Origin of the sequence: Roseovarius sp. Pro17, assembly GCF_035599575.1 — a bacterium.
Classification (GTDB): domain Bacteria; phylum Pseudomonadota; class Alphaproteobacteria; order Rhodobacterales; family Rhodobacteraceae; genus Roseovarius.
This window is the reverse complement of sequence record NZ_CP141179.1, coordinates 1,151,771-1,208,292: the sequence shown is the minus strand read 5'-3', so window position 1 is coordinate 1,208,292 and position 56,522 is coordinate 1,151,771. Positions and strand designations below refer to the sequence as shown.

The 56,522-nt window shown below is 61.4% G+C and carries 57 protein-coding genes and 1 other RNA gene (2 of these 58 running past the window's edge); 28 read left to right on the top strand and 30 right to left on the bottom strand.

Translation table 11 applies throughout. The features are described 5' to 3' along the window. The 5 genes from U3654_RS05860 to U3654_RS05840 all read left to right on the top strand — a co-directional run. Positions 1-689 carry the final stretch of a CoA-acylating methylmalonate-semialdehyde dehydrogenase gene (locus tag U3654_RS05860; RefSeq protein WP_324754412.1) on the top strand. 811 nt of this gene lie to the left of the window's left edge, so the window shows 689 of its 1,500 coding nt (coding positions 812-1,500); the start codon falls outside the window, past its left edge; the stop codon is at positions 687-689. 127 nt (positions 690-816) lie between these two features. Then, on the top strand, positions 817-1,950 hold the full coding sequence (locus U3654_RS05855) for a carboxylate-amine ligase (protein ID WP_324754411.1): 1,134 nt from the start codon (positions 817-819) through the stop codon (positions 1,948-1,950). Positions 1,951-2,071: 121 nt separating this feature from the next. Then, positions 2,072-2,944 carry a 3-hydroxyisobutyrate dehydrogenase gene (mmsB, locus tag U3654_RS05850; protein ID WP_324754410.1) on the top strand — a complete coding sequence of 291 codons (873 nt, stop codon included), beginning with the start codon at positions 2,072-2,074 and terminating at the stop codon, positions 2,942-2,944. A gap of 91 nt (positions 2,945-3,035) precedes the next feature. Beyond that, entirely contained in the window at positions 3,036-4,151 is a 1,116-nt protein-coding gene (locus U3654_RS05845) for an AI-2E family transporter (RefSeq protein WP_324754409.1), read from the top strand. Between the two features lie 100 nt (positions 4,152-4,251). Beyond that, positions 4,252-5,514 carry an EAL domain-containing protein gene (locus U3654_RS05840; protein WP_324754408.1) on the top strand — a complete coding sequence of 421 codons (1,263 nt, stop codon included), beginning with the start codon at positions 4,252-4,254 and terminating at the stop codon, positions 5,512-5,514. 29 nt (positions 5,515-5,543) lie between these two features. Here the strand turns inward: U3654_RS05840 and uvrA are convergent, their stop codons facing one another. Continuing rightward, a complete protein-coding gene (gene uvrA, locus U3654_RS05835; protein ID WP_324754407.1) occupies positions 5,544-8,402 on the bottom strand; it encodes an excinuclease ABC subunit UvrA in 2,859 nt (952 codons plus the stop codon). Between the two features lie 136 nt (positions 8,403-8,538). Between uvrA and U3654_RS05830 the strand changes: the two genes are divergently transcribed. Further along, complete coding sequence (locus tag U3654_RS05830; protein WP_324754406.1) at positions 8,539-8,889, top strand: DUF488 domain-containing protein; 351 nt, start codon at positions 8,539-8,541, stop codon at positions 8,887-8,889. On the opposite strand, the gene U3654_RS05825 is transcribed toward U3654_RS05830, so the two are convergent. The 6 genes from U3654_RS05825 to U3654_RS05800 form a co-directional block, all read right to left on the bottom strand. Then, positions 8,886-9,422 carry a methyltransferase domain-containing protein gene (locus U3654_RS05825; RefSeq protein ID WP_324754405.1) on the bottom strand — a complete coding sequence of 179 codons (537 nt, stop codon included), beginning with the start codon at positions 9,420-9,422 and terminating at the stop codon, positions 8,886-8,888. The genes U3654_RS05830 and U3654_RS05825 overlap by 4 nt on opposite strands. A 34-nt stretch (positions 9,423-9,456) precedes the next feature. After that, positions 9,457-10,854 carry a dihydrolipoyl dehydrogenase gene (gene lpdA, locus U3654_RS05820; protein WP_324754404.1) on the bottom strand — a complete coding sequence of 466 codons (1,398 nt, stop codon included), beginning with the start codon at positions 10,852-10,854 and terminating at the stop codon, positions 9,457-9,459. A 133-nt stretch (positions 10,855-10,987) separates the two neighbouring features. Further along, on the bottom strand, positions 10,988-11,572 hold the full coding sequence (locus tag U3654_RS05815) for a DUF924 family protein (protein ID WP_324754403.1): 585 nt from the start codon (positions 11,570-11,572) through the stop codon (positions 10,988-10,990). Between the two features lie 135 nt (positions 11,573-11,707). Further along, positions 11,708-12,985 (bottom strand): MFS transporter, encoded by a 1,278-nt coding sequence (locus U3654_RS05810; RefSeq protein ID WP_324754402.1) that lies wholly within the window; start codon positions 12,983-12,985, stop codon positions 11,708-11,710. A gap of 107 nt (positions 12,986-13,092) precedes the next feature. Then, positions 13,093-14,145 (bottom strand): tRNA preQ1(34) S-adenosylmethionine ribosyltransferase-isomerase QueA, encoded by a 1,053-nt coding sequence (gene queA / locus U3654_RS05805; protein WP_324754401.1) that lies wholly within the window; start codon positions 14,143-14,145, stop codon positions 13,093-13,095. A gap of 27 nt (positions 14,146-14,172) precedes the next feature. Beyond that, positions 14,173-17,613 carry a DUF3971 domain-containing protein gene (locus U3654_RS05800; protein ID WP_324754400.1) on the bottom strand — a complete coding sequence of 1,147 codons (3,441 nt, stop codon included), beginning with the start codon at positions 17,611-17,613 and terminating at the stop codon, positions 14,173-14,175. Between the two features lie 115 nt (positions 17,614-17,728). Here U3654_RS05800 and U3654_RS05795 point away from each other — a divergent pair, with 115 nt between their 5' ends. From U3654_RS05795 to U3654_RS05785, 3 genes are all read left to right on the top strand, one after another. Then, positions 17,729-18,190 carry a peroxiredoxin gene (locus U3654_RS05795; protein WP_324754399.1) on the top strand — a complete coding sequence of 154 codons (462 nt, stop codon included), beginning with the start codon at positions 17,729-17,731 and terminating at the stop codon, positions 18,188-18,190. Positions 18,191-18,579: 389 nt separating this feature from the next. Next, positions 18,580-19,899 carry a M23 family metallopeptidase gene (locus tag U3654_RS05790; RefSeq protein WP_324754398.1) on the top strand — a complete coding sequence of 440 codons (1,320 nt, stop codon included), beginning with the start codon at positions 18,580-18,582 and terminating at the stop codon, positions 19,897-19,899. After that, positions 19,889-20,419 carry a polymer-forming cytoskeletal protein gene (locus U3654_RS05785; protein ID WP_324754397.1) on the top strand — a complete coding sequence of 177 codons (531 nt, stop codon included), beginning with the start codon at positions 19,889-19,891 and terminating at the stop codon, positions 20,417-20,419. The genes U3654_RS05790 and U3654_RS05785 overlap by 11 nt, the downstream gene beginning before the upstream one ends. 262 nt (positions 20,420-20,681) lie before the next feature. Here the strand turns inward: U3654_RS05785 and U3654_RS05780 are convergent, their stop codons facing one another. Continuing rightward, positions 20,682-21,689 (bottom strand): nitronate monooxygenase, encoded by a 1,008-nt coding sequence (locus tag U3654_RS05780; protein WP_324754396.1) that lies wholly within the window; start codon positions 21,687-21,689, stop codon positions 20,682-20,684. A 572-nt stretch (positions 21,690-22,261) separates the two neighbouring features. Between U3654_RS05780 and U3654_RS05775 the strand changes: the two genes are divergently transcribed. Further along, positions 22,262-22,381: an entericidin A/B family lipoprotein gene (locus tag U3654_RS05775; protein ID WP_324754395.1), complete on the top strand. Its 120-nt coding sequence runs from the start codon at positions 22,262-22,264 to the stop codon at positions 22,379-22,381. Positions 22,382-22,490: 109 nt separating this feature from the next. Next, positions 22,491-22,976 carry an REP-associated tyrosine transposase gene (locus tag U3654_RS05770; RefSeq protein ID WP_324754394.1) on the top strand — a complete coding sequence of 162 codons (486 nt, stop codon included), beginning with the start codon at positions 22,491-22,493 and terminating at the stop codon, positions 22,974-22,976. Positions 22,977-22,993: 17 nt separating this feature from the next. Here the strand turns inward: U3654_RS05770 and lepA are convergent, their stop codons facing one another. After that, positions 22,994-24,793: a translation elongation factor 4 gene (lepA, locus tag U3654_RS05765; protein WP_324754393.1), complete on the bottom strand. Its 1,800-nt coding sequence runs from the start codon at positions 24,791-24,793 to the stop codon at positions 22,994-22,996. Between the two features lie 203 nt (positions 24,794-24,996). On the opposite strand from lepA, the gene U3654_RS05760 reads away from it, so the two are divergent. After that, positions 24,997-25,353 (top strand): hypothetical protein, encoded by a 357-nt coding sequence (locus U3654_RS05760; RefSeq protein ID WP_324754392.1) that lies wholly within the window; start codon positions 24,997-24,999, stop codon positions 25,351-25,353. Between the two features lie 104 nt (positions 25,354-25,457). Here U3654_RS05760 and U3654_RS05755 read toward each other — a convergent pair whose 3' ends face one another. The 7 genes from U3654_RS05755 to mgtE all read right to left on the bottom strand — a co-directional run bounded on the left by U3654_RS05755 (position 25,458) and on the right by mgtE (position 32,762). After that, a complete protein-coding gene (locus tag U3654_RS05755; protein ID WP_324754391.1) occupies positions 25,458-26,042 on the bottom strand; it encodes an HNH endonuclease in 585 nt (194 codons plus the stop codon). A 197-nt stretch (positions 26,043-26,239) separates the two neighbouring features. Then, positions 26,240-26,980 (bottom strand): YebC/PmpR family DNA-binding transcriptional regulator, encoded by a 741-nt coding sequence (locus tag U3654_RS05750; protein WP_324754390.1) that lies wholly within the window; start codon positions 26,978-26,980, stop codon positions 26,240-26,242. A gap of 87 nt (positions 26,981-27,067) precedes the next feature. Beyond that, positions 27,068-28,807, bottom strand: coding sequence for an SLC13 family permease (locus tag U3654_RS05745; protein ID WP_416384586.1), 1,740 nt, complete (start codon positions 28,805-28,807; stop codon positions 27,068-27,070). Positions 28,808-28,864: 57 nt separating this feature from the next. Further along, complete coding sequence (locus tag U3654_RS05740; RefSeq protein WP_324754389.1) at positions 28,865-29,800, bottom strand: DMT family transporter; 936 nt, start codon at positions 29,798-29,800, stop codon at positions 28,865-28,867. Further along, on the bottom strand, positions 29,797-30,609 hold the full coding sequence (locus U3654_RS05735; RefSeq protein WP_324754388.1) for a TIGR00282 family metallophosphoesterase: 813 nt from the start codon (positions 30,607-30,609) through the stop codon (positions 29,797-29,799). Before U3654_RS05735 ends, U3654_RS05740 begins: the two co-directional genes overlap by 4 nt. Positions 30,610-30,798: 189 nt before the next feature. Continuing rightward, positions 30,799-31,365 carry a 5-formyltetrahydrofolate cyclo-ligase gene (locus U3654_RS05730; RefSeq protein ID WP_324754387.1) on the bottom strand — a complete coding sequence of 189 codons (567 nt, stop codon included), beginning with the start codon at positions 31,363-31,365 and terminating at the stop codon, positions 30,799-30,801. Further along, positions 31,362-32,762: a magnesium transporter gene (gene mgtE, locus U3654_RS05725; RefSeq protein ID WP_324754386.1), complete on the bottom strand. Its 1,401-nt coding sequence runs from the start codon at positions 32,760-32,762 to the stop codon at positions 31,362-31,364. The genes U3654_RS05730 and mgtE overlap by 4 nt, the downstream gene beginning before the upstream one ends. A gap of 186 nt (positions 32,763-32,948) precedes the next feature. Between mgtE and U3654_RS05720 the strand changes: the two genes are divergently transcribed. Continuing rightward, positions 32,949-33,197 carry a hypothetical protein gene (locus U3654_RS05720; RefSeq protein WP_324754385.1) on the top strand — a complete coding sequence of 83 codons (249 nt, stop codon included), beginning with the start codon at positions 32,949-32,951 and terminating at the stop codon, positions 33,195-33,197. A gap of 6 nt (positions 33,198-33,203) precedes the next feature. Here the strand turns inward: U3654_RS05720 and U3654_RS05715 are convergent, their stop codons facing one another. The 3 genes from U3654_RS05715 to U3654_RS05705 form a co-directional block, all read right to left on the bottom strand. Further along, the gene (locus tag U3654_RS05715; RefSeq protein ID WP_324754384.1) at positions 33,204-33,647 is read right to left on the bottom strand and encodes a CAP domain-containing protein; all 444 of its coding nucleotides are present in this window, start codon (positions 33,645-33,647) and stop codon (positions 33,204-33,206) included. A 113-nt stretch (positions 33,648-33,760) separates the two neighbouring features. Next, positions 33,761-34,579: an inositol monophosphatase family protein gene (locus U3654_RS05710; RefSeq protein ID WP_416384562.1), complete on the bottom strand. Its 819-nt coding sequence runs from the start codon at positions 34,577-34,579 to the stop codon at positions 33,761-33,763. A 96-nt stretch (positions 34,580-34,675) separates the two neighbouring features. Then, a complete protein-coding gene (locus tag U3654_RS05705) occupies positions 34,676-35,056 on the bottom strand; it encodes a helix-turn-helix domain-containing protein (RefSeq protein WP_324754382.1) in 381 nt (126 codons plus the stop codon). Between the two features lie 314 nt (positions 35,057-35,370). Here U3654_RS05705 and U3654_RS05700 point away from each other — a divergent pair, with 314 nt between their 5' ends. Beyond that, entirely contained in the window at positions 35,371-36,333 is a 963-nt protein-coding gene (locus U3654_RS05700) for an NADPH:quinone oxidoreductase family protein (protein ID WP_324755232.1), read from the top strand. A gap of 10 nt (positions 36,334-36,343) precedes the next feature. On the opposite strand, the gene U3654_RS05695 is transcribed toward U3654_RS05700, so the two are convergent. Further along, positions 36,344-37,213 carry a LysR family transcriptional regulator gene (locus tag U3654_RS05695; protein WP_324754381.1) on the bottom strand — a complete coding sequence of 290 codons (870 nt, stop codon included), beginning with the start codon at positions 37,211-37,213 and terminating at the stop codon, positions 36,344-36,346. Between the two features lie 126 nt (positions 37,214-37,339). On the opposite strand from U3654_RS05695, the gene U3654_RS05690 reads away from it, so the two are divergent. Both U3654_RS05690 and U3654_RS05685 read left to right on the top strand, forming a co-directional pair. After that, positions 37,340-37,549, top strand: coding sequence for a DUF1127 domain-containing protein (locus U3654_RS05690; RefSeq protein WP_324754380.1), 210 nt, complete (start codon positions 37,340-37,342; stop codon positions 37,547-37,549). A 143-nt stretch (positions 37,550-37,692) separates the two neighbouring features. Beyond that, positions 37,693-38,412 (top strand): Bax inhibitor-1/YccA family protein, encoded by a 720-nt coding sequence (locus tag U3654_RS05685; protein ID WP_324754379.1) that lies wholly within the window; start codon positions 37,693-37,695, stop codon positions 38,410-38,412. Positions 38,413-38,482: 70 nt separating this feature from the next. Here U3654_RS05685 and U3654_RS05680 read toward each other — a convergent pair whose 3' ends face one another. From U3654_RS05680 to gatC, 7 genes are all read right to left on the bottom strand, one after another. Beyond that, positions 38,483-39,160: a hypothetical protein gene (locus U3654_RS05680; RefSeq protein ID WP_324754378.1), complete on the bottom strand. Its 678-nt coding sequence runs from the start codon at positions 39,158-39,160 to the stop codon at positions 38,483-38,485. 38 nt (positions 39,161-39,198) lie between these two features. Further along, the gene (rpmG, locus tag U3654_RS05675; RefSeq protein ID WP_324754377.1) at positions 39,199-39,366 is read right to left on the bottom strand and encodes a 50S ribosomal protein L33; all 168 of its coding nucleotides are present in this window, start codon (positions 39,364-39,366) and stop codon (positions 39,199-39,201) included. Between the two features lie 223 nt (positions 39,367-39,589). Further along, positions 39,590-40,020: RNase P RNA component class A (rnpB, locus tag U3654_RS05670), an RNA gene on the bottom strand. Positions 40,021-40,031: 11 nt separating this feature from the next. Then, entirely contained in the window at positions 40,032-40,742 is a 711-nt protein-coding gene (locus U3654_RS05665; RefSeq protein WP_324754376.1) for an N-acetylmuramoyl-L-alanine amidase, read from the bottom strand. 6 nt (positions 40,743-40,748) lie between these two features. Next, the gene (locus tag U3654_RS05660; protein ID WP_324754375.1) at positions 40,749-41,471 is read right to left on the bottom strand and encodes a hypothetical protein; all 723 of its coding nucleotides are present in this window, start codon (positions 41,469-41,471) and stop codon (positions 40,749-40,751) included. A gap of 34 nt (positions 41,472-41,505) precedes the next feature. Further along, positions 41,506-42,993 (bottom strand): Asp-tRNA(Asn)/Glu-tRNA(Gln) amidotransferase subunit GatA, encoded by a 1,488-nt coding sequence (gatA, locus tag U3654_RS05655; protein WP_324755231.1) that lies wholly within the window; start codon positions 42,991-42,993, stop codon positions 41,506-41,508. Next, entirely contained in the window at positions 42,993-43,280 is a 288-nt protein-coding gene (gene gatC / locus U3654_RS05650) for an Asp-tRNA(Asn)/Glu-tRNA(Gln) amidotransferase subunit GatC (protein WP_324754374.1), read from the bottom strand. Before gatC ends, gatA begins: the two co-directional genes overlap by 1 nt. A gap of 249 nt (positions 43,281-43,529) precedes the next feature. On the opposite strand from gatC, the gene U3654_RS05645 reads away from it, so the two are divergent. After that, a complete protein-coding gene (locus U3654_RS05645; RefSeq protein WP_324754373.1) occupies positions 43,530-44,222 on the top strand; it encodes a metal-dependent hydrolase in 693 nt (230 codons plus the stop codon). 26 nt (positions 44,223-44,248) lie between these two features. Here the strand turns inward: U3654_RS05645 and U3654_RS05640 are convergent, their stop codons facing one another. Continuing rightward, on the bottom strand, positions 44,249-44,701 hold the full coding sequence (locus tag U3654_RS05640; protein ID WP_324754372.1) for a nucleoside deaminase: 453 nt from the start codon (positions 44,699-44,701) through the stop codon (positions 44,249-44,251). 63 nt (positions 44,702-44,764) lie between these two features. Here U3654_RS05640 and U3654_RS05635 point away from each other — a divergent pair, with 63 nt between their 5' ends. From U3654_RS05635 to argE, 11 genes are all read left to right on the top strand, one after another. Further along, entirely contained in the window at positions 44,765-45,850 is a 1,086-nt protein-coding gene (locus U3654_RS05635) for a pseudouridine synthase (RefSeq protein ID WP_324754371.1), read from the top strand. A 115-nt stretch (positions 45,851-45,965) separates the two neighbouring features. Continuing rightward, on the top strand, positions 45,966-46,784 hold the full coding sequence (locus tag U3654_RS05630) for a TerC family protein (protein WP_324754370.1): 819 nt from the start codon (positions 45,966-45,968) through the stop codon (positions 46,782-46,784). Between the two features lie 96 nt (positions 46,785-46,880). Then, positions 46,881-47,093 (top strand): hypothetical protein, encoded by a 213-nt coding sequence (locus U3654_RS05625; protein WP_324754369.1) that lies wholly within the window; start codon positions 46,881-46,883, stop codon positions 47,091-47,093. Positions 47,094-47,097: 4 nt separating this feature from the next. Beyond that, on the top strand, positions 47,098-48,003 hold the full coding sequence (locus U3654_RS05620; protein WP_324754368.1) for a 5-bromo-4-chloroindolyl phosphate hydrolysis family protein: 906 nt from the start codon (positions 47,098-47,100) through the stop codon (positions 48,001-48,003). Then, positions 48,003-49,199, top strand: coding sequence for a toxic anion resistance protein (locus tag U3654_RS05615; RefSeq protein ID WP_324754367.1), 1,197 nt, complete (start codon positions 48,003-48,005; stop codon positions 49,197-49,199). Before U3654_RS05620 ends, U3654_RS05615 begins: the two co-directional genes overlap by 1 nt. A gap of 6 nt (positions 49,200-49,205) precedes the next feature. Next, entirely contained in the window at positions 49,206-50,168 is a 963-nt protein-coding gene (locus U3654_RS05610) for a DUF2927 domain-containing protein (protein ID WP_324754366.1), read from the top strand. Between the two features lie 104 nt (positions 50,169-50,272). Continuing rightward, complete coding sequence (locus tag U3654_RS05605; RefSeq protein WP_324754365.1) at positions 50,273-50,419, top strand: hypothetical protein; 147 nt, start codon at positions 50,273-50,275, stop codon at positions 50,417-50,419. Between the two features lie 203 nt (positions 50,420-50,622). Next, complete coding sequence (locus U3654_RS05600; RefSeq protein WP_324754364.1) at positions 50,623-51,738, top strand: SPFH domain-containing protein; 1,116 nt, start codon at positions 50,623-50,625, stop codon at positions 51,736-51,738. Between the two features lie 51 nt (positions 51,739-51,789). Beyond that, a complete protein-coding gene (locus tag U3654_RS05595; protein WP_324754363.1) occupies positions 51,790-52,911 on the top strand; it encodes a TFIIB-type zinc finger domain-containing protein in 1,122 nt (373 codons plus the stop codon). A gap of 48 nt (positions 52,912-52,959) precedes the next feature. After that, positions 52,960-53,397, top strand: a complete 438-nt coding sequence (dtd, locus tag U3654_RS05590; RefSeq protein ID WP_324754362.1) for a D-aminoacyl-tRNA deacylase — start codon at positions 52,960-52,962, stop codon at positions 53,395-53,397. Positions 53,398-53,690: 293 nt separating this feature from the next. Beyond that, entirely contained in the window at positions 53,691-54,857 is a 1,167-nt protein-coding gene (gene argE / locus U3654_RS05585) for an acetylornithine deacetylase (RefSeq protein ID WP_324754361.1), read from the top strand. Here the strand turns inward: argE and trmB are convergent. Next, complete coding sequence (trmB, locus tag U3654_RS05580; protein WP_324754360.1) at positions 54,851-55,564, bottom strand: tRNA (guanine(46)-N(7))-methyltransferase TrmB; 714 nt, start codon at positions 55,562-55,564, stop codon at positions 54,851-54,853. The genes argE and trmB overlap by 7 nt on opposite strands. Before the next feature lie 163 nt (positions 55,565-55,727). After that, a protein-coding gene (metK, locus tag U3654_RS05575; protein WP_324754359.1) for a methionine adenosyltransferase crosses the window boundary here: on the bottom strand, positions 55,728-56,522 show its 3' portion. The gene runs 408 nt beyond the window's last position; 795 of the gene's 1,203 nt are visible here — the last part of the coding sequence; the start codon falls outside the window, past its right edge; the stop codon is at positions 55,728-55,730.

Genomic DNA, 56,522 nt, shown 5'->3' with positions numbered 1-56,522 from the left:
GCGCAGGTTATGGCGCAGCGGGTGAACGCTGCATGGCGATTTCCGTCGCTGTTCCCGTGGGGGATGAGACGGCGGACAAGCTGATCGAAAAACTGGTCCCGCGCATCGAGGCGTTGAAGGTCGGTCCATATACCGGCGAAAGCGATGTCGATTATGGCCCCGTCGTGACCGCAGCCGCCAAAGAGCGTATCCTTGGCCTCGTTCAGTCCGGCATCGATCAGGGCGCTGAACTGGTCGTCGATGGGCGTAATTTCAATCTGCAAGGCTATGAGGATGGCTTTTTCGTCGGCCCGCACCTGTTCGACAAGGTGACGCCCGACATGGACATCTATAAGCAGGAAATATTCGGCCCGGTTCTGACCACTGTGCGCGCGGGCAACTACGAAGAGGCGCTGAAACTGGCCTCGGATCACGAGATGGGCAACGGCACCGCGATCTTTACCCGCGATGGCGATGCGGCGCGCGATTTCGCGTCTCGCGTGAATGTCGGCATGGTCGGCATCAACTTCCCCATCCCGGTTCCGCTGGCGCATTACACTTTCGGCGGGTGGAAAAAATCGGGCTTCGGCGATCTTAACCAGTACGGGCCGGACGCGTTCAAGTTCTATACCAAGACCAAGACCGTCACATCGCGCTGGCCCTCCGGCATCAAGGAGGGCGGCGAGTTCCACTTCAAACTCGCCGATTGATCCAGAACTCCAAAACGCCCGGTCCCCGCGACCGGGCGTTTTTCGCTGACCCAACGATAATTTGCAGAATTATCTTGGCACGCGGCTCCACCTGCGCTTTGCTGGCCACCCGGCACAGGAGACGCGCATGACCCTGAATGAGCCTGACTTTACCATCGGCATCGAAGAGGAATACCTCTTGGTCGACCGCGAGACGATGGCACTGGCCGAGGCGCCGGACGCCCTGATGGAGGCCTGCAGCAGCGAACTGCAAGACCAGGTCAGCCCCGAGTTCCTAAACTGTCAGATCGAAATCGGGACCAAGGTCTGCGCCACTATTGGCGAGGCGCGCGATGATTTGCGCCGCCTGCGCGCCTGCGTTGCACACGAGGCCGACAAATTCGGCCTCGCCCCCATCGCTGCCTCCTGTCATCCGTTCTCGGACTGGCGCGAGCAGAAGCACACCGACAAGGACCGCTACAATAACCTCTCGGCCGATCTGGCGGGCGTCGTGCGGCGCATGCTGATCTGCGGGATGCATGTGCATGTCGCCGTAGGCGCGCCGGACCGGCGCATCGACATAATGAACCAGCTCAGCTATTTTCTGCCGCACCTTCTGGCACTTAGCTGCTCCTCACCGTTCTGGCAGGGGCATGACACCGGCCTCGACAGCTACCGCCTGACCGTCTTTGACAACCTGCCCCGCACCGGCCTGCCGCCCCGCATGAGCAGCTTTGGCGAATTTGAGCGCGCGGTGGGTGTGCTGACCGATCTGGGCGTGATTGAGGACGCCTCGAAAATCTGGTGGGATCTGCGCCCTTCGTCCAAATACCCAACCATCGAGTCGCGTATTTGCGACGTGCAGCCTCGGATGGAGGACGCATTGACGCTGGCCGCGCTGACGCAGGCGCTGTCGCGGATGCTGTGGCGGCTGTCGGTGAAGAACCAACGGTGGCGCATTTACGAGAGTTTTCTGATCTCTGAGAACCGTTGGCGCGCGCAGCGCTATGGCGTGCGCGAGGGGTTGATCGACTTTGGCCTCGGCCAGATCGTCCCGTTCGAGACGCTGATGGGCGAGATGCTGGAACTGATTGCCGAAGACGCGGTGCATTTCGGCTCGGCCAGCGAGGTGTCGCGCGCCCGCGATATCGCGGCAAACGGTACCAGCGCCGATCGCCAGAGGCGCGTCTATCAGGCCGCGCTGGACGCAGGCAAGGACCGCGATTCCGCCCTGCGCGCTGTCGTCGCGCATATGATCGACGAATTCCACGCCGATCTTTGAGCGCCACAAAACAAGCACTTTGCGCTGGGGCATTCGATCGAATTCCGCCCCCGGTCGGCATTGCCCCTGCCCCGTCGATGGCGATACTGTGCGATAAATTCAGACGCAGAAAGGGCACATCATGCAAATCGGCTTCATCGGACTAGGCAACATGGGCGGGCCGATGGCGGCCAATCTGGCCGCTGCCGGACATGACGTGACAGGCTTTGACCCCGCTGGCGTCAGCGCCGAGGGCGTCACCAAGGCGGCCAACGCCGAAGACGCCGCCAAGGATGCCGAGGTAGTCATCACCATGCTACCAAACGGCGATATCTTGCGCAGCGTGGCGGCCCAGATCATCCCCGTCATGAGCAAGGGCGCGGTGTTCCTCGACTGCTCGACCGTCGATGTGACCAGCGCTCGCGATGTCGCAGACGACGCGCAGAAGGCCGGACTATCGGCCCTTGACGCACCTGTATCCGGTGGCACCGGCGGGGCGTCAAGCGGCACTCTGACCTTCATGGTCGGCGGCGACGAAGCCGGCTTTGCGACCGCCAAGCCGCTTTTTGACATCATGGGCCAAAAGGCCGTGCACTGCGGGCCGTCGGGCAATGGTCAGGCGGCCAAGATCTGCAACAACATGATCCTCGGCGCGACGATGATCGTCACCTGCGAGGCGTTTGCGCTGGCCGACAAACTGGGGCTGGACCGTCAGGCAATGTTCGATGTGGTCAGCACATCGTCGGGCTATAGCTGGTCGATGAACGCCTACTGCCCCGCGCCCGGCATCGGCCCCAAAAGTCCTGCCGACAACGACTATACGCCCGGCTTTGCCGCTGAACTGATGTTGAAGGATCTGACGCTGGCACAGCAGGCCGCCGAGGCCGCCGATGCCGACACGCCGCTTGGAGCTGCCGCACGCGCGCTTTATGCGAAGTTTGTCGAGCAGGAAGACGGCAAGGGCCGCGATTTCAGCGCCATGCTGCCCCGCTTTGCGGCACGTGGGCGTGGCTAAAACCTCGCGCTTCAAAATCCACAGGAACCGCAGGCCCGAAATGGACGTTATGCCTGATAGGACGTAGGGCGTTCAGGGGGACATATCCAAGTTGAAGGCACAAAAACGCATATATGTGCCGCTAATTGGCATTTTCATCGTGATATTGGTGGTGGCCCTCGTGGCTGCCGCAAATTTTTTGATTCCGGTAACAGCGGCGATCCTGTCCTACTTCGTCTTTAGCAGGCCACGTCGCGTGCTCGAACGTATGGGCTTGCCAAATATGGTGATCGCGACGTTTTTCACATCAATCCTGTTCGTCATAGTCGGAGTCGCCATCGCCTGGTTCGCCGAACCTGTGACAAATCTGATCGACGATATGCCGCGTCTGATGCAGGAAATGCAGGCCAAACTGGGCGACAGCAGCGGCACGCTGGCCAAGGTCAACGAGGCGGCCAAAGCCATTGATGACGCGGTCAGCAATGCTGATGCAACACCGGCAATGGAGGTTGAGGTCGTGTCCGAAGCATCGACCTCTATAACCATTCTCACCATGGCGCCCAAGGTGATGAGTCAGATTATCTTTGCTATCTTCCTGACCTTCTTTCTTATTGGTTCGGGCGACTTCTTTGCACTGCGTACAGTCCAAAGCCTGCCCAAGCTGCAAGACAAGCGCCGCGCCGTCGAGATCATCAAGACCATTGAGGACCGGCTAAGCCGCTATCTGGGCGGGATTGCCATTATCAATGCCGGGCTGGGCCTCTCTATCGGTGCGGCTATGTACCTCTGGGAGGTGCCTAACGCCATCGCCATCGGGGCCATGGCCTTTGCGCTGAATTTCGTGCCGTTTCTCGGGGCTGTCGTGGGTGCAGGCATCGCGGCGCTTGTCGCCTACGTTTCACTTGATACCGGATGGGAGGCGATTGGCGTGTTTGCGACCTACATGCTCCTCACCTCACTGGAGGGCCAGATCGTCACGCCGCTTGTGATCGCGCGCCGGATGCAGCTGAACACGCCGATCCTGTTCCTGATCGTGGCCTTTTTCGCCTATATTTGGTCTATTGTCGGCATGGTCGTCGCCGTGCCGGTGCTAATTGTGGTCAAGATTGTCTGCGACGAGATTGACGGGCTCAAGCCTATGGGGCATTTTTTGGGCGACAGCACCGTGCGCACGCGGCGCTCGGCCGCGCCTGCTTCGGACGATCCGCCTCGCAAGACGAATACATAAAATCTTTTGCATTGATCTTCCCGCGATGGGCGGAACTAAATCCTTTGGTCAGGTTTTGGCCCCTACTCTGGGGCATACCGCGCAATGCAAAGGTTTACCGATGCCCCATACAGTCGCCGATCCGGCTGCCATGCTCACTGCCATCGCAAATGTTCCGACCCTAAGCGGGGATGATACGATCCATTCCGCATTGGAATTCGTGCGCAGTCATCTGGGTATGGAGGTGGCGTATCTGTCGGAGTTCATCGGCGACGATCTGGTGTTCCGTGCCGTCAGTGCACCGGGATTCGAGGATACGGCCTATGTCGGCGCCACCATGCCGCTGGATGACGTCTACTGCCGCCATATTCTGGCCGGACGCCTGCCAGAACTGATCCCCGACACAGCCAACGAACCGCTCTGCCGCGATATACCATTGACCAGTGCCATACCGATCAAGAGCCATGTCAGCGTACCGATCCGGCGACGCGATGGCAGTGCATACGGCATGTTCTGCTGTCTTAGCCGCACGGCCAAGCCTGATCTGACACAGCGCGACCTTGCCGTAATGCGCGCCTTCGCAGGCCTTTCAGCCGAGCAGGTGAACGGCAGGATCGCTGAGCGTGTAACGTATGATACGACCGCCACCGCAATCAAGGCGATACTTCAAAGTCGCGATTTCGATGTGGTCTATCAGCCGATCATGGACGCCGCAGCGCGCCGCCCAAAAGGCTTTGAGGCGCTCTGCCGTTTTCGCGCTCAGCCCTACCGCCCTCCGAATCTGTGGTTCGACGATGCGGCGACTGTCGGCCTACAGGCTGATCTGGAAATTTGCGTTATCGAACAGGCCCTGATCGCGCTGAACCAACTGCCCCCCAGCATTTATGTCTCGGTCAACGCCTCACCGGCGACGGTCGCGTCGGGTCGCCTCGGCGACGTGTTCAAGCATTGGCCCGCAGAGCGCATCGTGCTGGAAGTGACCGAGCATTCCATGGTCGATTGCTACGACAGCCTGCTGAGCGAGCTGGACACTTTGCGCTTTCGCGGTGTGCGGCTGGCAATCGACGACGCCGGGGCGGGGTATTCCGGTCTCCAGCATATCGTGCGCCTGCATCCCGACATCATTAAATTGGACATTTCGCTGACCAACCGGATCGACGAGGATATCGTGCGCCGCTCACTGGGTGCTGCATTGGTCCGGTTCGCTGTTGAAATCAACGCAGCTATCGTCGCCGAAGGTATCGAAACAGAGGGCGAGCTGACCACGTTGCACGACCTGGGCGTACCACTCGCCCAAGGCTATTTTCTGGGAAAGCCCGCTGATCTGGCCACCGCCAAGGCGTGGTTCGACGACACCGCAGCCACAGAGGGCTGCACCGGCTGAGAAACGCCGCTCATGCGCGCCGCGCGATCCTATTCCGCAGCTACTTTGCGCGGCTGCAACATAGGTCCAAGGTATTGGCCGGTGTAACTGCGTGGTTCTGCCGCCACCTTTTCCGGTGTTCCGGTCGCGACCACTTCGCCACCGCCATCGCCGCCCTCAGGGCCGATGTCGATGATCCAGTCGGCGGTCTTGATCACGTCAAGGTTATGTTCGATCACCACCACCGTGTTGCCGCTGTCGACCAACTCATGCAGCACTTCGAGCAGCTTCTTGACGTCCTCGAAATGCAGGCCTGTCGTCGGCTCGTCCAGAATATAAAGCGTGCGCCCGGTTGAGCGTTTGGCCAGCTCCTTGGACAGCTTGACGCGCTGCGCCTCGCCGCCCGATAGCGTCGTCGCCTGCTGACCGACCTTGATATACCCAAGGCCAACGCGCACCAACGCGTCCATCTTTTCGCGGATACTCGGGACGGCCTTGAAAAACTCCTGCGCATCTTCGACCGTCATATCAAGAACGTCCGCTATACTCCTGCCCTTAAAGCGAATTTCCAATGTTTCGCGGTTATACCTCGCGCCCTGACACGTCTCGCAGGTGACATAGACATCGGGCAGGAAGTGCATCTCGATCTTGATAAGGCCATCGCCCTGACAGGCTTCGCAGCGCCCGCCCTTGACGTTGAAACTGAAACGGCCCGGCTTATAACCGCGCGCCTTGGACTCGGGGAGGTTAGCGAACCAGTCGCGGATCGGCGTGAACGCGCCCGTATAGGTCGCCGGGTTTGAGCGCGGCGTGCGTCCGATGGCGCGCTGGTCGATGTCGATGACCTTGTCCAGATACTCCAACCCCTTGATCGTCTCGCAGGGTGCGGGCGTCTGACGCGCGCCGTTCAGCTGCATGGACGCGGTCTTGAACAATGTCTCGATGGTCAGTGTGGACTTGCCGCCGCCCGACACGCCCGTCACGCACACAAATTTTCCCAATGGGAATTCGGCGGTCACATTCTTGAGGTTGTTACCAGTCGCCTTGACCACCTTCACCTTTTTCCCACTGCCCTTGCGCCGTGTATCAGGCACAGCAATCTTGCGTGTGCCCGACAGGTACTGCCCGGTGATCGAATTGGGATCGGCAGCCACAACGGACGGCACGCCATGGCTGACCACCTCACCCCCATGCACGCCTGCACCGGGGCCGATGTCGAAAACGTAGTCGGCCTCGCGGATCGCCTCTTCGTCATGTTCGACCACGATCACGGTATTGCCCTGATCGCGCAGGTTTTTCAGCGTCAGCAGCAGCCGGTCATTATCGCGCTGGTGCAGGCCGATGGACGGCTCATCCAGCACATAAAGCACTCCGGTCAGACCGCTGCCAATCTGGCTGGCCAGACGAATACGTTGCGATTCCCCACCCGAAAGCGTCCCAGCGTTGCGGCTGAGCGTCAGGTATTCCAGACCGACGTTGTTCAAAAACCCTAACCGTTCGCGGATCTCCTTGAGGATGGCGCGCGCAATCTCGTTCTTTTGATTGCTCAGGGATTTCGGCGCTTCGCTCACCCACTCCAACGCCTCACGAATCGACATCTGCACGACTTGGCCAACATGCAGCCCAGAAATCTTGACCGCCAGCGCCTCTTCCCGCAAACGATACCCCTCGCAAGCACCGCATGGGCGGTTGTTCTGATAGCGCTCGAACTCTTCGCGCACCCAAGCTGAATCTGTCTCGCGGTAGCGGCGCTCCATGTTGGGAATCACCCCCTCAAAGCTGCGCGAGACGTTATAGACGCGCCCGCCCTCGTCGTAGCGAAAGGCGATCTCGTCCTCACCCGAGCCATACAGGAACACCTGCTGCACATGCGGCGCGAGATCCTTCCATTTGGTCTTGGGATCGAACTCGTAATGTTTGGCAATCGACTCAATTGTTTGCAGAAAATAGGGGCTTTTGCCCTTGCGCCACGGGGCCAGCGCACCGTCGTAGATTTTCAGGTTCTGGTCCGGCACCACCAGCCGTTCGTCAAAGAACAGCTCAACGCCAAGACCATCGCAAACCGGGCACGCACCAAAGGGCGCGTTGAACGAGAACAGGCGCGGCTCGATCTCGGGGATGGTAAAGCCGGACACGGGGCAGGCAAATTTTTCGGAAAACGTGAACCGTTCGGAGTCGCCCTCGCTGGGCGCGGTTTCGAGAATGGCGATGCCATCGGCCAAATCCAGCGCGGTGCGCAGGCTGTCGGCCAGTCGCGTCTCGAGGCCCTCGCGCACGACGATACGGTCGACCACGACGTCGATGTCATGGCGGAATTTCTTGTCCAGCGTCGGCGGCTCGTCCAGCTCGTAAAACTCGCCATTCACCTTGACGCGCTGAAAGCCGGATTTGCGCAGCTCTATAAATTCCTTGCGATATTCGCCCTTTCGATCACGCACAATGGGCGCCAGCAGATAGGCGCGCAGCCCCTCCTCCATGCCCATGATCCGATCAACCATGTCCTGCACCTGCTGTGCCTCGATCGGTTTGCCAGTCGCCGGGCTATAGGGCGTTCCCGCGCGGGCAAACAGCAGTCTAAGGTAGTCATATATCTCGGTCACTGTGCCGACGGTCGAGCGGGGATTCTTCGACGTGGTTTTTTGCTCGATGCTGATCGCGGGCGATAGGCCGCTGATGTGATCGACGTCAGGCTTTTGCATCATGTCGAGAAACTGGCGCGCATAAGCTGACAGCGATTCGACGTAGCGGCGCTGCCCTTCGGCATAGATCGTGTCGAAGGCGAGGCTGGATTTGCCAGACCCCGACAGGCCGGTAATCACCACAAGCTGATCGCGCGGAATGTCCACGTCGATATTCTTGAGATTATGCTCGCGCGCGCCGCGTACTTCGATGTTCTTCAGCTCAGCCATGATGCCCCCGGGGTTGAGGCTTAACAGATAGTGTATGGTGCGCGCGCTTCCAACCCATATTTGCGAACGAAAGTGGAACGCGTATTATAGAAACCAAAGTGATCCCCCGGCAGTTGACGATCAAAGGAGGCATATCATGGATATCCGCACGAGACGCGCCTACGAGGACATGGCCGAAAATGACGGCTACCGCGTGCTGGTCGACCGGCTCTGGCCGCGCGGCGTCGCCAAAGACGACCTAAAGCTGGACGATTGGTGCAAGAATGTCGCGCCCAGCGACGATCTGCGCAAGTGGTTCGATCACGATCCGGACAAATGGGATGAATTCCAGAGCCGGTATCGCAAGGAGCTAGACAGCAGCGACGCGGTAGATGATCTGATCGAACGGGTGAAGGCAGGCCGCGTGACACTGATCTACGGTGCAAAGGACGAGGCGCACAACAATGCCGTGGCGCTACGCGAATACCTGCGTGACAAGGTAGGCTAGACCTTTTGCGCCAATGCCCATGCGCAGATCGGAAAGTTCGGATCATTGGTCAGATCGTCTGTTTCGGGATCGTAATTGGGCGGCCATTTATCTTCCAGATTGCGGGCGGCGGCCTGCCGATTGCCCCACTGCTCGGCCCGGATATGCGCAGGCTCAAAGCCCGCCTCGACCAGCAGGTTTTTCAGCCCCCGCGCGCTCCAACGGCTACAATCATGCGGAGCGCCGTGGTAGCGCACGAAAAACGGCACGGCCAGCCAAAAATAGCCGCCCATACGCAGCATCCGCAGCACATTGCGGGTGGCGGCATGGGGGCGGTCCAGATGCTCCCATACCTGGTTGGCCAGGATGATATCGAACTTTTGCACCAGCCCGTCCTTGCTTAGGAACGGGGCGTCGCAGATGTCATATTCAGGATAACGAAACTGCGCGTAGCTCTGAAAATCGTAACGCCGCCCATTCTTGCCCGAGATTTCGCCGGCGTCCATCGCGGCCAACGGCAATGCCTCGAGCCACGAGCGCGAGGTGCGTTGCATCACGATTCGGTTGAGTGACGGCACCGCTTAAGGCCTACATGTGGATGACGCGGCCATAGGCATCCAGCACGCTTTCATGCATCATTTCGCTAAGGGTGGGATGCGGGAAGACGGTGTTCATCAGGTCCTCTTCGGTTGTCTCCAACTGGCGACCGACGACATAGCCTTGGATAAGTTCCGTCACTTCCGCGCCGATCATGTGCGCGCCCAACAGCTCCCCTGTCTTGGCGTCAAAAATGGTTTTCACCATGCCTTCGGCCTCGCCGAGCGCGATGGCCTTGCCGTTGCCGATGAAGGGGAAACGCCCGACCTTGATGTCGTACCCCAACTCCTTGGCTTTGGCCTCGGTGTAGCCGACGCTGGCGATCTGGGGATTGGAATAGGTACAGCCCGCTATGCTGTTTGGCTTGACCGGATGGGGATGCTTGCCCGCAATCAGCTCGGCCACCATAGTGCCCTCGTGGCTGGCCTTGTGTGCCAGCCAAGGCGCGCCAGCGATGTCACCGATGGCATAGAGGCCGTCCACATCCGTGCGGCAATATTCGTCCGTCAGGACGTGGGTACGGTCGATTTTCACGCCCAGATCTTCCAACCCGAGGTTTTCGACATTGCCAACGATGCCAACGGCGGAAATCACGGTGTCAAAGTCCTGCTTTTCGACCTTGCCGTTCACCTCGATATGGGCCGTCACCTTGCCTTTGCCGCGATCCAGTTTCTTGACGCCTGCCTTTTGCAGGATTTTCATCCCTTGCTTTTCAAACTGCTTTTTAGCGAACTTCGAGATTTCGGCGTCTTCGACCGGCAGGATGCGATCCATCACCTCTACCACGGTCGTTTCAGACCCTAACGTGTTGTAAAAGCTGGCGAATTCCATCCCGATTGCGCCCGATCCGATAATCAGCAGCTTTTTCGGCATTCGTGGCGGCACCAGCGCGTGCTTGTAGGTCCAGACCAGATCGCCGTCGGCCTCAAGCCCCGGCAATTCGCGCGCGCGTGCGCCCGGTGCCAGCACGATATGCTTTGACGTCAATTCCTCATCGTCGCCCTTGTCCATCTTCACGGCTACCTTGCCCTTGGCAGGCAGTTTAGCTTCGCCTCGGAACACGTTGATCTTATTCTTCTTCATCAGGTGGCCGATTCCGTCAGACAGCTGCTTGGCCACCCCGCGCGAGCGTTTGATGACGGCGTCTAGATCATAGTCGACCTTTTCGACCTTCAGCCCAAACTCCTTGGCGCGGTGCATGAGGTGAAACACCTCTGAACTGCGCAGCATCGCTTTGGTCGGGATGCAGCCCCAGTTGAGGCAGATGCCGCCCATATGCTCACGCTCGACGATGGCGACAGACAGACCCAACTGCGCGCCACGTATAGCGGCGACATAGCCGCCGGGACCAGCGCCGATCACGATCATATCAAAGGATTTGGGGGCCATGTGCATCTCCGAGGTGCTGAATATGGTTTAAGGTTAAAGCACCTCGCAGATATGCACAACGCATCTGGCACAAATGCAAACGCCGCCCCCGTTTCCGGACGCGGCAATCTGATTTTACTTGGGCCCAAATGCTTCAGGCGGCGTCCTTCTGCTGTAGCTGGCGCAGAGTGTGGCCATAAGCTCCGGCCTTGAGGTAGGCGATCTCGGCCAGTGTAGATTTGCGCCCAAGCGCCTCGTTGCGATAGGGAAAACGACCGAACTGGCGGATCACATCGCGATGCGCGCGCGCGTGCAGCAGTTGCCCTGCCCCGGTTTCCGGCATCCGCTCGCAAATCAGGCGGATACAGCGGTCCTGATCGCACAGGTTTTCGGAATGCATCAACGGCAGGTAAAAGAACTGGCGCGCAGGCTCGTCTATGGCCATGTCCCACTTGCGCCCGATCGCCAACTTGGCAGCCGAGACAGCATGTCGGTCAGTGGCAAAGGCATCGCCCGTGCCGCGAAACATGTTGCGCGAAAACTGATCCATCAGGATGATATAAGCCAGCGTTCCGGTCGGATAGGTCAACCACAGCCCACAAGCACCCTCGCGCGCCTTGCGCCAAGCGCCCTCGAACCGCTCGCGGATCTGGGTGTCCAGCGCCTTGGTTGATGCATACCAGCCCTGTTCGCCGACTTCGTCGAGCCAGAACTTCAGTACTTCCTCTGGTGCCGTCACGGGTCTCGCTCCTCATGGTCTGATGCCCATGGTTTCAACGTTAGCGCCAAGTCGACGCTATTGAACAGTAACGTATTGCTTCAAATGCGACATTCCGCTCACAGCGTTTGCACCGGATCTCATCGGGTGGCGCGGTCAAGCAGCGCCAAATCGGGCTGCCTCTTCTGCCTCTTCCTCCTGTGCGATCTCGACGTCGTATTCCTGTGCAAGCGTGACGGCCATGGGCGACGAGGACGGCATGACAAGCGTGTAGTTTTCGACCGGATCGACCACCGTGCCTCGCCGCTGTGTCATCCGATAGGCCGCATAGATCGCCATCGCCGCGCCCAAGACGGCGATATAAAGGAAAAAGCCGCGCGGCCCCAATATCCCCATCATCCAACCCGTAATAAGAGGCCCGGCCACTGCCCCCAGTCCGTTGATGAAAACGAGTCCCCCGGCAGCGGCGGCCATGTCTTCATGTTCGAGAAAATCGTTCGTGTAGGCGATCAGCAATGAATAAAGCGGGTTCGACAGCCCCCCGACCACGAATGCGGCGGCCAATAGCACAAAGAAAACCTCGCCAAAGATCATCGCCACGACAGACCCTAAAGCCAACCCCGCAGCGGCCACGAGGATCAACAGCCGTCGGTCCATCCGGTCCGACAGCCAGCCCAGCGGATACTGCACGATCAGCGCACCGATATAAAAGGCCGACACGAAGGCGGAAATTTGCCCGACGCTTAGCCCCGCCTTGCCGCCATAAACCGCACCCATACCGAACTGCGCCGAGAATATTCCACCCAGCAGGAACATGCCCACGCAGCCCAGTGGCGAGGTGTGAAATATCTGCATCAGAGTCATCGGCTTGATCGCGCCAAAGGCGGGAGTCGGACTGATCGACAACAGGATCGGCGCAAAAGAGATCGAGATCAGCACCGACGGGATGATGAAGAGGATAAAGCCACCCGGATCAGCCACGATCAGCAAGGCCTGCGCCGACACGATACCGATCATCTGCACGATCATATATAGCGACAGCGCCTTGCCGCGATTTTCGTTGCTCGCTGCGTTGTTCAACCAGCTTTCGGCGGTGACATAGACACCGGAAAAGCAAAAGCCGATCAGGATGCGCGCAGCGCCCCAGGCCCACGGATCGGTCCAGGTGGGATAGAGCAGCATGATCGACGAAATCATTGAGCCGAGGGCAGCAAAAACTCGCACATGCCCAACGCGGCGGATCATCTCGGGTGCCATGCGCGATCCAAAAAGGAAACCGACAAAATAGCCCGACATGATCAGCGACATCTCGAAGGTTGAGAACCCTTCGATCTCGCCCCGGATGCCCAGCAGCGTGCCCTGCATCCCGTTGCCGACCTGCAGCAACATCATCCCGAACAGAAGCGCCCAAGAGCCTGACAGAACCTTGATCATCGTAAATCCCCTAGGCGTTTTCTGGGCTACGATGCCCCGGGCATGCGCCGTTTGTCTGCTCCGTTCGCGACTCGCTGCGTGCGGTGTCCGCCGCCATTGGCAGCGTTTCAGCGCGGGATCAACAAGGATGCATCGCCGTAGGAAAAAAATCTGTATTTTTGATCTACCGCATGGGCGTAGATGCGGCGCAGTTCGTCCTGCCCGATAAGGGCCGAGACCAGCATCATCAGTGTCGATTTCGGCAGGTGAAAGTTGGTCATCAGCGCGTCCGTCACGAGAAACTCAAAGCCGGGATAGATAAAGATGTCCGTTTCGCCCCGCCATGGTGCTATCGCGCCAGTTTCACGCGCAGCACTTTCGATCAGGCGCAGCGCAGTTGTGCCAACCGGTATCACACGGCCCCCTGCCGCCTTCGTCGCGGCGATCTGCGCGGCGGCCTCCGGCGTCACCTCACCCCATTCGGCGTGCATTTTGTGGGTGGTCACGTCCTCGACCTTGACCGGCAGGAAAGTGCCCGCGCCCACGTGCAGCGTCACATGGGTGAACTCGACGCCCTTGGCGCGTAGCACGTCCAGCAGGGCGTCGTCGAAATGCAGCGACGCGGTGGGCGCCGCAACAGCACCGGAATGGCGGGCCCAGACGGTCTGATAATCCTCGGCATCGGCGGCATCGGCAGCGCGGCGCGCCGCGATATAGGGCGGCAGCGGCATTGCGCCTGCCTCTGCCAGCGCGGCGTCGAAATCGTCGCCAGTGAGGTTGAATTCCAGCACGCCCTGCCCGTCCTCTTTGGCGATCAATGTCGCGGACAGGGTCTGGGAAAATGTCACGATCTCGCCCTCGCGCAGTTTTTTCAGCGGCTTGATCATCGCGCTCCATGCACCATCCGCGCGGGGCTGTAGCAGCGTCACCTCGATGCGCGCCTCGGTCTCGCCTTGCGCGCCCATGCGGCGACGCGCGCCATTCAGGCGCGCAGGGATGACGCGGGTATCATTCAGCACCAGCCGGTCGCCGGCGCGCAGCCAATCCGGCAGATCGCCCACATGCGCGTCGTTCAATATACCGCCATCCGCCACCAAAAGGCGCGCGGCGCTGCGCGGGCGGGCGGGACGTGTGGCGATCAGCGCCTCGGGCAGATCATAGTCGAAATCGCTCAGCTGCATGGCGCGGCCTTTCTTGTGCCGCGCGGCTTACCGGCGGTTGATGTTGCCACGGTCGAGCGGCTTGCTTGCCTTTGGCGCGGGTGCAGGGCTTTCGCCTGCCTGCGCCGGGTCCGGCCGCACGCCACCGGCCCCAGCAGGCGGCTCGGGCGGCCGGCGGCGGAAAATCTCGCGGAACATGCCGGGTGTCAACAGCGACAGCGGATTGACCGCTACCTTGGGCGCCGAGGCGAGGCCCGTCAGCGTATAGTTCACGCCCACCAGCCCCTCGCCCTGCCGGGTAAATACCCCACCAATCGCATTGACGATATAAAGCGGCGACACGACGCCCTGCATATCCATCCGCTTGTTGCCAAGGTAGTAGTAGCCGTCCATCGAAATGCCCATGGATGCGCCCACCGCACTGCCGGAATATAGCGTCAAACGCTCCGGCCCGAGGCGAAAGCGCGCGTCGACACTACTGAAATGAATGCCGTTGCCTGACAATTGTTCCAACAGGCCAACGACGCTGATCGCGCTCAGCAATTCGGCCAGTGCGGGCGCGTCGGTCAGCCATATGTTGCCGCCCTTCAACTGTCCGTCATAGGTGCCCGCAGCCCCCGCCGGGGTCAGGAGCAGTTCCATCTTACCGCCACGGGCCTGTTTCAACACGCCTGCTGATCCCAGCACACCGCCGGCGTCGTCGGTCACGATGCGGAACGCGCTGCGTCCACGCTGCGGCACGATTTGGCCCCGAATCGACGCGCCACCGTTGACGCGGCCCGAAAAACTGCCGTCAGCGCCGTTCGCTGTGTTCAACCGCGCACGAAAGTCACTGAGAGCGAGGCCATCCGAAACAACCAGCCGCTCGAGCGCAAGCGACACTGGCCCACCCGCGTTGCCGCCGCCGCTGCCCGCCAGATCCGCCTTGCGCAGATCGACCGTGCCGCCATTGACTTCGACGCCGGGTGCAGCGCCCTTGCCGCGTCCGATCAGCGTGACGGGCGCGTCCAGCCAGCCGCCGACCGACACGCGCGAGAACAGCGCGCGGCCCAGTAGCCCGACCCTTGTCAGGCTGACGCTGCCCAGTGCGTTCAAGCCCGGCGCGTCCAGTGACAGCTGATCGATCTGTGGCGGCTCGCCCAGCCGGCCGCGCACCTTCAGCGCGCCGCGCGTCGGACGCGCAAGGCTCCAGTTTAGCTGCGGCAGCGACAGGCCGAGGCCCGCCAGATCCGAGGTCAGCGTGAAACTGCCCGCGCCGCCCGGCTCCAGTTCGACCACCACGTCGCCTGTCGCGCTACCCCCAAGGCTGCCGGGTGGCAGACCGATACCGAACTCATCCGCAAAGGTCTGACTTAGTGTTACTGTCCCGTCCACGCGGCTGCCCGAGGCGCCCGGTCCAAGCGCAGCGGTATAGGCGCCGTTAAACGGCACTTTGCCCAGCCGTCCGTCGCCCGAAACCTTCAGCCCCTCGTCGTTTACCGTCAACGCCAGCGCTTTAGCGCTCAGCACGCGGCCAGGCACCAGAACGTCGCTGCGCAGATCACTCAATGTGCCTGCGACGTCGAATTGAATATCCTTGGTCTTGAGGAATTTCTTTAGCGGAAACCCCAGCTGCGCACCGACCTGCGCGCGCCCTTCGGCCAACGCCACAGGGCGGCCCTGCTTGGTGAGGAACTGGAACGGCTCATTGTCCATCAACGAAAGCGCGGCGGTTATAGTGCTGTCGGTGCGCACCTGCACCTTGGCAGGAGGATCAGGTACATCCACTTCCGGCACGGCAAAGCTGGTGCCCGATATGTCGACACGCCCGCCCTGTCCCGCGTCGACCCAGCCGGCATCGGCAGCAATGGCAAATTGGCCGTTCAGCAGTTGCGCCTTGCCCGACATCTGTTGAATCAGCGGCATCTGCTTCATGAATCGGGCGCTCGCGTCCTTGACTTCGAAGCCGAGGAACACGTCCGGGCGATGCTTGGGGGCCGAACGGACGGCGAGCTGCATATTGCGCAGCTCACCGCCCGACACGTTCTCGGACACCCATTTGCGCGTGTTGGGCACCGCTGCCTCGGGCCACAGCTGCATCAGGCGATCCCGGTCCACCCCGTCCATCCGCCCGTCCAGCGCCACATCCCAGCCCGCCTCGCCACCACGCAGCTCGCCGTTCAGCACCAGATGGCGGCCCTGATCAGACAAGCTGAGCTGCCCGACGCTCAGATGAAACGGCTCGAGCCGCAGGCGCATGTCCAGCGTGGCCCCGTCCAGATGAACCGGTTCATCATAAAGGTCGGCAGGATCAGCGGTGATATCACTGACGCGCAATTGTGCCTGTAATTCGTCTGGCCAGTCGTTTTCTCCTCCGATCAGATGCGCAATACCCTCGGCGCGGGCCGACACCCACTTGCTGTCGATGGAAACGGCCTCGAAGGTGATAGTCTGAGCGGCGGGATCATAGGTGAAATAGCTACTCGCGGCGTCAAAAACGATCGGTTTGGTCCCCGCCGTGGGGCGCAGCGCCCCCTTGCCGATCTGAAGGCTGGCGTTCAGCGGTCCCAGCCGCCCCTTGCGATCCAATCGCGCCCGCAACGCGCCCGAAATAGGCGCATCCAGCGCATCAAGCCATGTCAGTGCCGGCGATTGCATCGCCAGTTCGCCCGCCGGCAAATCCGTAAAGTTCAGCCCCAACTGCGCCGCACTGCTGCCGATCCGGCTGGAAAAGCTCATCTCGAGCGTGCTGGCATAGGCGCGCGCGCCAAGCACAGTGAAATCGCCGCGCATCCTCAGCGTGCCCGCCTCGCGCGTCGCGGCAACCTTGCCTCCGTCGATGGTCCAGGCACGACCTGTGCGCGCGTCCTCATAGCGCAAGGTCATGTTGTCGGCATGGACGCCACTCAACGACGCCATGGCGGGTCGGGTCAGCGCATCGTCGATCTGCGCGATGATCGCGCTGACATCGCGCGCCTGCGCCGTGCCGTCAGCGCCGCCCATAGCACCGCCCATCTTGATACCAAGGCCGCCGTCATCACCGCGACGCAGGTTCACCTGCAATCCCGACAGACGTATGGCCGAGGGTTGAACCCTGCCGCTGAGCAACGGGCGCAACGCGACCGTGCCACCCAGTTCAGACAGGGTGGCGATCACGCGCCGGTCTGGGCCGCGCAGCGTCACTTCCCTGAGGGCCAGGCGTGGGGTCCATCCCTTTTCGATCACGACGGCCATCCGGCCCACGTCGATGCCAAGCCCGCCAGAGCTTGCATTTATCCGCTCGGTGATGCGCGTGCGTGCCCAGTCGGGCACAAAAACCGGCGTGCCCAGATACGACAAAACCAACAGCGCGCACGCCCCGGCCAGCGCCGCCATGCTGAGCAGCGACCACAGGCCCGCCTTGCGCCGACGACGCCGCCTGCGGACACGGCGTGCGTGATGCACGTGGCTATCCGCCTCGCTTGCGCCGCTTTGCGCCGCCGAGGGCTGCTGGGGGTCCGGATCGCTCATCTGCTCCTTCGGGGGCCTCAGCTGCGACCCCTCTTGTTTCCCGAGCGCGCCCCTTTTGCTTTTGGCCCGCCTGACGCTAATATATCACGAACGCAGACAGACCCAAGGATGACAAATGCCTGATATCTCTGACAAGGCCCCCGATTTCACCCTGCCGCTAGGCGGCGGCGGCGAAATTCAGCTTAGCGCTCTTGCTGGGCGACCTGTCGTGCTATTTTTCTATCCGCGCGACGACACGTCCGGCTGTACCAAAGAGGCACTGGCCTTTACCGCCCTCGCGCCCGATTTCGAGGCTGCGGGCGCAAAGGTCGTCGGCATTTCCAAGGACTCCGTCGCCAAGCATGAAAAGTTCCGCGACAAGCATGATCTGACCGTGGAACTTGCCTCGGACGAGCATGGGACGACCTGCGAGGATTACGGCGTTTGGCGCGAAAAGCAGATGTATGGCAAGACGTTCATGGGCATCGAACGCAGCACCTTTTTGATCGGCGCGGATGGCTGCATTGCCAAGGTGTGGCCCAAGGTCAAGGTGCCCGGCCATGCCGAAGAGGTGCTGGAGGCTGTGCAAGCCTTGTAATGTACGCCGCGTAATGCGCTTGAACTGCCCCCCCCCCAAAAAAACAGCGCCTAGCAGGCACGTATAGCCCGTCCAGATACGCGCGCAGATGGGACGTCGCGCCCTTTGTCGCAAGCCATCCGCCACGCGGTACCACACGGTCACCCACCGGGATGCCACCTGCATCTGCGACAACGCAGCGCAAGGGGGGCTGTGCAAAAGCCCGCCCAACCGGTTGCGTATCGGCGATATTCTGCCGCTTCTGCCGTTCACGCCGTCATTTGGCTGACATCGGGTGCAAAACTGTTGCCCGTAGGCCAATGTCTGGCTAAGCACGCCTCCAAGGTGCCGCGCGAATAAAACGACAGGTGCCATTTCGGGACGGAAACGGGACGAAGGGACGGAACATCTTGCGGACACGAATCGCAATTGCAACTCACGCATTTCTTGAGCGCCATTTCCCCGAACGCCGGGTGTTTCTGCGTTCGGACACGGACACTCGCTTTATGCGGCTTCGGCCAGCGACGCAGCTGATCGCCTTTAGTGGTGCCTCGCTCATCGTCGGCTGGGCGATTATCGCCACTGCAATCCTGCTGATGGACAGCATCGGGTCGGGCAATTTTCGCGAGCAAGCAAAGCGCGATCAGCGCACTTACGAGCGCCGCCTCAACGATCTGAGCGGCGAGCGTGACAAACGCGCCGTCGAGGCGCGCGATGCGCAAGAGCGCTTTAACTCGGCGCTTGAGCAAATTTCGGTGATGCAATCGGAGCTTTTGGCCTCGGAAACCCGCCGCCGTGAGATGGAAACCGGCATCGGCGTTATCCAATCGACCCTGCGCCGCACGATGCAGGAACGCGATGCCGCCCGCGGCAAGGCCGAGACGCTGACCGCCAAGCTGGAAACCTCCGGCAGTGTCAGCCAGCTGGCACAGGATGGCGATACCGGCGCGAGCCCCGTCGACTTTCTGACCGAGGCCCTCGCCGATACCGCTGCTGAGCGCGATCAAATCAGTGCCAACGCACAGAACGCCCTGTTGCAAGCCGATGAGATGGAGCAGCAGATCCGGCTGATGCAGGATCAGAACGACCACATTTTCCGTCAGCTCGAAGATGCGATGACCATCTCGGTCGAGCCGCTGGACAAAATGTTCCGTGCCGCCGGTATGAACACCGACACCATGCTAGATACCGTACGCAAGGGCTATTCCGGCCAAGGCGGCCCGCTGATGCCGCTCAGCTTTTCTACCCGTGGAGAAGAGCCGTCGGCAGATGCAACGCGCGCCAACGGCATCCTCAACCAGATGGACCGTCTGAACATGTACCGTATCGCCGCCGAAAAGGCGCCGTTCGCCCTCCCGCTGAAAAATGCGTTCCGCTACACGTCGGGATTCGGCAAGCGTTGGGGGCGCCAGCACAAGGGCACCGACATGGCCGGCCCCACCGGCACGCCAATCTACGCCACCGCTGACGGGGTCGTGACCCATGCGGGTTGGCTGTCGGGTTATGGCAGGCTGGTCAAGATCAAGCACGCCTTCGGTATTGAGACGCGATATGCGCACCAGTCGAAAATCCGCGTGAAGGAAGGCCAAAGGGTCTCGCGTGGGGATCACATCGGTGATATGGGGAATAGTGGACGGTCCACCGGCACCCATCTACACTACGAGATTCGTGTAAACGGTACCGCCGTCAATGCAATGACATATATCAAGGCTGCGAGAGATGTTTTCTAAAAGCAAAATCAACGACCCTAGCCCGCAAAAAGGCGATTCGCCCAAGCCGGCTGGCCATGACAAGCCGCAGGACGCTCCCAAGCCGTTGGCGCCGCAGGGCGACTACAAGGCGGCTGCGCCAAAGGCTAAGCCACCCGCGTCGGTGCTGTCCTCGGACCTGCATGTGACCGGGAACATGAAGACAGCCGGCGACATTCAGGTCGAAGGCACGGTCGAGGGCGATATCCGCGCTCACCTGCTGACCATTGGCGAAACAGCCACGATCAAGGGCGAAGTGATCGCCGACGATGTCGTAGTCAACGGCCGTATCGTGGGCCGCGTGCGCGGCCTCAAGGTGCGCCTGACCTCGACCGCGCGTGTCGAAGGCGACATCATCCACAAGACGATCGCAATCGAATCCGGCGCCCATTTCGAAGGCTCGGTTCAGCGCCAAGACGATCCTCTGAACCCCAAGGGCAAATCCGCCGAGCCGGTGAAACCGACTGAGCAGGTAAGACCGTCTGAGACAAACCGCTCCTGACGCCACTGCGCCTTAGCTGAATATCAACCGCCCCCGCCGCAAGGTCCGGGGGCGGTTTTGCATTTTAAGGCGCGCTTTGTCTGCTTGTGAAAAGGGCACCAATCCCCTGATCGGACCCGCTGCGGAACGCCAGTGAAGATTGGGGCCAATCCCATGAGGTCTAGTCGCGGTCCTGATCCCGTCGGGAAACGCTTTAGCTGGCACTGAACGACTGTTGGGTTTTAATTTGGGGCCGACTGCGCATTCGGATTGCAGAAGCCTCTTAAACTTGGTCGTCAAAGAGGGATGCACAGCAGGACCGGAGGGCTCTTTCTGCGTCCCGACTGATTTCTTCAACTATTTTGGCAGCGGGCATAATTTCCCGAACAAGAGATACGCCCTGACCAGCCCAAAGCGACATGGCCGCGATATCACCCGTGGTGTCGGAAAGGGGCGTGTAGCTTTGATACCGCACGACAGGTTCTCCACTGGGTCGCCGACCGATTATCTCGCCCTCATCGGGGCGATCGCCCGGTGTCGGGCTTCCAGCGTTTCGCCATTTTTCTGAGGTTGAATTTGCCAATGCACGATGAGGCGCATTTGGCCACGCCACATCATATAGATCTTGATACCATTCTGTCTGGCTCTCCGACGCTCTCAGGATACCTTGCTGATATGCGTCGTGAATCGTCGCTTCTTTACTTGCCAGAAAACGGGTGCCTATCCAAACCCCGGAAGCGCCGAGCATGAGGGCAGCAGCCATGCCACGCCCGTCCGCAATGCCTCCGGCGGCGACGACGGGTTTGTCTACCGCATCAACAACAGCCGGCACGAGCGCCATTGTCGCGACGCGCCCCCAAACATGGCCACCTGATTCCCATCCTTGGGCAACAATGATATCCGCGCCCGCGTCAGCAGCGATCCTGGCTTCTTCGGCTGTTCCAATACTTGCCATAACGACCAGCCCGCCTGCCTTGGCGGCTTTGATGGCGGCCGGCTCCATTCCCCAGAAAAGTGAGACGGCAAACACCTGCTCATCAATGCAGGCTTGCAACTGATCCTCATAGGGAAACGACAGGTTCAGGTTCACGGCAAAGTTACGGCTGGTCAATGCGCGAACCTCTGCAATGCCGTTGCGCACCTGTTCAACAGGTTTGTCCCACAACGGTATCACACCAAAACCACCTGCGTCAGAAACCGCCGCAACAAGAGCAGGCCCCGCTGCTCCCCCCATTGGGGCCGAAATAATCGGCTTTTCTATGCTTAACACTGTGCAGAGTTCAGTTTTCAATGTCAGCCTCCGTAAATCCCATCCCGTAAGTTGGGCCCAAGCGCGAGCGCAAGTCAACAATCTGAGAAGGCCTTGGACGCGTGGAAACCCACACTGCCCACACTGGAAAAGGTGTCAGGATTCTCAAGTCCGCCTTCGATATTTCGTCGGATCGCGCAGACATCGCAGGACCTTAATCACATTACGTGCGGTGTCCGCCGTCGGTCGGCCGCTTAACCGGATCAAATAGCCCGCGACGGATTTTTACAAACAGCCCATGGCCCTCTGTCGATAATTTGGCCGCGCGCTGTCTTGCGCGAGCGCAAGGTGGCACGCGCGGTGCGGGATGCTTTATCGCCTCCTGGAATGTCTGATACTGGATCAGCGCGCCGCAATAAATGACACCGGAGATGCTGACGGGTTACCCAGCATAACCCGCCTGACATGCGCGCCGCGATCTGGTGATCTGGTTCATTTTATACGTGAGCCATGCATAAAAGCCCGCGAACCCGTCAGCTTCTTCGGCAGTTTGGCCGTGGGAACCATTACCACTCGTGGCGCGTTGCCATGGCAGCGAAACAAGGAGATGCAATATGCTGAAAGTCACTCTCGCCATCCTCGTCGTTCTCGGCCTTGCTGCGTGCGAAACCACCGAAGGCTTTGGCCGCGATGTGCAAAATGCCGGACAAGCGATCGAGGCCGAAGCCGAATAAGTCGGCGCATCTTTGACGCAGACAAAGGGCAGCTTTAGGGCTGCCCTTTTCATTGAAATTCCTCCCAAATTTCAACCTTTGCTTAACCCTATTCGGAGAATAGTAAGGCATGAGCAAATATGAACGTCTATACATCCCCGGCGGCACCAGCTTCTTTACCGCCTACCTCGCAGATCGCACCGCGGGCACCTTGGTCGAACGAGTCGATCTGCTGCGCGCTGCCTATGACAAGGTCGCATCCGCGCATCCAGTCATCTGTCACGCGATGGTGGTGCTGCCAGATCATCTTCACGCCGTCTGGACCCTGCCCGACGGCGACGCTGATTTGTCGATCCGGTGGCAGAAGATCAAGACAGACTTTTTAAGCCACCTGGCCGCCGGTGAACCCCTAAACCCCAGCAAGCCGCGCAAGGGCGAAAAGGGAATATGGCAGCGCCGGTTTTGGGGACATACTATCCGAAATCCGGCTGATTTTCACCGGCAGATCGATTATTGCCACTACGATCCGGTCAGGCACGGCCTAGTGCGGCATCCCGAAGACTGGGAGCACTCGACAATCCACAGCGCGCCCAGTTCTGACATGATCGTGGCATAGGGTGGGTGAAACCCACCCTACCCGTCCATCTTGAGCGCCGAGATGAACGCCTCCTGAGGGATATCCACCTTGCCGAACTGGCGCATCTTTTTCTTACCGGCCTTCTGCTTTTCCAGCAGCTTCTTTTTGCGCGTCGCATCGCCGCCATAGCATTTGGCGGTGACGTCCTTGCGCATCGCCGACAACGTCTCGCGCGCGATCACCTTGCCGCCGATGGCCGCCTGAATGGGGATCTTGAACATGTGGCGCGGAATCAGATCCTTGAGTTTTTCGACCATGGCGCGCCCGCGCGTCTCGGCCCGGTCGCGGTGCACCATCATAGACAGCGCATCAACCGGCTCATCGTTCACGAGGATCGACATTTTCACCAAATTATCGGTGCGATAGCCCATCATTTGATAGTCAAAACTGGCATAGCCCTTGGTCACCGATTTGAGCCGGTCGTAGAAGTCGAAAACCACTTCGTTCAGCGGCAAATCATAAACCACCAAGGCGCGCGCGCCTGCATAGGTCAGATCCATCTGAATGCCCCGACGATCCTGACACAGCTTCAGCACGTCGCCCAAATATTCGTCCGGCACGAGGATCGTCGCCTTGATCCGCGGTTCTTCGACGTGATCGACCGTCGAAAGGTCCGGCATGTCCGCCGGGTTGTGCAGAGGCAACAGTGTGCCGTCCTTCATAAAGACGTTGTAGATGACCGACGGCGCAGTCGTGATCAGATCGATATCATACTCGCGCTCGACCCGGTCGCGGATGACCTCAAGGTGCAAGAGCCCCAGAAACCCACAGCGAAACCCAAAACCAAGCGCCGCCGAGGTTTCCATCTCGTAGGTAAAGGAGGCATCGTTCAGCGCCAGCTTTTCGATGGCGTCACGCAGGTCTTCGAACTCGGCCGAATCGACCGGGAAAAGCCCACAGAACACCACTGGAACCGACGGCTTGAAACCCGGCAACGGCGTAGCACAAGGCGCCTTGTCATGGGTGATCGTGTCACCCACCTTGGTATCACGCACCTGCTTGATCGACGCGGTGATAAATCCGATCTCTCCCGGCTCCAGCTTGTCCACCACAGTCATGGCGGGGCGGAAAACGCCAATCCGCTCGACCTGATGCACCGAGCCGTTCTGCATCATGCGCACCCGGTCGCCTTTTTTCAGAACTCCGTCCATGATCCGCACCAGAACGATGACGCCCAGATAAGCATCATACCAGCTATCGACCAACATTGCCTTGAGCGGTGCATCCCGATCACCCTTGGGTGCCGGCAGGTGTGCGACGATCGCCTCCAGCGTCTCGACGATCCCCTGCCCCGTCTTGGCACTGACTCGGATGGCGCCGCTGGCGTCGATGCCGATGACATCCTCGATCTGCTCGGCAACACGGTCGCAATCGGTGGCAGGCAGGTCGATCTTGTTCAGGATCGGCACAATCTCGTGGCCCGCGTCGATAGCGTGATAAACATTCGCCAGCGTCTGCGCCTCGACCCCTTGGGTCGAATCCACGACCAGCAGCGATCCCTCGACAGCACGCATCGAGCGGCTGACCTCATAGGCGAAATCGACATGGCCAGGCGTGTCGATCAGGTTGAGAATGTATTCCTCGCCATCGAGCGCAGTATAGTTGATCCGCACGGTCTGTGCCTTGATGGTAATACCGCGCTCGCGCTCAATATCCATGCTATCCAGCATCTGCGCCTTCATATCGCGCTCGGCCACGGTGTTGGTCTGCTGGATCAGGCGATCGGCCAGCGTGGATTTGCCGTGGTCAATATGCGCCACGATCGAGAAATTTCGGATATGTGCGAGGTCTGTCATGGAATGGGATATGTATGGCTTTGCAAGGTTGGTCAAGATGGATCGGCGCCTCGCCTCATGAGACACGCGGATATGGCAGGCAGGCGCGACTCGTAGCATCTTCGGAATTGAAAAACCCACGAGGATCGGGCAAAGAGACCTGAAACAACTTCCCCATGATCGGGGCGGCCCCGCACGGGTCCGGCAGATATGAGGCATAATCAATGAAGAATGCACTGATCGTCGGCCTTGTGTTGGTCCTTGCGGGCTGCGGCGGCTCGAACCGGAACGAGAACAGAGGCCGAGGCGCGAGCGCCCCAGTCTATATGCCGAATGCCAGTGGCCCGCTCAAGAATGCGTGCCTTGCCTCGGATCGTAAGGCGCGCTCGTCCCAGCTATGCGGGTGCATTCAGGCGGTCGCAAACCAATCACTGTCCAGCAGCGATCAATCGCGCGCAGTAAAATTCTACGGCAATCCGCAATTGGCGCAGGACGCACGCCAGTCCAGCCGCGCCAGCGACGAACGCTTTTGGGAGGCGTATTCCAGCTACGGCAAGCGCGCCACGCAAATTTGCAGCTAGTACGTTGGTCCATCCCGCGCGGGGATTTTTTTGGTAAAAACAACCAGTTCCCAGCTATGGTAAGAGTTATCATGGCCTCCACAACTGCGCAGGCAGCGCCGCCCTCACGCCTCCAGCTCGGCGTCCCAATAGAGAAAATCCAGCCAACTGGCGTGCAGATGGCCCGGCGGGAACTTGCGGCCCAGATTGCGCAGTTCTTCGGCGCCGGGCGCGCGGGGCGGTTTGCGCAGGGTCATGCCCGATCGCGCCAAGCTTTTTGAGCCTTTGGACAGGTTACATCGCGCACAGGCCGCAACGACGTTCTTCCAGCTGGTTCGCCCGCCGCTGGCGCGCGGCACGACATGATCGAACGTCAGATCACCCCGCGCGCCGCAATACTGACAGCGAAATTCATCCCTCAGAAAAAGATTGAAGCGCGTGAATGCCACGCGCTTCTGAGGTTTGACAAAATCCTTGAGGACAATGACCGATGGGATGCGTATCTGCGTGCTGGGCGAATGAACAATCTGGTCATACTCGGCCACGATATCCACCCGGTCCAGCCAAGCGGCCTTGATCGCGTCCTGCCACGACCACAGCGACAGAGGATAGTAGCTGAGCGGCCGGTAATCAGCGTTCAGCACCAGCGCGGGGTGCTGCCTGAGCGCCGATGAGGCGCGCACGAAATCCGTTCTGAAATCGCCGTTCATTATCTTGGCCGGCCCCGCCTGCGCTAATACATTCCGGATAACTATAGGTCGTGCGCGCCGTCTGGCAAGCCTGCCATTTCACAGCATATCCACGCGATACACCACGCACGGACACGCAATGGACGCGCCGCCAGTCAATGGGCACGACTGGAGAATTCGCAGGATTTTCGCAGTACTTTAGCCTTAGCCAGCACAGATCAGAGCTGCTCCATCACCTCGTCGGAGGCTTCGAAATTGGTGGTGACGCGCTGCACGTCGTCATCATCCTCCAACGCGTCAATCAGCTTCATCAGCTTCTGCATCGCGTCCAGATCCATCTCGGTCGTTGTCACGGGCCGCCACGTCAGCCTCGTCGTCTCGCTCTCGCCCAGTTCGGCCTCAAGGGCGGAGGACACATCGTTCAAGTCGGTATCGGCGCACCACACGATGTGGCCCTCCTCGCCCGATTCAACGTCCTCGGCACCCGCCTCGATCGCGGCCATCATCACTGTGTCGGCGTCACCGGCCTCTAGGCTATAGACGACCTCGCCCTTGCGCTCGAACATGAAGCCGACACTGCCTGTCTCGCCCAGATTGCCGCCATTCTTGGTGAATGTGCTGCGCACGGTGCTGGCGGTGCGATTGCGATTGTCGGTCATCGCCTCGACGATGACGGCAACGCCATTGGGGCCGTAACCCTCATAGCGGATTTCCTCGTAATCCTCACTATCACCGGTCTGGGACTTCTTGATGGCGCGGTCGATCACGTCTTTGGGGACCGATTGCATCTTGGCCTCTTTGACGGCCATGCGCAGGCGCGGGTTCTTGTCGGGATCAGGATCGCCCATTTTGGCTGCGACGGTGATTTCCTTGCTTAGCTTGGAAAACAGTTTGGAGCGCACGGCGTCCTGCCGCCCCTTGCGGTGCTGGATGTTTGCCCATTTGGAATGGCCGGCCATATAGGATCCTTTTTAAGGTCGAACGAGGATGATTTATGCATCCTATAAATCAGGCACCGGTGCAGGGGCAAGAGGCCCTGCCACCGCTCACAGCGGCCAGATCAGCGGAATGATAAGCGAGGCCAGCAGCCCGATGCTAAGGTTTAGCGGCACGCCGATGCGCAGAAAGTCGGTGAACCGATATCCGCCGGGACCATAGACCAGCGTATTTGTCTGATACCCGATGGGCGTGGCGAAGCTGGCGCTGGCCGCAACCATGACCGCCACGACCAAGGGTCGAGGGTCGATCCCCATCGCATGCCCCAGCCCGATCGCGATGGGCGTCACGACAACGGCGACGGCGTTGTTGCTGATCATCTCGGTTAAAACCGAGGTCATGAGGTAAACCGAATATATCACCATCACGCCGGGCATCAGCATCAGGCTGGGCGCCACCCCCCCCACGATTAGTGCCACAGCTCCGCTTTCCTCCAGCGCGGCACCGATGGCCAACATCGAGAAAATCAGTGCCAGAAGCCGCCCGTCGACAAAGGAAAACGCCTCGTCCGCGTCGATGCAGCGCGCGATCAGCACCGCAGCCACGGCGACCACCGCAAGGGCGAGGATCGGCGCCACGCCCAGCCCCGCCAGCGCCACGATGGCGATGAGTGCGGCAATGGCGATGGGCGCATGACCGCGCCGAAACGCACGCGCAGAGGGCTGCGAGACATCGACCATGTCCATCTCGCTGGACAGGCGCCTGATGTCTTCGGGCGCGCCTTCCAACAGCAGCGTATCGCCCACCTTGACGATCAGGTTATCAAGCTGTCGACCGATATTCTGGTTCCGGCGATGGACCGCCAGCGGATAGACACCATAGCGCCGCCGCAGACGCAGCGAGCCGAGGCTGCGACCGACCATCTTGCATCCGGGCGTAATCAGCACCTCGACCGTTGTCGTTTCAACGGTCGACAACTGATCGACGCGCCGCAGGCTCTTGTCGTTCTGAAGGCTCAGCAACTCGGTCATCTGCGTGCGAAGAACGACAAGATCGCCCTGCTCCAGCGTTACGTCGGTAAGGTCGCGCCTTAGCGACTGATCGCCGCGCACAACGTCGATCAGGCGCACGCCCTCGCGCTTGAACAATTGCACGCCGCTGACCTCACGTCCGATCAGGTTGCTGTCGGGCGGGATCACCGCCTCGGTGAAAAACTTCATGCGGCTGCGATCCGACAGCATATCGGCCATGGAGTCGCGGTGCGGCAGCAGCAGCGGCCCGATGAAACGCAGATAGATCATGCCCCAGATCACCAGCACGAAGGCCAGCGGCGTGACCTCAAAAATGCCGAACGGCTCCAGTCCGCGCGCGCGAGCCACACCATCGACCAGCAGGTTCGTCGACGTGCCGATCAACGTCAGCATACCGCCAAGGATCGCCGCATAACTCAGCGGAATAAGCAGGCGCGAAGCAGGGATTTTCATCGTACGTGCCAGCTGGACAAAGACGGGGATCATCACCACCACCACCGGCGTGTTGTTCATCACCGCCGAGCCAAATATGACAAGCACCATCAGCATCGCAATGGCCAGCTTGGGATTGGTGCGCGCCTGCCGGTCCGCAAGCGACGTAAACGCCTCAAGCGCGCCAGTGCGCACCAGCGCGCCCATGATGACGAACATCACCGCGATGGTCCAAGGTGCCGGGTTCGACAACACATCCAGCGCCGCATCGTAGGGCAAAAGGCCCAAGGCCAGCATGGCGGCGGCACCCGCCAGCGCGACCACCTCGGTCGGATAAACCTCGCGCACGAAAAACACGAACATCACGGCAACGACGCCCAGCGTCATCAGCGCCTGCGCGGTCTGCGACAAATCGAGATATGCGATCACTTCTGGACCTGCTTCCTATGAATTGCGAGCATTTTCGCCGATGCGCGTGACAGGTGCAAGCGGCGTGGCATGGCGGCGCGGCTGGACCAGCGCGATGCCGATTGTCATGATTCCCAGCGCCAGCCAAACCCAGAATGCATAGCGCTCGTGCAGCAGCAGCATAGACCACAGCACGCCGCAGCCCGTCACCAGATAGCTGGCCTGCGCGGCAAAAACCGACCCCGCGCGCCCGACCAGCCAGACATAGACGGCATAGACCAGCCCATGGATCGCCGCCGACGCCACCAGCGCCAGTTCGGGCGCGCCAAAACTGTCCGCCGGATTTATCCACTGCCCGGTGACTACCGCCAGCGGCAGTGAAATAACCATGCCCAGCAGCGACGCGCCCAGAATAACCTGCATCGGATCAAGGCCCTGCGTGCCCCATTTGGCCACCAGATTCCCCTCGGTCGCGTAGAGCAGCGGCGCCATCAGCGCGATGGGGATGAACGCGGCCATGGCCCTTTCGGGCAGGCTTGCCTCGGGGCCGATCAGCAGCAATATCCCAACAATGCCAAAGCTGAGGCCCAGCACACGGCGCCATGCGAACGTCTCGTTTCCCAGTGCCAGCGCGATGGGTAATGAAAAGAGCGGCACGCTGGCGATGACGATGGCCATGATCCCGCCCGGCAGCTTGGCCGCAGCAAGGTAAAAAAAGATATCGGGCAGCACCGCGCCGCACAACGCGATCATGAGATAGAGCCGCCAATAGCGCTGCCCCAGCTCCAGCCGTTTGCGACGCAGGGCACAGATTGCCCCCAGCAGGGTCACAACGACCACCTCCTGCCAGAATATCAGGCCCAGCGGCTGATGGCCGGTACTGACCGCGATCTTGGCCAGCGGCACGCTCAGCCCCCAGCCCGCGCCCATCGCCAGTAGCACGGCATAAGGGCCCAGATCGCGTGTATTCATGGCCCCGCCTGCGCGAGGCGCCCGCCCTGACGGACCATCTCGATCCGGGTGGCGCGCCCTGTTTTGTCGTCCGTCTCGACATAGACGCCCGACAGCGTCGCCTCACCCATTGCAGGCTGAAAGCGGCCCTTGGGCATCCCGGTGACAAAGCGGCGCAGCGGCTCTTCCTTTTCCATGCCGATGACACTGTTGTAGTCGCCGCACATACCCGCATCGCTGAGATATGCGGTGCCGCCCGGCAGAACCTGCGCATCGGCAGTGGGGATATGCGTATGCGTGCCGACCACCAGCGACGCGCGCCCGTCGCAAAAATAGCCCACGCCCGTCTTTTCGCTGGTCGCCTCGCAATGGATATCAATGATCGCCGCCTGCACGGCCCCGCCCAGAACGTGCGCGCGCAGCACCGCGTCCAGCGCCGAGAAGGGATCGTCGAAGGCCCGCTTCATGAACACCTGCCCCAGCACCTGCGCCACCAGAACCTTGCGCCCGCGCGCGTCGGTGAACACCCGGTGGCCGCGCCCCGGCGCGCCCTTGGCAAAATTGATGGGCCGGATGATGCGCGGCTCGCCTTCGATGGCGCGCAGCATGTCTTTTTGATCGAACGCATGATCGCCCAGCGTGACGCAATCGGCGCCAGCATCCAGAATGCCCTTGGCGTGCTCACCGCTCAGACCCATGCCGCCGGTCGCGTTCTCGCCGTTCACCACGACAAAATCGAGGCCCCAATCAGCGCGCAGTCGCGGCAGCGTTTCCGCAATCGCCCGCCGTCCGCCGCGTCCCATCACATCGCCAAGAAAAAGTAATTTCATGCCCCAACTGTTAGGGCGCGCAGATGCCACGTGCAAGAGCCCAGAGGCATGTGATGCGCTGCGGAGCCAAGGGCGGGATTCGAGTATTTGGAGAACAGTGAAAGTCTGAGGCTTTGCTGCATCTTCTGCCTGAAAATAGCCCGGCGGGAGGCATCGGGATTCAGCGGCACCGGGGTCGTGCAGCCGTGCCTAGCGCGGTGGAAACTCGATCACTTCATCTTCGGTGACGATCATGTCGAGGGGTTGATCGGTGGGCTCCAACGGTAGATCCGCTGCCTCTTGGGCGCCGTATGCATATCCGATGGCGAGAACCGCGCCGCGGGCGCGCAATCGCTCAAGCGTGCGGTCGTAAAAGCCGCCGCCATAGCCCAGCCGTCCGCCTGCGCGATCGAATGCGACCAGTGGCACGATCAGAATCTGGGGCGTGATAAAGTCGTCCACCTCGGGGACACGCGCGCCAAAGGGACCGTCCTTCATTGTGCAACCCGGCGCCCAGCGCGAGAAGATCAACGGCATCCCTTCGCCTTCGATCACCGGTACGCAGACGGGGCCATGCGCCGCCGCCTCTGCCATGGCGGGCAGCGGGTCGATCTCGGTCCGGATGGGCATATAACCGGCAAGCGCAACGCCGCGATAGCCGGCGAGCACCTCAGACAGCCGCCCGGCGGGCGCCGCGCCGCGTGCCTCATGCGCCGCCTTGCGCCGGGCGAAGGCGGCCTTGCGCGCCGCCGCCTTGATCTGTGCCAGATCGCTCACAGCAGGAATATCGTGGCAAGCCCGAGGAACGCCAGAAAGCCGACGACGTCGGTCATCGTCGTCACGAACGTGCCGGATGCCAGCGCTGGATCGATGCCGAACCTGTCTAACGTCAGCGGTACCAGCGTTCCTGCCAGCCCCGCGACCGTCAGATTGATGACCATCGCCGCCGCGATCACGTAGCCCAGTATAGGCGAGCCGAACCACCACAGCCCCATCGTGCCCATAAGCACCGCAAACACCAAGCCATTCAGGAAACCCACGAGGGCCTCACGCCGTATCACGCGCATCGCGTTCGAAGAGGTCAGATCGCGCGCCGCCAGCGCGCGAACAGACACAGTCAGCACCTGTGTGCCAGCATTGCCGCCCATCGACGCAACGATTGGCATGAGGACCGCTACTGCGACGTATTGCGCAATTGTCGCCTCGAACTGCGAAATGACCAGCGCAGCCAGGTTCGCGGTGACCAGATTGACCGCCAGCCAAGGCAGTCGCCGCCGCGCCGTCGCGGCCACGGAGTCCGACAGCGAGCTTTCTTCGTCCACGCCGGCGAGGCGCAGGATGTCTTCCTCGTGCTCGTCATCCAACACGGCCATCGCGTCGTCGATGGTGATGACGCCGACAAGCCGGTCGTTTTCATCCACGACGGGCGCCGAGATCAGGTGATATTGGTTGAACGCATAGGCGACATCGCCCTCGTCCTGCGTCACGGGGATCACGTGAAACGTCTCTTCGACAAGACTGGTCAGCATGACCTCGCGGCGCGATGACATCAGCTTGCCCAGTGTCACGTTGCCAATCGGGTGCAGCTTGGGATCGACGAGGATGATGTGATAGAACTGTTCGGGCAGTTCCTGCTGGTTTCGCATGAAATCAATGGCTTCGCCAACGTTCCAATGTTCTGGGGCCATCACGAATTCGCGCTGCATCAGGCGGCCGGCAGAGTATTCGGGGTAGTTCAGCGACTGGCGCACCGCGATGCGGTCGCTATCCTCCAGAACCTCGAGGATGGCGTTCTGCTGATGATCCTCCAGATCCTCGACCAGATCGACCACATCGTCGCTGTCCAACTCGCGCACGGCGTCGGCCAGCACTTCGGGGCTGAGATACCCCAGCACCTCCTCACGGATTGATTCGTCCAGTTCCGACAGGATGCTGCCGTCGAATTCATCGCCGTAAAGTTCGATTACACGGCGCCGGTCGAACGCGCTGATCTGCTCCAGAAGGTCGGCGATGTCGGCGGCGTGCAGCGGCTCCATTTCTTGGATCAGCTGCGGGCGGTCATTATTGTCTACGGCGTGGACGATCCGCGCAACGGCATTGCGGTCCAGCTCGTAGGCGTCGTCGCCGCGCTCGTCCTCACTGGGCGCATCCGGGGTCATGTCGTCCTGGCTCATCTATCCCTCTCATGCGGCTGCGTTTGGTTCGCGCAGCATTACGCGCAAGGCGCGCGAGAAACAATGCGCCGTAGCGGCGTGACGTGTCGGAAACGCGCTGGATCTTACAAAATAATCGCACCCGCCGTCACCACTCGCAAAATGGCAAAACCGCGCTAAGTGGCGTCTCCAATAAGGAGGATTCTGATGCAGGACACCCCCGCCGCCGCCCGCCATCTGAGCGCTGCCATTGTGGCGATAGATACCGAGTTCGGCGAAGGCTACGCCGCCCGCCACCCCGAGCTGGTAGCTGCCATGGTACAATCGTCGACCATAGAGGCGGCCGTCGCAACAGGGCGCGGAGCGCACAATGAGGCGCTTAGTCTGGCGCAGAGCCTGACCTCGCAGATTTGCGAAACGCTGCTGAGGCTCAAGCCCAAGTTTTTTGGCGGTTGAAACGGATCAGCAGCCGGAGCGACCCAGTACCATGACCCAGATGTTGCCCCCGGTGCGCACCATAGCAAATTCGCGCGCCCCGTCGCTCAGGATATTGCGGCGATGACCCGTCGAGGCCATCCACCCTTCCATCACTTTATCGAGGCTGCCCTGCCCCTGCGCGATATTCTCGGCGATAAAGCAAAAGCCATATCCGGCAGCATGGGCACGATCCCCAATGCCGGACCCGTCCGAACCGGTATGACTGAAAAATCCGTTGGCCTGCATGTCGCGCGCGTGGGCGGCAGCGGCCTGTGTCAACGCCGAACTGACTGTCAGAGGGGGCAGGCTATAGCGCGCGCGAATATTGGCCAATTGGGCGCTGGTGGCGGCGCTTATGTCCTCTACGTTTTGCGCCTGTGCGGAAGGTGCAACAATTAGTGCAAGGCAGATGGCGATAATGAGGCGCATGAATGGGACTCCGGCGAAGATGGACCTTGGGGCCAAGGTTAGTCGTAGCGCGCACAGCCCGCCACCCCAGAGTCGCCCACACGCAACGAAACGTTGTATCACAAGGCGCCAGTTCAAAGGACGTCCGACAGGATCGCCAGTGCCGCCGCGTGCTGCACCGCGGCTGCGGCAGCGACGACGCGCCCGCCCTCATGTGCCGGGCCGCCCTGCCAGTCGGTGACGATGCCGCCCGCCGCCTCTATAACTGCGATGGGTGCGCATATGTCGTAAGGATTCAGCCCCGCCTCGATCACGAGGTCGATTTGGCCCATCGCCAGCAGCGCGTAGGCGTAGCAATCACACCCATAGCGCACCATTCGCGCACCGTCCGCCACACGCGCGAAGGCCGCGCCCTCCTGCGGTGTGCCCACAGTAGGAAAGGTGGTCATCACCGTTGCCTCCGCCAAGGGACGATCGCCGCGAGCGCGCAAGGCGCGCATTCCCATAGGGCCGGACATGGTGCTGCGATCCAATCCGCCTTCGAATCGTTCGGCCATGTAGGGCTGATCTATCATGCCGTAAATCGGGCCAGCCTCATCCGTCACCGCGATCAGAACGCCCCACGTGGGCGTACCGGCCAGAAAGCCTCGCGTGCCGTCAATTGGGTCCAGCACCCAAGTCAGCCCGCTGGTGCCGGGGCTTGCGCCGAACTCCTCTCCGAGGATGGCGTCGTGCGGACGCAAGGTCGACAGGACGTCCCTCATCGCGCGTTCAGCAGCTTGATCGGCGGCTGTCACGGGATCAAAATCGCTTTCGGTTCGCGCGCCGGGCACATGTTTGTTTTCGGCGGCGAGGCCATCCAAACGAAAATACGGCAGGATTGCACCACGTGCCGCATCGGCCGCCGCATGAGCGGCGCCGATGATTTGCTCAATGTCGTCCTGACTGCGCAACGCAGACACCTCATGCCACTGGAATGCAGCGTGAATAGGCCCGCACGGAGCGTATCACAAGGCCGTCATGACACGCCCGTCGGGCAAACGACCTGTTCAGGCGACGTCGCTAAGCACGCGCGCAAGATCGAACAAGCGTCGCCGCTGATTTTCCGGAATGGCATAGTAAGAGCGCACGAGGTCCAGCGCCTCTTTGTCACCCAGCAAGTCAGCAGGACCGCCGCGCGTCTTTTCCTGAGATGTGGCAGACGCCTGCGCCGCCTCAATCCCTTCAAAGAAGAAGCCGACATCAACCTGCATCGAGCCCGCAATATCCCAAAGCCGCGATGCGCTGACGCGGTTCGCGCCCGTCTCGTACTTCTGGATCTGCTGGAACTTGATGCCGACGCTCTCGGCAAGCTGCTGCTGTGTCATACCGACCAGCCAACGGCGGTGTCTGATACGCTTCCCGACATGGACGTCAACATCATGGGGCATCGAATAATCCTTTTTTTAACCAAGTGGCGTGTGTTTACCCTGTCGTCGGGCACTGAGATGCGGATACGCATTCCCGCCAAAATCATGAAGTGGGATACCAGCGAAATATTAACATCCAAAGCTCACATTACAAGAAATTTTCTAAGCGATAAGGTGATTGGTTAAAATTTAATCAATTATAACGTGTAGCACTAACCCGCTCCAAACGACCCGATGCCGTTTGACAGCGCCGCCTGATATCCACTAGGGCATGCAGTGGTCCGGTGCGGCGCCAAGACGCGGAGCGTCATGAAGAGAGGTCTAAACACATGACAATGAACGCTTTTATAGTAAAATCGCACGATGCGCCTCCCGCGCTCGTTAGCTGCGATCTGCCTCAGCCCGGGCCCGGCCAACTGCGCCTGCGCATCCATGCCTGCGGACTTAACTTTGCCGATCTACTTATGATCAAAGGGCGCTATCAGGACACGCCAGCCCTGCCTTTCACCCTCGGGATGGAGGTCTCGGGCGTGGTTGATGCGCTCGGCGACGGCGTGGATGGGCCCGCCCCCGGCACGCGGGTGGCCGTCTATGGTGGTCAGGGCGGGCTGGCCGACTACGGCTGCTTTGACGCCGCTCGCGCCTTGGCGCTGCCGGACGCGATGAGCTACGAGGCCGCCGCCGCCTTTCAAATCGCTTACGGCACGTCCCATCTTGCGCTGGCGCACCGCGCGCGATTGCTGCCCGGCGAGACGCTGTTGGTGCTGGGCGCAGCTGGCGGCGTTGGCCTGACTGCGGTGGAAATCGGGCGCGCGATGGGCGCGCGCGTCATCGCTTGCGCACGTGGCAAGGACAAGCTGGAGGCGGCGCGCGCAGCAGGCGCGCATCATCTGATCGACAGCGAGACGGACGATATCCGCGCGATCTGCAAGGATCTGGGTGGCGCCGATGTGGTCTATGATCCGGTCGGTGGCGATCAGTTCACTGCCGCCTTTCGCGCCTGCCGCCCCGAGGCGCGCATCCTCACCATCGGTTTTGCCAGTGGCGAGGTGCCAACGATCCCAGCCAACCACCTGCTGGTCAAGAACCTGACCGTGATGGGCCTTTATTGGGGTGGGTATCTGACCTTTGCACCCGAATTGCTGACTGGATCCCTCGCCACGCTGCTCAATTGGGCCGCCGAGGGGCGCATCGCACCGCGCGCACATCACACCTACCCGTTAGAGCGCGCTGCGGAGGGGCTGGAGCTGCTACGCGCGCGCAAATCCACCGGCAAGGTCGTGGTGACGATGGGCTAATCCGCGTCGCTCAGGACGCCACCGCCAGCGCAGAAGCACCAAAGCGCTGCCGCACAACGGCCGCCAACTGCGTCACCAGTTCGCTCTGCGGGGTGGCGGCGCCATACATATTGATCTTTTGCTCTCCCAGATCAGGCAGGCCCGCGTGTTGCGGAACCGGTTCCAGATGGTGCGACGCTGTCCCTTCCAGCATCGCCGTCACCGCCAAATCGGCGCTGACGGTCGCCTCGATCGCACCGTCCGAAGCCGAGTCGATCGCACTTTCCCAATCGATATTGGCGTCGTCCAGAAGCCGGATGGCCTTGGGGCGAAACAGGCAGTTGCGGCAGGTAGCGATGCGCAGCGGGCGCTGCTTCCACGCCGTTCCGCCCTTCGCGCCGTAAAAGCGAAGTGGCACCTCGGTCAGCGTCTCGCCGCCGGGACCAACCATGGTTTCGGTCGTAAGGATCAAGTCGATCTCGCCCTTGCCATGCGACTCCAGCAGTAGACTGGTAAATAGCGAACTAAGGTGCACACGCACGCGCGGAAATGCGGCGTTGAACTGCTTTAGAACGCGGGGAATCACCGGATGGATGATGTCATGCGGCACGCCGAACGTCACTTCTCCCTCCCAAACCTGATCAGTGAGACGCCCGACAACCTCGTCGTTCAGCGCGACCAGACGGCGCGCATATCCCAGCATCTGCTCGCCCGAGGGTGTCAGCGCGATGCGCCTGCCGGTGCGATCCAGCAGGCCAAGACCCAGCAGATCCTCCAACCGCTTGAGCTGCATCGAGACCGCCGATTGCGTCAGGTTCAGCATTGCGGCGGCGCGGGTGACGCCCCCCTGATCAGCCACCGCCACAAATGAGCGCAACGTCGTCATGTCAAGATTTCTCATTCATCACCATCCTTGATGCTTGGGTCCATGAACATTCATTTCCAATATCCATCATACTCTGCCACATATATCAACAGATCAAATGCTTCTCACACAATGCATCACGAAAACAGAAGGATTCCCGCCATGACCATGCTCGTCCACACCCGCACCGACACCACCGCGCGCAAGCTGCCGCTTGGGTCGATGATCGCGCTTTACCGCTCGCGTCGGGCCTTGGCCGGGCTGGATGCGGATGCGCTGGCGGATGTCGGCCTGACCGCTGCCGAGGCCCGGATAGAGGCGCGCCGCTCCTTCTGGGATATGCCCCGCGCGTGGCGGCCCACCCGCTGCTGACACTGACAATGTCAGAAAGCAGCGATGCGCCCTGCAATAGGCGCAAAACCACGAGCGAAAAGCCTTGAATTAACGCGCCAGCCCCCCGATATTGTACGCAAAGGTCCACAACGGGACCCAGCTTTATCAAATCGGAGGCACAGATGGCTGAATACAACACGATCCGGACGGCAGGTGGGACCCGCACAGCCGCGATCGATCAGGGCCTGCGCGCCCATATGAATAAGGTCTACAGCACGATGTCGGTCGGCATGTTGCTGACCTTCTTGACCGCTTGGGCCGTCGGCAACAACGCCTACATGATGGAGACGCTGTTCACCGGCTTCACCCGCTATATCGTGATGTTCGCACCGCTGATCATGGTTTTCGCGTTTGGCGCTGTCATCAACAAGCTGTCGGCAGCCGCCGCGCAGTTGTTTTTCTATGCCTTTGCCGCCGTCATGGGCGTCTCGATCAGCTACATCTTTATCATCTTCACCGATTTCTCGATCGCTCAGGTCTTTCTGACGACCGCAATCGCCTTTGCCGGTCTGTCCCTCTGGGGTTACACGACCAAAAAGGACATCTCGGGCTGGGGCAGCTTCCTGATCATGGGCCTGATCGGCTTGGTCGTGGCAATGGTCATCAACATCTTCCTCGGCTCGCCGGCGGTCATGTTCGCGATCTCGATCATCGGAGTGTTGATCTTTGCGGGCCTCACTGCCTACGACACGCAGTCGATCAAGAATGAGTATCTGGCCCACGCGCACAATGGCGACAGCGAATGGCTGGGCAAGTCGGCAATCATGGGCGCACTGCGCCTCTACCTCGACTTCATCAACATGTTCATGTTCCTGCTGCAGTTGATGGGCAACCGCGAGTAAGCAGCCTTGAATTAGATCTATTGGGAAGGCCGGCCCGCAGGGTCGGCCTTTTTCGTCGAGGATGCGTCTATTACGGGCCGGCATTTCGCGCAGCCGTGACTAGGATATCACGCACAGCGCCCGCATCCGGGATATTCTCGAAGAGGACTGGAACGGTCAAACGTCCCAAAAGGACCGGCCAGCCGGGATGAATGAGACCCCACCCCAACGGCTGAACAGCCTCCCCCGACAGGGCCGATCCCACCTGGACCGCTTCCAGCGGCCACAGCTTTACGATGGGAAAACTCCATTCGGGATGCAGCGGGCAAGAGACAAAGTATCGCCGCCGGCGCAGCAGCGGATCGCGCCCGTGCCTGCACACAATGGCGCGCCGGTCCGTCACAGCGTAGTCCAAACTGCCCAGCACATACGCGCGGGTGCTGATCATGTAGTACGCATAGAGGACGAAACAGAGCGTGACAGCCCCATAGACCCAGGCCGCCTCCCACGCGCCGAAGGATCCGTCCGCCGGGATGAATGGCACGCTGATCCACATGATGGCGATCCCGGCACCGAATGCCGCGTACCAGACCGGTTCGTGCCCGACCAATTGCCAAGTTCGGGCACCATAGACTGGACGTCCTGTCCAATACAGCCGCTCTCCGGGAGCCAAAATATCGCTCCAATCCACATCTGCGGATCTTCCCGCCATCATCTGTGACCACTCCTGCGCAGCACTGTCCGTTCCAACGCAAAAGGCCGCGCTCATCTAGCGCGACCTTTCAAAATACATAGCTCAGGCAGATCTTACTTGATCTTGCCTTCCTTGTACTCGACATGCTTGCGCACGACGGGATCATATTTCTTGAGTGCCATCTTTTCGGTCATCGTGCGCGCGTTTTTCTTGGTCACATAGAAGTGGCCCGTGCCCGCGGTCGAATTCAGGCGGATCTTGATTGTGGTCGGCTTCGCCATGTTTCATCTCCTGCGACGGGCAGCCGGGCTGCCGGTAAATACGTTTGACTGCCTTTTAACGCCGCCGCCCCCCGAGTCAACCACCATTGCGACATTCCCGTGGACGAAGGCCCTGGTATTTTCTTGGGTCAAATAGCCCAACCCCGCAATCGCCTGCGTGCGCGTTACCCGTGACATCGTGGGCCGGGAAAATCCCCGGCGCTTTCTGCATCCAGCCCCGAAAATGCGCGGAGGGCCTATAAGCCGGATTCTGTCCAGAGCAAGCCGTAACCTGCCCTTGGATGACCATTCATCTAAAGACGATGTTACCACCGCCCCTTTGGCTGCCAACCCGGACCGCCGGGCCAAGACGTGCCTGCGGGCGGTATCGACCTAGGCCGACCTGCCCCGCGCGCGGTCCCTATTTGGCATTGCTCCCGGTGGGGCTTGCCGTGCCAGTGCTGTTGCCAGCCCCGCGGTGGGCTCTTACCCCACCGTTTCACCCTTACCCGCGTGCTTCGCCGTGGCGAAGTGCAGGCGGTTTCTTTTCTGTGGCGCTTTCCCTCGGGTTACCCCGGCCGGGCGTTACCCGGCACCGTTGTCTTGTGGAGTCCGGACTTTCCTCCCACGGTGAAACCTTGCGGTTTCCCCATAAGCGGCCATCCGGCCCTCCGCGCAATTCGCAGTTAAGCACCCTGCCCGCCCCGGTCAACGGGAAAGCGCGCAGTTATATTGGCCAGCACGGCCATGTCGCCAGCGTCCAGTGGCCCACGCGCCCAAGGCCGCCAGCGCAGGCGCAGCGCAGTCAGCACCGCCTCGTCGCTGAACTCGGCACCATAGCCCACTTGCGCACTCAGATCGCGGAACCGGGATAGATCCGCTGCGGCACCGGCCTGCGGCCATATCGCCAATCCCTGCATGGCCAGCCGACGCCAGTCGAAATGCGGGCCGGGATCGTCCTTGCGATCCGGCGCTATGTCGGAATGACCGATGACCCGCTCGGGCGGAATATGCCAGCGCGCCATGATGCCCGGCAACAACCGCTCCAGCATATGCATCTGAGGCTCGGGAAACGGATGGTTGCCGCGACTGGCCAGCTCAATCCCGATCGAGCGGGAGTTGACGTCGCTTACCGCACCCCAGCGGCCCTGCCCCGCGTGCCAGGCGCGCGCGGCCTCATCCACCAGCTGCCACAGCCTGCCATCCTCGCTGATGACGTAGTGACAGGATACCTGCGCGTCCGGATCGCACAGTCGCGCGACCGCCGCGTCGGCGCTCTGCATATTGGTGAAATGGACCACGATGATATCGGGCTCGACCCCGCCGCGCCGCGCCCCCACGTTGGGCGACGGCTGCCAGACGACATCCGGCAAGTCCGCGTCAATGCGAGGGCTCACGCCCGATCAACCGCCTGCGGCCTTGCGAAAGGGGCGCGGATCCCACGAACAGGCAAAACCGTCGCCATCGGGGTCCAGTCCGAGGCGGTCCCGCTCTGGCCCGCCTTTGGACAGAAACTCAATCTGCGCCAGATCCGGACCGGAATAGGCCGCGCAATTGCGCTCGGACTTAACCTGTTTGTTCAGCCCTACGCGCCGATAAATTTGCGTGCCGGGCGCATGTTTACTGCTGAGGGCGTAGGCCACGATATTCGGCGCCTCGCCGCCACTGCGACTGGGCAGCGCCTCAACCGATGCGACTTCGTATTGCTGACGCGCCGCCGCAACGCGCGCGGCATCATCCTCGATTGAGCGGGTTCCACTAACCGCGTCAAAGTTGTTCTCGACCGAAATACCGGGACTGTTGGTGATCTGCGATGCGGGATTTGCTGCCCCCGCCTGCACGATGGGCTTGCCTGAATTGCCCGCCAGACTCTGGGGGTTGGTGCCCAGCGCTGCACGGGTCTGCGCCACCAGATCATCAGAATCGCTTCCGCCGCCAATGGGCGTCGACGTGACGGCGTCAGGCGCAGGCAGCGCCCTGCCCGCCAACTGCGCATCGCGCTTGGTCTGATATTCGGCATAGTTGCCAAACCCGACGCCCGCGCCGCTGTCCGGCGCGCTATCAGGGATAGAGGTTCCGCAGGCGGCCAGCGCCAAAAGGGCCACACTCGTCGTCAGAAGTCGCATGTTCACGTTCGCCTCGCTCAGGTATCGGCGGGACCTACCACCATTTTTGCGGCTTGGCTACAAATCCGGCGGCCCGCTCCAGCGCGTAGGCGCAATTCAGCAGATCGCCTTCTTCCCACGGACGCCCGATCAGTTGCAGCCCCAAGGGAAGCCCCTGCGCGTCCTGCCCCGCTGGAACTGTAACGCCCGGAAGGCCGGCAAGGTTCACCGTAACAGTAAAAACGTCGTTCAGATACATCTGAACAGGATCGGCGCTGGCCATTTCACCGAGGCCGAACGCGGCGCTGGGGGTCGCTGGCGTCAGAATCGCATCGACGCCGGCCTCGAATACCTGCTCAAAATCGCGCTTGATCAGTGTGCGCACTTTGCGCGCGCGATTGTAATAAGCGTCGTAAAAGCCTGCGGAGAGAACATAGGTACCAATCATCACACGGCGCTGCACCTCGGCGCCGAACCCTTCTGCGCGGGTTTTCTCATACATCTCGGTAATGCCATCGCCCGGCGCCAGCTTGGCCCGGTGACCGTAGCGCACGCCATCATAGCGAGCGAGGTTGCTGGATGCCTCGGCGGGCGCAATGACGTAGTAGGCAGGCAGCGCATATTTGGTGTGCGGCAGGGAAATGTCGCGCACTTCGGCACCTGCGTCCTTTAGCATTGCCGTGCCATCGGCCCATAGTTTTTCGATCTCGGCAGGCATCCCGTCCATGCGGTACTCTTTGGGGATGCCGATCACTTTGCCGCGAACATCGCCCGACAGCGCCGCCTCGAAATCCGGCACCGGGATGTCGGCGCTGGTGCTGTCCTTGGCGTCGTAGCTGCACATCGCGCCCAGCATGATCGCCGAATCGCGCACTGTTTTCGTCATGGGTCCGGCCTGATCGAGGCTAGAGGCAAAGGCGACGACCCCCCAGCGCGAGCAGCGCCCGTAGGTCGGCTTGATCCCGGTTATGCCGGTAAAGGCCGCTGGCTGGCGGATCGAGCCGCCCGTATCGGTGCCGGTCGCGCCGAGGCACAGATCGGCGGCGACAGCGGCAGCCGAGCCACCGGACGAGCCGCCGGGTGTTAGCTGAGCATCGTCGTTTCCGCGCCGCCAAGGATTCACGACGTTACCGTAAACGCTGGTCTCGTTGGACGAGCCCATGGCGAATTCGTCCATGTTCAACTTGCCCAGCATGACCGCGCCTGCATCAAACAGATTCTGCGTTACAGTCGATTCGTATTCGGGCGTGAACCCCTCCAGGATGCCACTGCCCGCTTGGCTCGGCACGCCTTTGGTGCAAAACAAATCCTTTATCCCCAGCGGGATGCCGCACATCGCGGGCGCATCACCGCGCTTTAGTCGCGTGTCGGCGGCAGCGGCCATCTCGCGCGCCAGATCGGGCGTCTCATGCACGAACGCGTTCAGTGCGCGCGCACCCTCGATTTCAGTCAGGCACGCCTCGGTCAGCTCGGCACTGGTGACGTCACCCTTGCGCAGCGCATCGCGGGCTTCGGCAATCGTCAGCTTGTTCAGATCAGACATCATTCCACCACTTTCGGCACAGCAAAGAACCCCTCGCGCGCATCAGGCGCATTCGACAGCACTTTCTTTTGCTGATCGCCATCTGTCACAGTGTCGGCGCGACGCGGCAGGCGCATGGGCGTGACGGAGGTCATCGGCTCAACGCCCTCAACATCCACCTCGCCCAGTTGCTCGATAAAGCCGAGGATAGTGTTGAAATCATCCACCAGCGCAGGCAGCGCATCCTCTTCGACGCGAATACGGGCCAGCTTGGCCACACGGGCGGCGGTGCTTGTGTCAATCGACATGGGGACGATCCTTCGCAATTGGGCGTTGCCCCGCGTTTAGCGCCCGCCCGGTTCGTGTGCAAGTATCCGCACGGAACCCATGCCGCGCACTATGCGCTGTGCTAAAGCGTTTCGCCTTTGACCTGAGGCACTCAGCTAAGGCGAAACGCGCGCAACGTTGATATGTCGCGCGCGTTTCGCGAAAATCTGTGATTCAGGTTTGTCGCGAAACGCTTTAACATGACCACAACAGCGCCAAAGGAGAATGTCATGAAGATCATCTGGCTTGGACACAGTTCATTTCGTATCGAATGGGGCGGGCAGACCCTGCTGATCGACCCGTGGCTGAACGGCAATCCGATGCTGCCTGAGGCACGTCACGACGAGGCGACCAAGGGCGCCACGCATATCCTGCTGACCCATGCGCATTTCGACCATGCGTCAGATACTCTGGACCTCGCCCGCAAGCTGAAAATCCCGGTCGTCGGGCAGTTCGACCTGATGAGTCACTGGGCCGAGCATGAAAACATCGAGACGGTCGGATTTAACAAGGGTGGCACGGTCGATCTGGGCGGCGTGCGCGTCACGATGGTCCACGCGACCCACTCCAGCAGCTTTGCCGGGCCGAATGGCCCTCATGTGGCAGGCAGTGAGTGCGGCTTTATGATCGAACACGACGGGCGCACAATCTATGTTAGCGGCGACACCGACGTTATGGCCGACATGGGCGTCTTTCAGGCGCTGCATCGGCCCGAGGTCGGTATCCTCTGCGCAGGCGGGCATTTCACCATGGACATGCGCCGCGCAGCCTATGCCGCCAAGACCTTCTTTGATTTCAAGACGGTAATCCCTTGCCACTACCGCACCTTCGACGCGCTAGAACAGTCAGCCGAGGCATTGGTGACCGCCCTGCCCGGCGTGAACGTGATCGAGCCACAAGTCATGGAGGCAATTGACCTCTGAGGTCGGGATTTGGAATTTTCAAACCATCACTCGCGCTTTGAGGCAAAAAATGCCTTTAGCAAAGCCTCGCTTTCCTCCGCAGCAATCCCGTCGTAAACCTCAGGCTTGTGGTGCGCTTGCGGGTGGCTGAATACCCGTGCGCCATGCAAAACGCCGCCCGATTTCGGATCGATCGCACCGAAATAGACTGCCTTCAGGCGGGCGGCGGCTATGGCGGCGGCGCACATCGCGCAAGGCTCAAGCGTGACGTAGAGGGTGTGACCCATCAAACGCTCGCTCCCCGCAGCGGCGCAGGCGGCGCGAATAGCCAGAATCTCGGCGTGGGCGGTCGGATCGCTCAGTTCGCGGGTGCGGTTGCTGCCGCGCGCGACGATATTGCCTGCGCTGTCCAGCATCACGGCGCCCACCGGCACCTCGCCGCGGGCGGCGGCGGCGCGGGCCTCGGCAAGCGCGGCGTCCATATGACTGGTAAAGCTCATGCACCCTTTGTTGCCCCGCGATAGACGCTTTCGCAAGGCCCGCATATGGGCTATGCCGCGCTCATGAGCAAAGACGCCCCTTCCCCCGGCACGACCCCGCCCCCCGGCGAACGCATCGCCAAAGTTATCGCGCGCGCTGGCATCGCCAGCCGCCGCGAGGCAGAGCGCCTGATCGAAACCGGTTGCGTTACCGTCAACGGCAAGGTCATCGACCGCGCTGCGCTGAACGTGACGCCTCAGGACCGCGTCACCGTGAATGGCAAAACGCTGGGCGCGCCCGAGCCTGCGCGCCTCTGGCTTTATCACAAGCCCTCTGGCCTCGTGACAACCAACAGTGATGAGCAGGGCCGCGTCACCATATTCGACGAGCTGCCCGACGATCTGCCGCGCGTAATGACAGTGGGCCGACTGGATATCACATCCGAGGGACTGCTGCTGCTGACCAACGACGGCGGCATCAAGCGCAAGCTGGAATTGCCCAGCACCGGCTGGCTGCGCAAGTACCGCGTGCGCGTGAATGGCCGCCCGACCGACGCCACCTTTGCGCCGCTGCGCGAGGGTCTGGTGCTGGATGGTGAGCGGTTTCAACCGATGGCCGTGTCGCTGGACCGCCAGCAGGGCGCGAACGCATGGATCACCTGCGCCATTCGCGAGGGCCGCAACCGCGAGGTGCGACGCGCGATGGAGGCCGTCGGTCTGACCGTCAACCGCCTGATCCGCGTCAGCTATGGCCCCTTTCAGCTAGGCCAGCTAAAGCCCGGAGCCGTCGAGGAAATCCGCGCGCGCGTGCTGCGCGACCAACTGGGGCTGGACCCCGAAACCGAGGCGCAGCCAGCCCTCAAGCCCAAGCCGCGCCCCCGCCGCACGGGTTCGTCGCTGGCAGGCAAGCCCGGCCCGGCACAACCCGACCCTTCCCGGCCCAGCCCTGCCCGACCCGGTGCGCCCAAGGGCGGCAAATCAGGCGGGGCGCGGTCTGCAAAGCCGGATCATGTCAACAAACCGGGTGCTGGCCGCTCAGCTAAACCTGCTCATGGTGCCAAGCCAGGCGCGGGCCGCAATGCCAAGCCGGCCGAAGGCGGCAAGCCCGGCCCAAAGGGGGGCAAACCCACCCCGCGCAAACCAACCATACGCCGCCGCAATCGGGATTAACGTGGGAACCATTCCCTGCCGGATCGCTTTGTTATCGGCGCGCAGCGCAGTTTGCCTGCCCGCCTGAGCCGTAAATTACAGACCACCATACCTTTTCCTGATGACGGAGCGCATAATGGCCGACCTGCTGACCATCGAAAATCTGGGCAACCTCATAATGCTATGTTTTCTGCAAGCGGTCCTCGGCTTTGACAACCTACTCTACATCTCTATTGAATCGCAGCGCGCGCCAGTGGCTCATCAACGCTCGGTCCGGTTTTGGGGTATCATCATCGCCGTGGTGCTGCGGGTCGTGCTGCTGTTTATCATGGTTCATCTGATCGACCTGCTGGCCGAGCCGTTCTATATCTTTGCATGGACGGGCGTCATCGAGGGCGCGGTGAATTTCGCCACCTGCGTGTTCATCATCGGCGGCATCTTCATCATGTATACCGCCGTCAAAGAAATCGGTCACATGCTGACGATCGAGCATCTGGGCGACGATATCAGCGCCAAATCGGGCAAGTCTGCCGTGCGGGTCGTCATGCTGATCGTGATGATGAACCTCGTGTTCTCATTCGATTCGGTGCTGTCGGCGCTGGCGATTACCGATGTTTTCGCCATCCTCGCGACCGCGATCATCCTGTCGGGCGTGGCCATGCTGCTGCTGGCCGATACCGTCACCGAGTTCCTGAAAAAGAACCGGATGTATGAGGTGCTGGGCCTCTTTATCCTGCTAATCGTCGGCGTCGTCCTGTTGGGCGAGGCGGGACAGGCGGCGGCACATGCGATGCATGACGACACGATGGCGCTGCACCTGTTTGGTTATGAACTGATCCCGATGTCCAAGACGACGTTCTATTTCAGCGTCGTTGTTCTGGTCGCGGTCGAGGTGCTTCAGTCGGGCTATACCCGCAAGCTGAACGCGCAGCGCCGCACTGCGGCCCGGCACTGAGCCAAACTTGGCTGCGCGGTTGCCTCTGGTAACGGCGCGGCGCATCCCCTACTTTCCCCTTGCGCATAAATGCGTGTAAAGGAGCGGTAACACGGCATGGCACGGCTTTTGCTATTGATCCTTCTGCTCTGCGCCATCGTGGCGCTGATCGGAGCGGCGGCTGCGGCATGGACCCGCGCCGCGCGCGAGGGCCAAACACTGGCGCGCGATCTGACGTCGACCGGAGGAAGCGGTATGGAACGGATAAGTTATGCAGCGCTGATCCTGCTGATGCTGGGTGTAACCAGCGGCCTCTTGGGGGGACTTTGATCCCATGGCGCAGCGGTTCGGCGGCAAATTCAGCCCGGATGGGAACGACAACGACACCAAGGCGCCCGTAGCGCAGCGCCACCGCGTAGATCCTGCGGGCGCGCGCGCGAACCTCATGTTCGTGCCTGCCGCTGTCGTGCTGTTCACCTCTCTCGCTGCCGGGGCGGCGGGACTGGCACTGGGCGCGACTTCGGCCGCCGTTTTGGCGCTGTCGGCGTGGCTTTTGCGTGGCGGCCTGCGCGCCGAAGCGGCCTACGCCGAGCGCAAAGTGGCCCGCCGCCCCGGCATCCCGCGCAAGATATTTTCGTCGGCGCTCGCCGGTATCGGGATCGCGCTGGCGGCCCTGTCGGGCGATGGCAGCGTGATCGCCGCAATCCTCTATGGCGCAGTCACCACCGGCCTGCATATCGCCGCCTTTGGCGTCGACCCGCTACGCGACAAGGGAATGGAGGGCGTCGACACCTTTCAGCAGGACCGCGTTGCGCGCACCGTCGAGCAGGCCGAGGCGCTGCTGGCGCAGATGTCGGATGCCATCCTGCGCGCCCGCGACCGCAGGCTGGAGGACCGCGTCGCACGTTTTCAAACCACGGTGCGCGAAATGTTGCGCACGCTGGAAGAAGACCCGCGCGACCTGAGCGCTGCGCGCCGTTATACTGGCGTTTATTTGATGGGAGCACGCGACGCGACGATCAAGTTCGCCGATGTCTATACTCGCAAGCAGGACACGACTGCGCGGTCCGACTATCTCGCGCTGCTTGACGATCTAGAAGAGAATTTCGCCGCCAAGACGCAAAAACTGCTACAGAATAATCAGGGCGAGCTTGAGGTCGAGATCACCGTACTACGCGACCGGCTGGAGCGCGAAGGCGTTCATCTGCCCCGAACAACTACCACCCAAGAGGATCTATAATGCCCCAATCCGTGCGCCAAAAAGCCGAAGCCAGCCTTGCCGAAGTCACCGAAGTCAGCCAGCGCATCCTGCCCGCGCCGCAGGACGCGAACGCCATCGTGCCGCTGAAAGACGCAGACAAGCCCGCCAGCGCCGAAATCAAGCGTCGCATGGCCGAGATCGACATCGAAGACACGCAATCCATCGTGTCCTTTGGATCGGCTGCGCAGGCGGAATTGCAGGAAATATCGCAAGCCATGCTGCAAGGCGTGCGCAACAAGGATGTCGGCCCCGCCGGAGACTCCCTGCGCGGGATAGTCACCACCATTCGCGGCTTTTCCGTTTCGGAGCTGGACGTGCGCCGCGAGCGGTCATGGTGGGAAAAGCTGCTGGGTCGCGCCGCCCCATTTGCCAAGTTCACCGCCCGTTTCGAAGAGGTGCAGGGTCAGATCGACAAGGTGACGGATGATCTGCTGCGCCACGAACACGTGCTGCTGAAAGACATCAAATCGCTCGACATGCTCTATGACCGCACGCTGACATTCTACGACGAACTGGCCCTTTATATCGCCGCCGGCGAGGAAAAGATCCGTCTGCTGGACACCAAGACCATTCCCGCCAAGGAGGCCGAGGTCAAAAAGGCCCCCGAGGACGATCAGGTCATGAAGGCGCAGGAACTGCGCGACCTGCGCGCCGCCCGCGACGATCTGGAACGGCGCGTGCACGACCTGAAACTGACACGGCAGGTGACGATGCAATCGCTGCCGTCGATCCGCCTCGTTCAGGAAAACGACAAATCTCTGGTCACCAAGATCAATTCGACCCTCGTCAACACCGTGCCATTGTGGGAGACGCAGCTGGCCCAAGCCGTCACCATCCAGCGCAGCGCCGAGGCCGCTGATGCCGTACGCGGCGCCAATGACCTGACTAACGAATTGCTCACGTCCAACGCCGCCAACCTGCGCCAGAGCAACAAGGTCATCCGCCAAGAGATGGAGCGCGGCGTCTTTGATATCGAGGCTGTGAAAAAGGCCAACGCCGACCTTATCGGCACCATTCAAGAGAGCCTCCAGATCGCGGACGAGGGCAAGGCCCGCCGCGCCGCCGCCGAGGAGGATCTGAAAAAGATGGAGAGCGAGCTGCGCGACACCCTCGCCTCTGCCAAGGCACGCAAGACCGGCCTTGGCGAAACGGTCGGCACGGCGACAAAGGGCTAATCGGTCATGCGGTCAGGCGGTATCCTCAGGGCGCTTTGCGGCGCGGCGGGCCTCGCGGCGATCGCCGCTTGCACCGATATGCCGTCGCCCTCCACGACACCGCAGGCCCGTCCGGCCGGTTTGAAACCCCCTGCCACCCCGCCTGACGCGGGCCCGTCCGAGCGCAGCCAGATCCTCGCCGCGCATTATGCGCGCGTCGAGTCCGGGCTGATTGCACAGGGCCTCTTGCGCACCGGCGGTGGGGGGGTCGACACGCCCTATACCGACACCGACCTTATGCGCAATTTCGAGGCCATCGTCTTTCACGACGAATATGCGCGCGACCGCGGCCTGACCCCGGCAGACGGGCGCGCGGGCGGTCTGCGCAAATGGACCGAGCCTGTGCGCATGAACGTCGAATTCGGCACCTCAGTGCCACGCGCACAGCGCGACACCGATCGCGCGATGGTCTCCGATTACGCCGCGCGCCTCGCCCGCGTCACTGGCCATCCGATCAGTGCGAATGCCGGTTCGAACGCCAATTTCCACGTCCTGTTCATGGGCGAGGACGACAGAGGGCAAGCAGTTGAACGCATTCGCACTCTGGTGCCAAACATCAGCCCCGCCTCACTGGATCTATTCAACAATCTGCCGCGCTCAATCCATTGTCTGGTCGTGGCATTTTCGGGCAATAACAACGACTACACCTATCGGCGCGCCATCGCCTTCATCCGATCCGAGCACCCTGACCTGCTGCGCCGCTCCTGCGTGCATGAGGAACTGGCGCAGGGTCTGGGCCTTGCCAATGACAGCCCGCGCGCGCGGCCCTCAATCTTTAACGACGATGATGAATTCGCGCTGCTGACCACCCATGACGAAGAGCTGCTGCGCCTGCTCTATTCGCCGCGCCTGAAACCGGGGATGAGTTTTGACATCGCGCGCCCCATCCTGACCCAACTGATCGCCGAGCGACGCGGCGGGTCCAGCTAACGCATCCCCGACAACGGTATATTTGCACCTATCGCCTAATCCGACCGTCGCGACCCGCATATTCGGCCTCAATCAGGGATGCGGTTGCGGCAAATCTAGGCGGCGTGCAGTTTGATCGGGCCTACACCGACAATTCCGACGGACCGGAACTCGACAGCGTCGGCGACGGCACCGCCACGCAGGAGGACCAGTTCGTTTCATTCATCAACGATTCGGGCAGCTTCATGGATATCTCTGGCTGGCAGATTTAGGCGCATTGGGGCGGGATGCCCGGTCTGCGCCGCGCGAGGGCCACCCCGCCGGGCCCCTTGCGGACCGAGGCCACCCGCCCGTTCTTCGGCGCGGCTGCCGCACGCAAGATGCTGGCGACACGCCCTGCAGGCAAATGCTTGGCACCGCCGGACAAACATGCTTCACTCCCGCGCGAACAAGAGCGACTGAGGGGCACCGCGCCATGGGTATCTTCGACTTTCTGACCGGCGAATTCATCGACGTCATTCACTGGACCGACGACACTCGCGACACGATGGTCTGGCGGTTCCAGCGCGAGGGCCACGAGATCAAGTATGGAGCCAAGCTGACCGTGCGCGAGGGGCAGGCCGCCGTTTTCGTCCACGAGGGACAGTTGGCGGATGTCTTCACCCCCGGCCTCTACATGCTCGAAACCAACAACATGCCGGTGATGACGACCCTCCAGCATTGGGATCACGGCTTCAAAAGCCCGTTCAAGTCCGAGATCTACTTCGTCAACACGACCCGCTTTAACGATTTGAAATGGGGCACCAAAAACCCGATCATGATGCGCGATCCGGAATTCGGCCCTACCCGCCTGCGCGCCTTCGGCACCTATACTGTGCGCGTCGCCGATCCCGCTGTTTTCCTGCGCGAGATTGTCGGTACCGACGGCGAATTCACCCAGGACGAGATCAGCTTTCAGATCCGCAACATCATCGTGCAGGAGTTTTCCCGCGCCATCGCCGTCTCGGGCATCCCCGTGCTCGACATGGCAGCCAACACCGCCGATCTGGGCAAGCTGGTGGCAGACGCGATCAGCCAGACGGTGGCAAATTACGGCCTGACCATCCCCGAACTTTATATCGAGAACATTTCGCTGCCCCCCGCCGTGGAAAAGGCACTGGACAAACGCACGTCCATGGGGCTCGCAGGCGATCTGGGCGCCTATACGCAGTATTCCGCCGCCGAGGCGATGACCGACGCGGCGAAAAACCCCTCCGGCGGTGGCATGGGTGCTGGTCTCGGCATGGGGATGGGTATGGCGATGGCCCAACAAATGAGCGGCCAGTCCGGCCCATGGGGCGCGCGCCCCGCGCAAGCTCCACAATCGCCACCACCGCCGCCTCAGCCCGAACGTGTCTGGCATATCGCCGAAAATGGCGAGACGCGCGGACCTTTCTCGCGCGCCGCATTGGGCCGCATGGCCGCATCCGGTGATCTGGCGCGCGGCGCCATGGTCTGGACCGCAGGTCAGGACGGCTGGCTAAAGGCCGAGGACGTGCCGGACCTGGCCCAGCTCTTTACCGTCATGCCACCGCCTCCACCCCCGGCATAAGCGCCCCCGCTTCATCGTTCTTGCAAATACTCAGATCAAATGGGCCACCTCATGCCTTCGCCCAACCGTGACGCCCCCGCCGCGACCCAGCACCGCTTTCCGTGTGACACTTGCGGCGCCGACATGCGCTATGCGCCCGGCGACGGCGCGCTGATCTGCGATCATTGCGGCAATCGCCAAGAGATTTCAGGCGACGGTCCATGGGAAAACGCCCTGAGCGAGCTTGACCTTGCCGCCGCCCTCGCTGCGCAGTTGCCCGCCGAGGAGACCCAGCGTACGCCGCTGATGAAATGCCCCAATTGCGGCGCAGAGGTCACGCTGGTTGGCGATGCCCATGCGGGCGAATGCCCATTCTGCGCGACGCCCATGGTGACCGGCACCGGCACGCAGCGGCGGTTCAAACCGCGCGGCGTGTTGCCTTTTGGTCTGGACGAGCGCACGGCGCGCGCCGCGATGAATGACTGGCTGGGCCAGTTGTGGTTCGCGCCCTCGGGCCTCAAGGACTACGCGCGCAAGGGTCGCAAGATGCAGGGCATCTACGTGCCCTACTGGACGTTCGACGCCGCCACCCGGTCGTCCTATCGCGGCGAGCGCGGCACCGTCTATTATGAGACGCGCACCGTCATGCGCGACGGCAAGCGGCAGACCATTCGCGTGGCCAAAGTACGCTGGCGCAGCGTCTCGGGCCGCGTTGCGCGCGCCTTTGATGATATTCTGGTTCTGGCCTCGCACGCCCTGCCCAAGCGCTACACCGATGGATTACCTCCATGGGATCTGGCGGCGCTCGAGCCTTACAGCCCCGAATTCCTCGCCGGTTTCTCGGCCGAGGCTTATACGGTTCAGATCGAGGATGGATATGTCGAGGCACGCGCTCATATGGACGGCGTGATCGCGCGCGATGTCAAATTCGACATCGGCGGCGACCGACAGCGGATCCATGGCATCGAGACCCAGATCGACGGCGCCTCGTTCAAGCATATTCTGCTGCCCGTCTGGATGGCCGCCTACAAGTACCGCGGGACCAGCTACCGCTTTGTCGTCAATGGGCGCACCGGTCGCGTTCAAGGCGAGCGGCCGTGGTCGGCGTGGAAAATTGGTTTTGCTATCTTGCTGGGCCTTTTGGTCGCCGGGGCGGTAGGTTTCGCGTTCGCGGTGCAACAGGGCGCGCTTTGATCGACGCAAAACCGGCACACCCTGCCCGAAAGCCAAAAGGAAAACCCCATGCGCGCCCTCATCCAACGCGTCACACATGCCAGCGTCACGGTGAAGGGCGAGGTCGTCGGCCAGACCGGACCGGGGCTTTTGATCCTCGTTTGCGCCATGCTGGGCGACGACGAGGGTAAGGCCGAAACACTAGCCGCCAAGATCGCCAAGCTGCGGATTTTTCCGGACGATGCGGGCAAGATGAACCGATCATTGCGCGACATCGGTGGCGGCGCATTGGTGGTCAGCCAGTTCACACTGGCCGCTGACACGCGCAGCGGCAATCGACCCGGCTTTTCAAGCGCCGCACCGCCAGACGAGGGCAAGCGCCTCTACGAAAGCTTCGCGCAGAATCTGCGCAGCCATGGTGTGCCATGCGAAACGGGACGCTTTGGTGCGTCGATGCAGGTCGCGCTGACCAATGACGGCCCAGTGACGATTTGGCTGGATGTCTGAGCAGAGCCAAGAGGTTTTAAGAGGCCTCATTGATACGATCAATTCCGGCTGACGACCTTTCTTCAGCCCCCAATTGTCAGAGCCTTCCTGCCGACCACGGAAAAATTTCAACTCCACGAATAGATCTTCGTCAATCCGGGGCGCGAGAGGGCCGCAATCGCGGCCCAGCAAAGATAAGCTGCGATTTTCGCTCAATACTTGGCACAGCCCCTCGCGCATGCCAAGACTGATATCAGGCGCGCGCACCCACCTCGCCCCGCGCGCCGGAACTCAGCAACAGGAGCCGCCAGCCCTTGTCCCTGCCCATCGATGACACGCTCTTTCTTTTGCGCTCGCTGATCGCGTTTCCCACTGTCTCGCAGGACAGTAATCTTGATATCATCGACTACCTCGCCGCCCGTCTTGAGGCATCAGGCGCGCGGGTCGAGGTGATGCAGGACGCTGCCGGAAAAAAAGCAAACCTCTTTGCAACCATAGGTCCCGAGGGGGATGGCGGTATCGTTCTATCGGGCCATAGTGACGTGGTGCCGGTGGCCGATCAGGTCTGGGCGACCGATCCGTTTGCACTGCATGAGGCCGATGGCCTCCTTTATGGGCGCGGTACCTGCGACATGAAGGGCTTTATCGCTGCCGCCGTTGCTATGGCACCCATCTTTGCGCAGCGGATCGGGGCGCGCCCGCTCCATTTTTCGTTCACCTACGACGAGGAAACCGGCTGCGTTGGCGCCCGCGCGCTGGCCGAGGCACTGACAGCGCGCGGCTTGCGCCCCGGCGTAGCCCTGATCGGCGAGCCAACGATGATGCGCGTAATTGAGGGCCACAAGGGCTGCTGCGAATACAGCACGCATTTCACCGGATTGGCAGGCCACGGATCGGGGCCCGATATGGGCGTGAACGCGGTCGAATACGCTGCCCGCTTTGTCGCGCGCCTGCTGGCGCTCAAGGACACGCTGCGCGCCCGCGCCCCGAAGGATAGCCGCTTTGATCCGCCTTGGACCACGATCAATACCGGCGCTCTGATCGGAGGCGTTGCGCATAACGTGATCCCCTCGACCGCGCAGGTCGACTGGGAAATGCGACCCGTGCAACAGTCGGATTTCGCACTGGTCAAGCAGGATCTGCATCACTACTGCACCGACATCCTGCTGCCCGCCATGCGCGCCGTCTATCCGCAGGCCGATATCCGCACCGAAACCATCGGTGAGGTCGAGGGCTTGATCCCTGCCGAAGTCTCGGAGGCGCGCGACATCATGATGGAGCTGACCGGCGCGAACGGCGCCGACGTCGTGCCGTTCGGCACCGAGGCGGGCATATTTCAGTCGCTCGGCATGTCTGCCATACTTTGCGGGCCCGGCTCGATCGAGCAGGCGCACAAGGCGGATGAATTCGTCGCTATGGACCAGATGGTCCAATGTCTTGAGATGCTGGAGCGGCTCAGCCAGAAACTGGCGGGCTATTGACGCTTGAACCGCAGGTAATGCGGCACACGCCCCTCACGCAGCGCCTTTTGCTCGTACCGCGTCGAAATCCAGCCATCCCAAGGGCGGCGCCAGTCATCCGGCCCTTCGGCCAGCCATTCGAACCCGCAGCGCGGCACTTCTTCTAGGGCCTGGCGCACGTAATCCTCGATGTCGGTCGCCACACGCAGTTCCGCTCCGGGGCGCATCGCACGCGCCAGCGGGGCCAAATGCTCTTTGGTGACAAAGCGGCGTCGATGATGGCGCGCTTTGGGCCAAGGGTCGGGATAGAGGAGATAGGCCCGCCCCACCGACCCTTCCGGCAATACGTCAAAGACGTCGCGTGCATCCCCCGGATGCACCCGCACATTCGGCGTGTCCACGCGGCGAAGCTTGGCCAGCAGCATGGCGACGCCGTTCAGATAGGGCTCGCATCCGATGAACCCAACATCAGGCTCCGAAACAGCCGTATGCGCCAGATGCTCACCACCGCCAAAGCCGATCTCAAGCCATAGATCCCGCCCGCTAAACAGCGCGTTCAGATCCAGATTTTCGCGATCCGGATTGACGTCCCAGCCGACCGGACCGGGCGACAGTGCATCCAGATCCTCCTCCAGCAGAATTTCCTGAGTCCGGCGCAGGGCCTTGCCCTTGAACCGTCCGTAAAAATTGCGCCATGGCGCGCCCGATGGATGCCTGTCCTTGATCATGGCCGCAGGCTCTATCCCGGCCAGCCCGGACGCGCAAGATCGCCAATAGCGCCCCACCGGACATTCGCGCAGGCACCAGCCAAACGCAACACGGCGGCCTGGTCAGGGCCGCCGCGTGGAAAAAGGCCGACGTATCCGCCAGCGCATTCCTGTTAAGCCGAACTCAGAGGCAAGACAGCAGCTTGTCCACCAGATTGGTGCGCTCCCAACTGAAGCCGCCATCGCTTTCGGGTGCGCGACCGAAATGACCGTATGCGGCGGTGCGCTGATAAATCGCCTGATTCAGCGATAGATGCTGGCGGATGCCGCGCGGGCTGAGGTCCATGCACTCGCGGATTGCCTTTTCGATCGCGGCCGGATCGACCTCGCCGGTGCCATGCGTGTCGGCATAGATCGACAGCGGTTCGGACACCCCGATCGCATAGCTCAACTGGATCGTGCATTTCTCGGCCAGACCTGCGGCCACGACGTTCTTGGCGAGATAGCGCGCGGCATAGGCGGCCGAGCGGTCGACCTTGGTCGGATCCTTACCCGAAAACGCGCCGCCGCCATGCGGGGCCGCGCCGCCATAGGTATCGACGATGATCTTGCGACCCGTAAGGCCAGCATCGCCGTCGGGGCCTCCGATGACAAAAACACCGGTCGGATTGACGTGCCATACGGTATCATCGCGCAGCCAGCCGTCGGGCAAGACTAGGTGAATGTAGGGCTCCACGATGTCGCGCACGTCTCTTGGGGTCAATTCCTTGCCATCGGATTTGTTGGCAAACTGCTCGTGCTGGGTGCTCAGCACGACCGAGCTGATATGCGACGGTTTTCCGTTCTCATAAACGACCGACAGCTGGCTCTTGGCGTCAGGCAGCAACAGCGGCTCGGTGCCGTCTTTGCGCACCTCGGCCAGCCGGCGCAGGATCGCGTGGCTATACTGGATCGGTGCGGGCATAAGATCGCTGGTCTC

What these genes read in the sequence shown, in the direction of transcription:
- U3654_RS05685 (WP_324754379.1), top strand. Translation starts at nt 37,693, where the DNA reads ATGGCTGAATACAACACGATCCGGACGGCAGGTGGGACCCGCACAGCC.
- U3654_RS05635 (WP_324754371.1), top strand. Translation starts at nt 44,765, where the DNA reads ATGAGCAAAGACGCCCCTTCCCCCGGCACGACCCCGCCCCCCGGCGAA.
- U3654_RS05660 (WP_324754375.1), bottom strand. Translation starts at nt 41,471, where the DNA reads ATGCGACTTCTGACGACGAGTGTGGCCCTTTTGGCGCTGGCCGCCTGC.
- lpdA (WP_324754404.1), bottom strand. Translation starts at nt 10,854, where the DNA reads ATGGCCCCCAAATCCTTTGATATGATCGTGATCGGCGCTGGTCCCGGC.
- U3654_RS05755 (WP_324754391.1), bottom strand. Translation starts at nt 26,042, where the DNA reads ATGAACGGCGATTTCAGAACGGATTTCGTGCGCGCCTCATCGGCGCTC.
- U3654_RS05645 (WP_324754373.1), top strand. Translation starts at nt 43,530, where the DNA reads ATGAAGATCATCTGGCTTGGACACAGTTCATTTCGTATCGAATGGGGC.
- gatA (WP_324755231.1), bottom strand. Translation starts at nt 42,993, where the DNA reads ATGTCTGATCTGAACAAGCTGACGATTGCCGAAGCCCGCGATGCGCTG.
- U3654_RS05715 (WP_324754384.1), bottom strand. Translation starts at nt 33,647, where the DNA reads ATGCGCCTCATTATCGCCATCTGCCTTGCACTAATTGTTGCACCTTCC.
- U3654_RS05745 (WP_416384586.1), bottom strand. Translation starts at nt 28,807, where the DNA reads ATGACGCTGGGCGTCGTTGCCGTGATGTTCGTGTTTTTCGTGCGCGAG.
- mmsB (WP_324754410.1), top strand. Translation starts at nt 2,072, where the DNA reads ATGCAAATCGGCTTCATCGGACTAGGCAACATGGGCGGGCCGATGGCG.
- U3654_RS05695 (WP_324754381.1), bottom strand. Translation starts at nt 37,213, where the DNA reads ATGAGAAATCTTGACATGACGACGTTGCGCTCATTTGTGGCGGTGGCT.
- dtd (WP_324754362.1), top strand. Translation starts at nt 52,960, where the DNA reads ATGCGCGCCCTCATCCAACGCGTCACACATGCCAGCGTCACGGTGAAG.
- U3654_RS05610 (WP_324754366.1), top strand. Translation starts at nt 49,206, where the DNA reads ATGCGGTCAGGCGGTATCCTCAGGGCGCTTTGCGGCGCGGCGGGCCTC.
- mgtE (WP_324754386.1), bottom strand. Translation starts at nt 32,762, where the DNA reads ATGAGCCAGGACGACATGACCCCGGATGCGCCCAGTGAGGACGAGCGC.
- gatC (WP_324754374.1), bottom strand. Translation starts at nt 43,280, where the DNA reads ATGTCGATTGACACAAGCACCGCCGCCCGTGTGGCCAAGCTGGCCCGT.
- U3654_RS05830 (WP_324754406.1), top strand. Translation starts at nt 8,539, where the DNA reads ATGGATATCCGCACGAGACGCGCCTACGAGGACATGGCCGAAAATGAC.
- U3654_RS05840 (WP_324754408.1), top strand. Translation starts at nt 4,252, where the DNA reads ATGCCCCATACAGTCGCCGATCCGGCTGCCATGCTCACTGCCATCGCA.
- U3654_RS05770 (WP_324754394.1), top strand. Translation starts at nt 22,491, where the DNA reads ATGAGCAAATATGAACGTCTATACATCCCCGGCGGCACCAGCTTCTTT.
- U3654_RS05595 (WP_324754363.1), top strand. Translation starts at nt 51,790, where the DNA reads ATGCCTTCGCCCAACCGTGACGCCCCCGCCGCGACCCAGCACCGCTTT.
- U3654_RS05855 (WP_324754411.1), top strand. Translation starts at nt 817, where the DNA reads ATGACCCTGAATGAGCCTGACTTTACCATCGGCATCGAAGAGGAATAC.
- U3654_RS05625 (WP_324754369.1), top strand. Translation starts at nt 46,881, where the DNA reads ATGGCACGGCTTTTGCTATTGATCCTTCTGCTCTGCGCCATCGTGGCG.
- U3654_RS05705 (WP_324754382.1), bottom strand. Translation starts at nt 35,056, where the DNA reads ATGCCCCATGATGTTGACGTCCATGTCGGGAAGCGTATCAGACACCGC.
- U3654_RS05680 (WP_324754378.1), bottom strand. Translation starts at nt 39,160, where the DNA reads ATGAGCGCGGCCTTTTGCGTTGGAACGGACAGTGCTGCGCAGGAGTGG.
- queA (WP_324754401.1), bottom strand. Translation starts at nt 14,145, where the DNA reads ATGCAGCTGAGCGATTTCGACTATGATCTGCCCGAGGCGCTGATCGCC.
- U3654_RS05775 (WP_324754395.1), top strand. Translation starts at nt 22,262, where the DNA reads ATGCTGAAAGTCACTCTCGCCATCCTCGTCGTTCTCGGCCTTGCTGCG.
- U3654_RS05700 (WP_324755232.1), top strand. Translation starts at nt 35,371, where the DNA reads ATGAACGCTTTTATAGTAAAATCGCACGATGCGCCTCCCGCGCTCGTT.
- U3654_RS05810 (WP_324754402.1), bottom strand. Translation starts at nt 12,985, where the DNA reads ATGATCAAGGTTCTGTCAGGCTCTTGGGCGCTTCTGTTCGGGATGATG.
- rpmG (WP_324754377.1), bottom strand. Translation starts at nt 39,366, where the DNA reads ATGGCGAAGCCGACCACAATCAAGATCCGCCTGAATTCGACCGCGGGC.
- trmB (WP_324754360.1), bottom strand. Translation starts at nt 55,564, where the DNA reads ATGATCAAGGACAGGCATCCATCGGGCGCGCCATGGCGCAATTTTTAC.
- U3654_RS05630 (WP_324754370.1), top strand. Translation starts at nt 45,966, where the DNA reads ATGGCCGACCTGCTGACCATCGAAAATCTGGGCAACCTCATAATGCTA.
- U3654_RS05800 (WP_324754400.1), bottom strand. Translation starts at nt 17,613, where the DNA reads ATGAGCGATCCGGACCCCCAGCAGCCCTCGGCGGCGCAAAGCGGCGCA.
- U3654_RS05640 (WP_324754372.1), bottom strand. Translation starts at nt 44,701, where the DNA reads ATGAGCTTTACCAGTCATATGGACGCCGCGCTTGCCGAGGCCCGCGCC.
- U3654_RS05720 (WP_324754385.1), top strand. Translation starts at nt 32,949, where the DNA reads ATGCAGGACACCCCCGCCGCCGCCCGCCATCTGAGCGCTGCCATTGTG.
- U3654_RS05615 (WP_324754367.1), top strand. Translation starts at nt 48,003, where the DNA reads ATGCCCCAATCCGTGCGCCAAAAAGCCGAAGCCAGCCTTGCCGAAGTC.
- lepA (WP_324754393.1), bottom strand. Translation starts at nt 24,793, where the DNA reads ATGACAGACCTCGCACATATCCGAAATTTCTCGATCGTGGCGCATATT.
- U3654_RS05785 (WP_324754397.1), top strand. Translation starts at nt 19,889, where the DNA reads ATGTTTTCTAAAAGCAAAATCAACGACCCTAGCCCGCAAAAAGGCGAT.
- U3654_RS05795 (WP_324754399.1), top strand. Translation starts at nt 17,729, where the DNA reads ATGCCTGATATCTCTGACAAGGCCCCCGATTTCACCCTGCCGCTAGGC.
- U3654_RS05600 (WP_324754364.1), top strand. Translation starts at nt 50,623, where the DNA reads ATGGGTATCTTCGACTTTCTGACCGGCGAATTCATCGACGTCATTCAC.
- U3654_RS05740 (WP_324754389.1), bottom strand. Translation starts at nt 29,800, where the DNA reads ATGAATACACGCGATCTGGGCCCTTATGCCGTGCTACTGGCGATGGGC.
- uvrA (WP_324754407.1), bottom strand. Translation starts at nt 8,402, where the DNA reads ATGGCTGAGCTGAAGAACATCGAAGTACGCGGCGCGCGCGAGCATAAT.
- U3654_RS05825 (WP_324754405.1), bottom strand. Translation starts at nt 9,422, where the DNA reads ATGCAACGCACCTCGCGCTCGTGGCTCGAGGCATTGCCGTTGGCCGCG.
- U3654_RS05735 (WP_324754388.1), bottom strand. Translation starts at nt 30,609, where the DNA reads ATGAAATTACTTTTTCTTGGCGATGTGATGGGACGCGGCGGACGGCGG.
- U3654_RS05760 (WP_324754392.1), top strand. Translation starts at nt 24,997, where the DNA reads ATGAAGAATGCACTGATCGTCGGCCTTGTGTTGGTCCTTGCGGGCTGC.
- U3654_RS05690 (WP_324754380.1), top strand. Translation starts at nt 37,340, where the DNA reads ATGACCATGCTCGTCCACACCCGCACCGACACCACCGCGCGCAAGCTG.
- U3654_RS05750 (WP_324754390.1), bottom strand. Translation starts at nt 26,980, where the DNA reads ATGGCCGGCCATTCCAAATGGGCAAACATCCAGCACCGCAAGGGGCGG.
- U3654_RS05620 (WP_324754368.1), top strand. Translation starts at nt 47,098, where the DNA reads ATGGCGCAGCGGTTCGGCGGCAAATTCAGCCCGGATGGGAACGACAAC.